Genomic DNA, 45,861 nt, shown 5'->3' with positions numbered 1-45,861 from the left:
GAGTGTTTGCGTCCGACTTCCTTCAGATTCCACTTCGCAATGGACACCCTTGTCTTTCGCTAACAGTTCCTACTACCAAGCCTGTAACGGACTTTCACCGTCAAGATGTTACCCATGCCGGGCGCACGGAAAAAGCGGTCAATGGTTTTCACCATCAACCGCTTCTTCTCTATTTTGCTTCAGCTTTATTTTTCGACTTACTCTGACGCCTTCATCTCTTTATCCAACTCTGACACGAGCTTCTGAATGCCTGGATGTTCTAAATGTATCCCATCATACGCAAAATATTCCGTATGACCCACACCAACTTTATTCCAATCAACCAGTGTCACATGTTTATGTTTATCAGCGACTTTTTTAAGCAATTGATTCACATGATCTTTATAGTCACGTGGCACAGTTGTATTGATTAAATAAACATCAGCTTTATCAAAATCTTTAACAAGCGTTTCGATTTGATCTTGGTCGAAATCACCATTCGTACCAATCTGAATCACAACCGGTTGCCCTTTTTGATTAAAGGACGTATAGTTTCTAGCGACTTCGATTGCAGCTGCCATTGAACGACCAACTTGCGCATCAATGGTCGGTTTTTCATAATGTTCGTCCAGATAATAACCCATGCCTACTGTTAACGAATCACCAATAAAGAGCGGTGATTGCTTTTTAGGATCAAACTTTTCTTCTTTCTGCTCATTTTCAGCTGGATCCTCTGCCGGCTTTTCAGGATCTTTACTATTATTTTTATGATTCGTTTGATAACTGTTCGCCTTTTTCTCTTGTTTGGCAAGATAATCAAATTGACCACTCAGCACTAAAGCCGCTGAAACAATAATGGCTAAAACGATTGGCGTACGAATCACTGTCAACCAAATTTTATCTTTTGAATAGAATGTTCTGAAACCATAACGTCTGAATGGCGTTTCGATAAATTGATATGAAATTTCTGCCATCAAGAATGTTAACACGACGTCAATGATATAAACATAATACGGGTACTGACCTGCGACAAAGTATTGATGTACAAATGTCACGATGACGTAATGCCATAAATATAGACTGTACGATCTTTTACCAATGTACAAAAATACAGGATTACTCATCACTTTAGCTAATCGCCCATTCGGAAGTACGAGACTTGCGATGAGGACCAATGTCAGTAATGAAATACAGTAAAACCCACCGCTATAAAGAATGAATTGTTGTTCATTTACAAAATAGAACAAAGTGAGTAATGCTAGTAATGCGACAAGACCTAAAGTATCTATAATATTGGCTGCAAATTTGGGCGGATTTTCCTTTAAACGAAACGCCGGCCACACAAATGCAAAAATAACACCTAGCAATAATGTTTGTAATCGAGTATCTGTTCCAAAGTATGTACGTGCATGGTTCGTATCAGGCGTTGTCATATAAAACATTAATACTGCCGAAGCAATAGAAATGATAAAAAATGCAAGCACGATCCATTTTTTTCTTTTAAATATCTTAAAAAATAACGTTAAGACGATTGGAAAAAAGATATAAAATTGTTCTTCAACAGCCAAAGACCATAAATGTTTCAATGGCATTGGCTTAAACTGGTCAAAATAGTCTACATCTTGGAAAATGTACCACCAGTTCGATATATATAACAATGCTGCAATCGCATCCCCTTTAATAGAATGTAATATTTGAGGGGCAAATAATACGACGTATAACACTGATACTAATGTCACGAATAGCATGGCTGGAATCAATCTTTTAAAACGTTTAATCCAAAAATTCGCTAAATCGATCGTTTGATAGTTTTCATATTCAAATAACAATAATGATGTAATTAAATAACCTGAGATTACAAAAAATGTATCTACACCTAGAAATCCTCCAGCTAGCCACTGTGCATTAAGATGATAAATAATGATAGCGATAACTGAAATTGCACGCAACCCGTCGAGCCCCGGCAAATACCGCGGTGGATGTTGCAATCGTTTCATTCCAGTAAAATTATGATGTAACATAACAACATTCTCCTAATTGATGATTTATTAAGAAACGATTTGTGGATATATGCTATTCAATTTACCACAAAATTATCCCAATTAAAACAGATAATATATGACGCATCGTAAAAGTATGATTGAATATAACTATTACTATTTCTTATATAATGACACTAAATTGACCAAGAAGCTCACATTTCCGTACTTTTCACTTTTATTTTGAGTCCCCTCATTATTATAAGCGAAATTTTATCTTTCTCAACAGTATGTCTAAGATTCATGCAAATGATTCTATTTAATATTCATTTTCTTTGCAATATGAAAAGGATTTATAATAACCTAATGATGACATTTTAAAAAGGAGACACACAGTATTATGGCACAGACTAAAAAGAGAGACGCATTTTTTGATAATGCACGTGCAATCTTAATATTTCTTGTTGTGTTTGGACACTTAATACAACCTTATGGTGATGCACAACCAGCTGTATATGCACTTTATCTTGTCATTTATAGCTTTCACATGCCAGCTTTTCTGTTTATTTCTGGTTACTTTGCTAAAAATGTCGGACAAGCAGGTTATATCGAAAAAGTCGGTAAAAAATTGTTAGGTCCATACTTAATCTTTTTCGCATTTTTCTCGATCTATTACTTTATTACTGGTAAGAATAGCACATTAGTTTTAGATCCATTTGACCCAGTGTTTGCACTTTGGTTTTTATTAACACTCTTTTTCTTCAATGTCATTATCGTCATTGTACGTCAATTCAAACCAATCTATGTGCTTCCTATTGCGATTTTAATTGCAGTATTGGCTGGTTTTTCTACAGATGTGAATGGCTATCTCAGTTGGTCACGGACACTCGTTTTCTTCCCTATTTTCTACATCGGTTATATTATGGACGGAAGATTCAGTCGGTTTATCCGATTGAAACGTTTTATACCAGTGTCAGTGATAGTTTTAGTGGGCTTCTTCATTTTTTATATCGTTCATCCTATCGATTCGGATTGGTTACTTGCAAGCACACCTTATAAAAATATTGAAGGCATCGCATTTTTATTGAGTCCATTAAAAAGATTGAGTTTATACGTCATTATTTTAGTAACGATGTGCGCCTTTCTTAATTTAGTTCCTAGAGGTCATCATGCATTCACCTATATCGGATCACGTACGATGTATGTTTACTTACTACACGGCATTTTTATTGGCATCATTCGTGGCCATCAAATTTATCCATTCATTGATCATCCGTGGTTAGGCCTTGCTTATAACTTCCTTCTCGGTTGTTTTATCGTTTGGATATGGTCGAGTAACTTTGTGGCGAAATGGACGAATCCCGTTGTTCATTTACAACGCCCTTCCGCATTTAAACCATACAAATAATAAATGATAAAGTTAACATGAGGATATGGATACGATAGCTATCACTTTACATTAGATTTTAGCTATTCTATCGTGTTATCCTAAATGTTAACTTCTCTTTTTTTAGGACGTGATTATGATGAAATTAGAACTGAATACATACGCACAATATTTAAAAGCACCGAGTATTCGCCAATTTTCAAGTAAAATCAACCAAATGAATGATGTCATCAATCTGACTATTGGTCAACCCGATTTTCATATGCCTGCTGTCGTTAAACAAGCGTATCAAGATGCCATTGCCAATGACTATACGACTTATTCCCACAATAAAGGCCGTCGTGACACACGTGAAGCTGTCGCAAATTATTATCAATCTCGCTTTAATGTCCATTATGATCCTGAAGAAATCATTATTACCAATGGTGCATCTGAAGCACTCGATACTGCACTCCGCTGTATTATTAATCCTGGCGATGAAATTTTATTACCCGGCCCTGTCTATGCGGGTTATATTCCGTTAATTCAAACATTAGGAGGCGTGCCTGTTTTTATCGATACACGCGAGACAGGTTTTAAAGTGACGCCTGAAGCGATTCAACAGCATATCACACCGCGTTCACGTGCGATATTGCTCAACTATCCTTCTAATCCAACTGGGGCGATATTGACCGCTGAAGAAGTTGCCGCTCTTGTCGACGTCATCAAAACACTTCCATTATTTGTCATTAGCGATGAAATATACGCCGAGAACACTTTCGGTCATACGCATACATCTTTCGCGCAGTTTGACGAAATTCGTGACCAATTACTATTGATTAATGGTTTAAGTAAATCACATTCGGCTACAGGTATTCGTATCGGTTTTCTATCAGGCCCACAATACTTAATCGATAAATTGACATTTATGCACGCGTACAACTGTATTTGTGCTAATGTGCCTGCTCAAATGGCAACGATAGCGGCATTACGTGAAGCTGTAGACGCACCTCAAACGATGAATCAAGCCTATGTCGAACGTCGCGATTATCTAGTCGAATCATTAACATCCATGGGCTTTCGTCTAGATGGCGTGCCTCAAGGTGCTTTTTATATTTTTCCAAACATCGAAGCATTTTCCGATGATGACTTTACATTCTGTGTTGATGTATTAGAAAAAGCAGGCGTGGCGATGGTTCCCGGCTCTTCATTTACTGATTTTGGTAAAGGTTATGTCCGCATCTCATACGCATATGATATGGCACTATTAAAAAAAGGCATGGAACGCTTACAAGAATATTTAGAAGAAAAATACCAATAAACAACCTATCAGAAAAAGTGTTAGGGAAACGCAATATCCACCCTGCTTTATTTTTGAAAAATCATTCAGTGACGCCATTGTTCACATAATTAAATGAGCACTAAATATTAAAAAGCAACATATGCAAAAGCCCGTTTTATTCATCCCTAAAATGAATAAAACGGGCTTTTAATCTAACATCTTATTAAAGACTTATGGGAATTTTGGAAACTGATCAAAATCAGGCTCACGTTTTTCTTTAAATGCATCACGACCTTCTTTAGCTTCATCAGTCGTGTAGTATAACAATGTCGCATCCCCAGCGAATTGTTGTAAACCAGCTAAACCATCTGTGTCTGCATTCATCGCTGCTTTCAAGAAACGTAATGCTGTTGGTGAATGACGCATAATTTCTTTACACCATTGCACTGTTTCATCTTCAATGTCAGCAAGGGGTACAACTGTATTGGCCATACCCATATCTAATGCTTGTTGTGCATCATATTGACGGCATAAGTACCAAATTTCACGTGCTTTTTTATGACCGACAATACGTGCTAAATAACCTGAACCATAACCTGCATCGAATGAGCCGACTTTAGGACCTGTTTGGCCGAAACGTGCGTTGTCAGCTGCGATCGTTAAGTCACATACAACTTGTAATACGTTACCGCCACCAATCGCATAACCTTTAACCATTGCGATAACTGGTTTTGGAATAATACGAATTAAACGTTGTAAGTCTAACACATTTAAACGTGGAATTTGGTCATCACCGACATATCCGCCATGGCCACGTACTTTTTGATCTCCACCAGAACAGAACGCTTTGTCGCCTTCACCCGTTAACACAATGACACCGACACGCTCGTCATCTCTTGCACGTGTAAAGGCATCAATCATTTCTTGTACTGTGTTCGGTGTGAACGCATTATGTACTTCGGGACGATTAATTGTTACTTTCGCAATCCCTTCAAAAAATTCATATTTGATTTCTTTGTATTCTTTTAATGTTTCCCATTGTCTTTCCATGGTGGACCTCCTCAAGTTAACCTTTTATAAACTCTAATAGTATTGTATCAAATTTAGCTGTATCTTCCACATTTACCGTATGACCGACCTGGGGTACAACAGCTAATCGTGCCTCTGAAAGCGCGTCAGACATACGCTCAGCAATATGAACAAATTTTTCATCCCATTCACCTACTATCAGTTGAACAGGTAATTTTAAGTTTTCTAATTGTGGCCATAAATTCGGCATATGCCCCGTACCGTAATCACGCAAAGCTTTCGCTAAACGTTCAGGTTGTTGGGCCAGTCTCAACTGACGCATTTGTAGGCGCTGTGTCTCAGTTAGAAAGCGTTGTGTTTGGAATAACGGCAATTTTTCCCAGTCGTTGACAAACACTTCAATCCCTGCAATTTCAAGTACACGTGCCCGCGCCTCATCGACTTGTTGACGCTCGACACGTGCCGCTTCTTCTTGAATGCCGGGTGAACCACTTTCCAATATGACACCGGCTAACTCGTCTTCATATTTCAATGCATACGCTAATGCAACACGCGCCCCCATTGAGTAGCCATGCATATAAACCGCATATTTACTGAACTGTTGGCATACAGCATGTAATTGTGTACACACCCATTCAAAATCCCATATCACATCTTGTGGTGACGTATCTTCGCCGTGTCCTGGCAAATCTACACACACAACATGGGCGTCTTGTGTCAAAGGCGCAATATGTGATGCAAATGTCCGCTGATCACTGATAAAACCGTGCAGTAATACAATCACTTTTTCCGTTTCTGACTGTGCCTCATACCAGTTATAATGTAACATTAACCACTTCACTCAATTTCTGATATAAATTTTGATGCGCTTCGTAATTCGCTTCACGACTCGTCACGACCTCAAATAGTGTCGGGGTCATTGTCGCCAAATGACTATATTCGAACGATTGTAAATCTTGGAAGCGTTTAAAGTTAAAGTCATATAACAGTGCCGCATGTTCAAAGTCTAAACCTGTTGGCGTGCCAAATAAACGTTCAAAATGATCGGGCGCCCCTTCTTTTTGAGGTAAATAAGAAAAAATACCACCACCGTCATTGTTTAATAAGACGATGTTCATATGAATGTCATTCAGTTTTGACATCAACAAACCATTCATATCGTGATAAAAAGCAATATCACCTATGAGCAATGTGACCTTTTTATGTACGGCCATACCTAAAGCTGTAGAAACGACACCATCAATACCGTTTGCCCCTCTATTCGCATAAATACGTGCTTGATGGTCAATATATAAATTATCTACATCACGAATTGGCATACTATTACTCACAAATAACGCATCGTCTGCACCTAATTTATCAAGTACTCGACTGACATACGCCGCTTCATCATTCGCCGTTTTTTGATGGGCTTTAATCGCATGACGCGCTTGCTCTTCCATACTTTGCCATTGTCGTAACCACATTTTTCGATAAGCAGCTGGAATATCACCTAATGCTCTGAAAAAGTCATTGGCCGACATTTCATAAAAGTAATCTGGGCTTTTCGGAAAAGCATCTACATCTGCGTTATTTTGGACTAAAATTTGTGTCGCATCTGTCGTTTTTAGCCATTGATTCAACTTTTTAGAGACGACTGGTTTACCGACACGAATGACAAAATCAGCCGATAAATCAAGTCCTGAACGTAGCAATAAATCGTATGTCGTCACCACATTCGGATGTTGTGTGGCGCGAATACCATTGAGTGGATCAGCCAAAATAGGCAAATCATATATCGTTGCAAAAGTTAAAATTTGCGAAATATCTTGATGCTGCATATCACCTACAACAATCAGCCCTTTAGATTGTTTCAACACTGGAAGTATCGCACTGAAGTCCATCGTCTTTTGATAGTGTGGACGTTCATAATGAAATGACGTCAACAAATCGTGACGCGACAGGTCCGGTGTTAAAGGTTCGCGGAAAGGCAAATTGAAGTGTACTGGACCTTGGTGGGGCCCATCGAAAAACTGACTCGCCTTTTGTAATTGATACTTATTGACATCAAGTGTATTCGGCGTGCCATCCGCAATCGGTAAATCGAATTGGAAGCGCACATAGTTTTGAAACATACGCACTTGGTCAATAGCTTGTGGCGCACCTACACCTCTTAATTCATGTGGTCGATCGCTTGTCAGTACAATGAGCGGCAAACGACTAATATGACTTTCAGCAACGGCAGGGACATAGTTTGCAGAAGCTGTGCCGGATGTACAAAGAATCGCGACAGGACGCTGACTCCCCTTCATTAATCCCAATGCAAAAAAAGCTGCACTTCTTTCATCAGGGTGAATCCATGTTTTAATGTGTGGATGGCACTCAAACGCGAGCGCTAAAGGTGTGGAGCGTGATCCTGGACTAATCACGACTTCACGTAAACCATATGCATATAATTCTGATACAAAATGAAACACTTGCTCCGTTAAAAAGCGTTGATTAGTCATTTTCACTCACCCCTAAAGCGACCATCATCGGTTTAAATTTTAATGCCGTTTCAGCAACTTCATCTGCAGCATCCGAATCTTTAACAATACCCGCACCTGCAAACAATAACGCTTGTTGATGATTCATTAACATCGAACGAATGGCTACGATAAACTCACAATCGTCATACATATCCACCATACCGACTGGTGCACCGTAAAGGCCACGTGCACCAAACTCATGTGCTTCAATATATTCCAATGCACGCGCTTTCGGATAACCCCCTAGTGCAGGCGTTGGATGTAAATCATCTATCAATTCAATATACGATTTATGCGCTAATGGACCACCAATTTCTGTATATAAATGATATAAATGATCATTTTTTAATACTTTCGGCTCACGATTATAATCGGCATACTGAATAAACGGTCGGATATCTTCAAGAATACTTTCTACGACAATGCCATGTTCAATTAAATTCTTTTCATTTTTTAACAACGCATTAATACGCGCTTGATCTTGCGCTTCATTGTGTGTTCTTGGAATTGTCCCCGCAACAGCTTTCGTTGATAACATACCATTTGTAACTTTAAATAACTGTTCTGGCGTTTGAGAAATAAAAATATCATCCTCTGACTCTAACGCGAATAAGTAACTGTTCTTTTCGTTTTTGAGCGCGCGATATAATACTGCGCCAATTTCAATATCTGCATCAAACTGCACCATACGACGACGAGAGAGAACCACCTTTTCATCATGCGCTAATTTTGCAGTTGTTTCTTCAACTAATGCTTCCCACTCATCTTTATATATATCTTCAATCCGCTTAATTTGTGGTGGTGTCGTATTTTGCACGACCACACGCGGTAAGTGATTTAACTTTTCAACTAATTCATAAAATTGCTCAATCGAAAACGTTTCCTTTTGTACAGTATACGTCAAAAACGTTTCTTGATTGACTTGCGATATTAATACTTCAGGCAAAATAAAATGATTCACACCAAAGCGACGCCATTCATCCCCCATCCGCTTAGTAGAAAATTGAAATCCACCGCAAATACGTAAATGATGGCGTTCCGAATCGGGATGGATTAATGCTATATCATCTTTAAACTTTTCCCATTCTTTAAAAATAGAACGTTTATTTGTGAAATCATTTTTTATTTTTGCTGCAACACGGTATCCAAAAAAAGAAGTTTCGTTATCATTTAATCGAAAATAAAAACGGTCCCCTGCATCTTCTTTCGACATATCGAACAACGTAATCGGATCTAATTGTTGTTCTAATTTGACTTCAACTGAGACCCATTGTTGTTTTGTTTGTTGTACCGCGTTGATGATTGCCTGTTCGCAGACATCAACACTCATCCCATACTCACTTCTTTCATCATAATCAAGTTTTATCCATTATTACATTTTAACATTTTTAAAGACGATTGTGTGCACAAGTGTCTTTTCCATAATATTGTTATTGATTTCATTGACAAACTTTTTTATAATATCAATGTAATATAAATATTATAAAAAAGAGGTTGACTAACATGACGTCTCAATTTGAAAAACATTCAACGTTTCACAAATATTGGCAACTCATGCGTCCTCACACATTAACGGCATCAGTTGTTCCTGTATTAGTTGGAACAGCAACTGCAAAACTTTTTTTATTAGGTAGCGAGGACCATCTTCATTTTGGTTTATTCTTAGCAATGTTGTTCGCTTGTTTGCTCATTCAAGCCGCAACAAATATGTTCAATGAATACTATGACTTCAAAAAAGGTTTAGATGACCATGAATCAGTAGGTATTGGTGGCGCCATTGTACGTAACGGGATGACACCGCAACATGTATTAAGACTTGCAATTATTTTTTATATCATTGCAGCAATACTCGGACTCTACTTAGCAATTCAAAGTTCATTCTGGCTTATTCCTGTTGGTCTATTATGTATGGCTGTAGGTTACCTTTACACAGGCGGACCTTTCCCAATCTCATGGACACCGTTTGGCGAATTATTCTCAGGTGTTTTCATGGGTATGATTATTATCGTTATCGCTTTTTACATCCAAACAGGCAACCTTCAAAACTATGCTTTTTGGATTAGTATTCCTATCGTCATCACTATTGGGCTCATCAACATGGCAAATAATATTCGTGACCGCGTAAAAGACAGTCAAAGCGGTAGACGCACTTTACCTATTTTATTAGGAAAACGCGGCTCATTAATCTTTTTAGCAACATTTTACGCCATTGCTTACCTATTTGTCATTTACACTGCATTCTTTAAAGATGGCGGTTCACTTTTCTATTTACTCGTCATACTTAGTTTTCCATTACCTGTTAAAGTATATCGTCGTTTCCAAAAGAACGATACACCTCAAACGATGATGCCGGCAATGGCTGCTGCGGGTAAAACAAATACATTATTCGGTGTACTTTACGCATTAGGCATTTACGTCAGTGCATTGCTTGGTGGTGTGTAAGTCAAACACCGCATATCGAATCGAAGTCTTAAACTATAAAGGCTTCGATTCTTTTTTTATGTTTTTATATCTCATACCACACTATTCCCAGATAGACGAAAATGTAGTCAAGAATTTTTAATATATCTCTACTTTACCACTTTTCTCGTCAGTGTCATCTCAAATGAACACAATACGTATAAGGAAATTCCACCCTTTTTACGACTTCACACACTTCACACCCTTTAATCTTCAGGGGCTTGTACTAACTGATGGCGTGCATTAAAAAATTGTCGATACGTCAAATACGTCGCCACTAATGCTGAAATAATCGTTGCCGTTGTATGAATAAATACGACCATTAATTGAAACTTAATCGCTTGCATCGGTGGGACCCCTGCAATAATCATCCCTGTCATCATACCTGGAATCGATACAAGGCCATACGTTTTTACCGAATCAATCGTCGGCACAATAGCTACCTTAACACTTTCCCTAATCGCATCTTTTGCTGCCATAGACGGACTTGCACCTAAAGACAATTTCGCTTCAATGACTTCTGTTTCTTTCGTAAAAATGCGATTTAAATTTTGATAGCTTAAATTGATCGCAATCATGCCATTACTACCAACCATCCCCGCAACTGGAATAATTTCATTCGGTTTAAAGTCAATAGCACCTGTTAACAGCACGCCACCTAAAGATAAAATAGCACCCGTTAAAATCCCTGTTAAAGAAATCCAAAACGCATGGCGAACAACTTCCGGTTTCCGTTTCTGTGTATTGGCAGCGGCGTTGACCATAATGACTAATATTAATAACAACACAATCCATGTCGTTTCTAATTTAAAAACAAATTCAAGCAAATAACCAATGATCACTAATTGAATCACAGCACGAATCGCAGCAACAATTAAATCTTTTGCAATATGTAGTCGCTCTTTAAACGAAACCAAAATAGGAATGAGTAATAATAAGGATGTCAACAGTAGCGAAGTCGTACTCATCATGACAAACGCGCCTCCCTCGTTAATGCACCATTACGAATTTCCATTTTGCGGTGGAACTGACGTTGACTTTGTGCATCATTGTGCGTAATCCATAAAACGGACATACCTTCTTGGACTAAATCAAACACGAGCTTTTCAATTTGACGACTGCTCTTGTCATCTAAAGCACTCGTCGCCTCATCAAGCATCAATAAATCTGGAGTAAACATGAGCTGCCGCGCAATCGTAATACGTTGTTTTTCACCGCCGGACATATGTTGCACCGGGTCCGAAAGCTTGTATTTTTTTAAACCTACTTTTTCCAACATTGACTTTGCTTTAGACTTATTAAACGAGACTTGGCGCACCTTTGCCGGGAAAGCCAAGTTATCTTGAACCGTCTCACCAAATAATTCAACACTTTGCGGCAAATAACTGATGTGCTGTCTCAATGTTTCTGGTGAATAACTCTCGTAAGATTGGTCTTTGAACTGAATTTCCCCACTTGTCGGACTAATTAAATCGGCAATCAATCTCAACAATGTACTTTTACCACTTCCAGACGGTCCAACGACAGCAACAGCTTCACCCGCTTCGATACGGCAACTCACATTGTGTAAAATTTGACGTTCACCTGTTTGGTAGCTTACGTTTGTTAATTCAAGCATATACGTTCTCCTCATTTTTGATATATCATATAGCGATATTCATGTCCGTAAAGTACTTTTTTCATTTTCTCGCGGAATCCTAGCTTGCGATACAATTGATATGCTCGTTCGTTATGCTCATCACAGTTCAAACTCCACGTGACTTCTGGATTCGATTTGAGACGGGATTGAATCAACTGTGTCGCAATACCACGACCACGAAATTCAGGAAAAGTGGCTATCGCTTCAATATAATAATCCTCACGTTCTGCTTCTAATACAGGTAATGGTGTCCCAGTTTCCAATTGAATCGCTTCATCTAACACTAAATCGTGCCAAGCCTGTTCGTAGTCCGCTTCATATTGACCTGGGTACGCAATTAATACACCTGCTACTTGCCCTTCTACTTCAAAAATATCGACATGCTCAATATGATTACGATAGTGCACTTCGGTTGTGCTTTTGATGATAGCTGCAATCACCGTCTCTTTCTCATAACGCCGCACAATTTCAAGTTCCATATCTTGCCAAATAAGGTACGTTAACTCTGCAATCGCACGCGCATCTTGAGGTGTTGCTTTTCTAATCATATGCTCTTCACCTCCTACAACACTATTTATATTTTAGCCTATTTAACTCACATTTAAAAATACCTCATTTAATTTACAAACAAACGTTCTTGAAATACTTCACAAAACAGAACAAGTGTTCTATAATCAGATTGAGGTGATTTCCATGCATGATCGGACGCTCCCTACAGCATACCAATCTGAAACAGACTATCGAAAAATTCCAAGACAATATCTCAACGCTCAAATTCCTAAAGGTCGCGGCATTGTGAAATGGGCGCCTTTCGCAACATTACCCGAACAATTTGAAGCCATTAAACAATTTGAGGCCAATCAACTGAAAATTGATCGTCCTGACTTAAGCGAAGATCAAATGACTGAACTGAACCAAATGCTGCATTTAAAAATCTCGCACAACGCTTTTAGTAAAATTCATTATTGGCGTGCAGGACACATTCATACGATTCAAGGCTATATCGCTAGTATCGACACATTGACGAACGAATTAGTGCTCACGAACGAAAGACGGACGGATCGATTAGTCATTGGTTTGAACGAGCTGTATGCCATCGAATAGTATCCAATGCACAACATGTTATCGCTATTCGCCCATGATGGACTTGATTTTATCTTATACCCTTATTTTAAAAAAGATGTCATTATTTTATAAAAAGAGATGAATTGGATTTTCTTTCCATCAAATTTTAAAAATACAAAAACACAGCAAACGTTGCGTGAAAGACAACATTTACTGTGTAAGGTTTAACCATGAAAAATCAATAAAATGACGACCGCTACAATTTGAGCGACTGTTGTGGTGATAATTCGACGTGTGTACATATAGCTCAAACCTAGCAACAATTGGCAAACAAAAATGAACGCTACAATCCACCATTGATCTAAATAGATAAAGAATGAACTTGAAGCTAAAGCACCGGCTAATATAGCGAGCCAAGGCTTTGAAGTCATACGCACAATTTCTTTTTGTAAAATCGTGCGCATATATAACTCATGACATGGCATTACAAATAAAAGCGTCACTAAAATTTGCCATTTGAAATAGACACCTGTTCGTGATAGTTGTTTAATCAACGAAGCATACGTGAGTTCTGAAGCCATCCACGAGAAAATAACTTGTATCAGTACAAGCGCAACGCCAGTGGCTAACCCTATCGCAATGGATGTTAATAGACGTTTGGATGCAAAGTCTCTCTGATAAAATACGTAGCTAATTCCTGCAATTAACATAATCCCTGTATAGAGTTGCCAATATACACCGTGCTCACCCCACAACAACATTAAAATGATGTGGAAAGCAATAAAGCTCAGTATAAACCAAAGTAGCGGTTTGTTGATCTTTTTCATATGCGTTTATCCTTTTTGTTCAATAATTTTATATCTCTTATGATTAATCACTGTTTTTTCAGGCAAATCTAACTCGCTGAAATTTTCCATGATCGTTAAATCAACAATGACAGAGTTATCATTGATTTTTTCAACTTTACCTCGTATACCATCATAGAATTCTACAATGTCTCCTACTTCTGCAATTGTCATTTTTCTGTCCCCCTTAGAAATTTACTAGCATATATTGTACTAAAATTTACATTTTAAATAAACAATTTACGTAATTTGTCAGAAATTATTTACATTCATTACCTTTTTAAGATAAATGATTGGAAAAATTGAATTAAATCATGCATAACATAAGTAAGGGCATATTTTGGGAAAGGAGTGTTTCTGAGTGAAATTTATTAGTAATCAAAACCATACTGATCCAACATTAAACTTAGCAATGGAAGAGTATGTGTTAAAAACAGTGCCAATGGATGACGACGATAGTTATTTTTTATTTTACATTAATCGACCTTCTATCATCGTTGGCAAAAACCAAAATACGATTGAAGAAGTGCACCAACCTTACATCGAGACCAATGCGATTGATGTCGTACGCCGCATTTCCGGTGGTGGCGCTGTATATCATGACTTCGGTAATTTAAATTTCAGCTTCATTACTAAAGACGATGGTGACAGTTTTCATAACTTCAAAAAATTTACACAGCCGATAGTTGAAGTGCTCAACGATTTAGGTGTGAAAGCTGAACTCACAGGCCGTAATGATATTCAAGTCGGTCAAGCGAAAATTTCTGGCAACGCAATGGTCAAAGTGAAAGACCGTATGTTTAGTCATGGGACACTCATGTTGAACAGCGATTTAGATGAAGTTCAAAATGCATTGCGTGTTAATCCTGCAAAAATTCAATCTAAAGGTGTCAAATCTGTTCGCAAACGTGTCGCTAATATTCAAGAATTTTTAGATGAACCTCTCGATATTGAGACTTTCAAGGCCATCATACTCAAAAAATTATTCGGTGAAGCAGAAGTTGAATCATACACTTTAACAGATGCAGATTGGAAAAACATTGAAAAGCTAAGTAATGAAAAATATCGCACATGGGATTGGAATTACGGTAAAAATCCAAAATATAACTTTGAACGTGAGCACAAATTCGAAAAAGGCTTTGTTCAAATTAAACTTGATGTCAAAAAAGGTCGCATTGCCCACGCTAAAATTTTCGGAGACTTTTTCGGTGAAGGTGATGTGACTGACCTCGAAAATGCACTTACAGACGTGTTACATCAAAAAGCAGCCATCCAAGAAGCGTTGAAAGACTTTGACCTGTATCATTACTTTGGGGACATTCCGCGTGACGGTCTCATCGATATGATGGTTTAATCATTTATATTTAAATCATCATATTGAATAAATGAAAACGCATTTCATCAGAAATAAACAGATGAAATGCGTTTTACATTATTTTTACCGCTAAAACACAGAGTATAAAAACCATTATGATTCGACAAAGCAAAAGACAAAAATGGGCTAGGACATAGATCTTCAGCTCCTTACAAATCTAAATCAGCATCATTATTTTTTTGATTCTCTATATCATAATTCAAAAAGTCTTTAACACACTTTTCAGGTTCGTTTCTAATAGTTAACGTAGACAAAGTAAAATGTTTATTATTTTTCTCAACTTCTAAATAAGGATTATCAATATCATTAAATTTAATTTTAGCTGGGTAGTCTGTTAAATCTTTAAACTCGTATAAAGTTTCATAATCATCTAGCAAACCTAATTTTTCATTAGGAAGAGAAGATTGTAATTTATTATATCGATTTGATTTTCCATTAGTTATCAATTCATTAATCGCATTTTTAGTTTGTTGATTATCAATACTATCTTGAATATTTAATTCTTAGTGAAAGTATTGCATAGTTGAATATTTAACTAAAGGTATCTGACTTAAACTAGCTATTGCTTTTATGTAATCTTTAGACATAATGTCGTATTTTTGTTCAATAGCTGGTGCTTGTTGCTTTAAAAAATTATTAACATTTTGTGGTATTTTGACTTTTGACCTGTTATTAAGATATTCATCATTACTAAAATTACTATAGACTTTGTTAAATCGATAGCTGAATTAGGTTTATCGAGCTGTTCGCCTCCTAAATTAACTTTATATTTATTAGGTACCTTTTGTGCATTTGTTCTAAAAGGTGTATAAACTCTATTATTATTGCGTTTGAAAGAATAATAATATGGTCTTGAACCATTTTTTTATTACTTGATATTTCCTTTCCTCGTAATTTATTAAATAGGTTATGATTTAAACGAACAACTTCCATTGTTATTCACTCCATAAATTTTAAAAAAAGAGGCGACTAAAATTAATAGTCGACCTCTTTAATTTAAAAATTCACACTTTAATGAAAATTAATCTTCCTACTGATTTTTAATTTCTTTATTAATAAAGTCTTTAATTTCTTTTGTAAAGTACACTCCATAAGAGTTTTTGTCAGTATGAGTTGGTTTATCTGAGGCAAAATGTACTCCGATGGCTTGACCACTCTCATTCATAATAGGTCCACCTGAATTGCCTAGTTCAGCGTATGCATCATGTATTAATCCACTACCCTTAATACTAACGACAGATCCAAATGAGGCATACATTTTATACTTATTCTTACTAGGGAGCGGGTACCCTAAGAGTGTAACTTTTTCTCCAGGATGAGCTTCGTCAGCAAGAGGCATCGGGCTTGTGAATCTACTAAAGTCCCATCCTTCCTCACTTGTGCCATTCACATGAACAACTGCTAAATCTTCACTACCAGGATATTCAACGATTTTTGTTATAGTATAAACTCCACCAGTATTACCAAAACTAGTTGGATGCGCATTTACCTTATCTCCAGGCCCCATACCTTTTATTACATGTTTATTAGTAACAATTGTCTTTGGTCCTACAACAAATCCGCTAGCTCCAGGAAATGCAATTATGCTATTATAAGGTACTCCGTACCCATCTTTAATTTCTAAAGTGTTTTTTTCTGCGTGAGCAACATGATGAGTTGCATCTACCGCACTTTCTACTAAACCAACCGAGCTTAAAATAATCAATGCTGACAAACCTTTTAAAATAAAGCTTTTGTTCATGATGTTTCGCTCCTTTTAATTTTAATTTCATTATCTAGATAACAATTTATTTATATAACTAATTACACAATTTGTCAATAACTTTTTTATATAATTTTAATGGTTTCTTATTTTTTTATTATTCGATGAGTATATTATTATTATTAAGATTTATAGAATAGTTTAGATATTATATGTATTTGAATGGTAAAATGGAAATTAATTTGTTTTAAGTAGCGTTATGTTGGATTGGATTAGTTACCGCTGTTATATATCTACAAATTGGACGGTCTAGTTCAGTAATGTCAATTTCACTTATTGACCCTTGACAAATCGTAGGAAACAGGGGCTGAGACATAGACCTTCAGCTCCTTTAAGAAAAAGCCGTCAAAATTCATTTTCTTAGAATTTGACGGCTTTTTTCTTATGCGCGAACGAAAACTAGCACTGATTTTGGCTAGTTTTTGTATATTTACTGCCATGAGTGCGATGCCAAGTTCACACTCAACTTTTGATTGGGTGCGAACCGATAATCTTTGGAAACCCAAATTAGCCTTCAGATTTCCAAAAGTTGATTCCACATCTATCTTTCTCTTTTGATAAATGTGTTTTGTCTTTGGATCTGAAAGCTGCTTATTTGTGAAGGCTTTAAAATAGTCCCAAGTTAAATTTTTAAATAAGCGTTTATTTGTGTTAGACTTTGTACTTTGCTTCATACATAGACTTCGTAATGGACACCCTTGTCTTTCGCTAACAGTTCCTACTACCAAGCCTGTAACGGACTTTCACCGTCAAGATGTTACCCATGCCGGGCGCACCTAAAAAGCTCTGATTAAATGTTTTCAAACATTTAATCAGAGCTTTTTTAGCGAACGAGGGGGAATGTCCCAGCCCCATATTTGACACTTGCTTTTCATAAATCCCATTAAATCAATGGTTTCAAGCTATAATTTACGGAAACGGAGGGATTCGAACCCTCGCGCCGCTTTCGCGACCTACACCCTTAGCAGGGGCGCCTCTTCAGCCAACTTGAGTACGTTTCCATGGCTCCACAGGTAGGACTCGAACCTACGACCGATCGGTTAACAGCCGATAGCTCTACCACTGAGCTACTGTGGATTAATTTTTTCAATCACAAATATTATTATATCAACATCATTGAAGAAATCAAGGGCTAAAACTAAAAAAGTTAACGGAACATTTACACTATGCGTATACAAATTCCGTTAACTTTACTCTTTGTTAAAGAAATGTGAATCGATAGATAGATTACTTTCAAAATTAACTGTGGTATCTATACTAAAAATCAATTTGCTGTCACTTGCTACAGATAATTGTTGTTTGTTTTCTTTTCTTCTAAATCTTTTTTCGCATTTTCTAATAAGGCATATTGTGATAGTGCTTCAAAAATGTTAAATCTTTGTTGATCATAATCAATTGGTTTTTCAGGATTATGTGTTTGAACTTGATTAGATCTGCTTAATAAATACGCAAAATAAACACAGTTCAAAAATTGATGTTTAATGCTGTGATAAGAGATATTCAGCGTTACGGTTAAATCATTAGCGAAGGTGACTTTGCAGCGGGCGCCTTTTAATGGTTTGAGTTTGACTACATAATGCATATTGAGCCAACAATTTTCAGGAACCCTATCGGAGTGAGTAGGAAAAAAGTAGGTTTGATAAATCGGAGTGAGCAATATCGGTGTTTTATTGGAGATATTTGCGATGCGTTTAGCTTGTGCCTTTCTTCCAGAGTATGATTCACCATAATGTTTACAACTGCGCTCCATGGTACGTTGGACACGATCGTGAATAATAAAATGGTCGCCATCGTATCTATAGATTTCCGTACTCATCAGTGCACCATCAGGACCATCTACTGGTCTCAAAAACATATCTCCTTTGCAAATTGCGTATGTGACATTGGATTTTTGGTCCATAATAGAACCCTCCTGTCTGTTAAGGTGTAGGTTCTCTCTATCTAATTTTAATTATAGGAATATTCTGAATTAAGTCAATATCATTTTGTAAATATATGGATAATATTACAAAAATCAGATAAAAATTTGACTTAATTACTTTAAAAATTCAGAAAATTCGTTGCGTTTTGTGGAATATTTCGTTATACTGTTAAATAACTTAATGATATGTATTTAACACAAAGGAGTGACTCAACATGAAAAATCAAACAGATGTAAAGAAACAAATGGTCGTTGATCCGGTCCGTACGATTAATCAGCTGGGCGTTGAACTTGTGATTGCACATGCATTAAAACATCAAAGAAAGCAGAAGTTGCAACATTTAATTGATGAAGCATTAGTCAATAAAAATGAACAAGCATTTCTAGAGTACACAAATGAATATTTAGAGTTGGAGGCAATCAACGTTGAGTAGTCAAATGATATCCACGTCTTCAAATTAAACAGGACTATCCGGTAAGTATGAGGTAGTCCTGTTTTTGCATCATTATGTGAATATATTAAGTATTCAGGGAGTATTTACTCTTTTAGAAAAATTCACTCCCATTCATTTTTTAAGTTTAATGACATTCCTTACTGAACGAATACTTTACGAAATATTCCCATAAAAAAACACACCTATTCAGGTGCGATTAAAAATATTCACTACATCCTCATCTAAAAGCGAGAGATGTTTACCTTCCCCTCACCAATATGACCTTTCAATTTATCAAAAGCAAATTCTACCTCTTTTACGTAAGTTTACTATTTCGGTTTCAACGTTATTAAAGTTATCATCGAAATACTTTCGCGTTCTTCAAAATTTGGTCAAGTCATGTCAATCATCCATATAGTCTGTCATTGAAACGCATGCTATCATCTTTGCGTAAATTAATGCGATAACATATAGACAATACCGCAGACACATAGAATAATAATGGCGATATTAGTGATGATTTGGAGGATATCACGATTCTTACTTGTCAATGTTGTCACCACCCTTTTATCACGATAAAGTTTCTCTTCTATATAGAACAAAAGTCTTTAATTTGCGCGTTCGTTTCCACAATCAATCCAATATTGATTTCTGACATACAGCCTCTATAACAAAATGATTGTGCTACGCCTTCTTAATTCATCATATCTCATTTAAAAACACCCCTCAACGACCTATTTCCATTCGTTGAAAACAGTGTTTCATTTAATCAATTGAAATTAAATACTTTTAATTATAAGAGAAATAATTTATACTAATACTTTGTTGTCAAAAAATCTTCATGAAGTGCTTAAATCCCCATCTAATCGAGAATGTTATTTATCAAGTTTTCTTTAAAAATATTTCCTTACAAAAGTATAAGGTGAATAAAGTAGACTGCTTTTTGTTTAAAAAGAGCTTGATTAATTAAAACTTTTAATTTTTATTGTTGTTTTAAACACTTTGTTATGATAGAATTTTTACACAATTGATTGGAATTTTAAATCAACAAAAGTTATTGGAGATGATATTTAAATGAAATACCAAAATTTAAAAAATAGCAGAACGCTATCTCGATTTTCGATTAGAAAGTGTTCTGTAGGTACAGCGTCCTTTTTAATAGGAACTGTTGCATTTTTCGGCCTTCACCACGAAGCATTTGCTGCTGAAAATTCAACGACTCCTGTCACTGTGACACAACTACAAGAGGGCTCAAATAAAGCGTCGGCAGAAGAGCAAGCTGACTCACAAACAAAAGTGAATGAAACGCCTGTAGATGACGCAACAACTGCAGCGGAACAATCAAAAGCCGATAAAGAATCAACACAAGCTGAGCAAACTTCAGATGCTGCATCATCAGAAGTTAAAGAAAACGCAACACAAGCTGAAGAAAATGTTAAAGAAGCTGATGTTGCTCAAACAGAAGAAACTCAAAACGAAGCGACTGAATCATCACAAAGCCAATCAGCAGAAAGTACATCAAAACAAGAAGTAGAGAAAGAAAACGCAAGCAACACTCAGACACAACCTAAAGAGCAACAAGAAGCACAAACACCTTCTCATTCTCAAACCACGCGTTCATCTCAACAAAACAACACAGCTACGACACCTACACCACAAGCAACTGATCAAAAACTTCCTACAAATGATGAACCAAGTGATGAGACATCTACATCTAACTCAACTTTAAACAAACAACCTACTGAATCAACACCAAATCCAGCCGAAACACTTAAAACAGAAAAAGTTGATGCAACACCAAATACTGCAACTGCGCCTCGTCAATTAAAGACGATTAAAGGGACAACACATCTTCGTGCAGTCGCTGCAAATGCGACTACACCTAAAGCTGCAGGTGGTACAAATGTAAATGATAAAGTGACAGCATCTGAAATGGGAATCAGTGAATCTTATATTGAACCAAACAACTCAGGTAGTTTTTATTTGAAGAGCCGTTTCACTGTTGATGGCACTGTTAAAGAAGGTGACTATTTCACTGTTAAAATGCCTAACACTGTCAACACTTATGGAGATACACGTTACTCTCCTGACTATAGAGAAGAGCTCAAAAACAGTAATGGCGATGTTATCGCATTAGGTGACTATGACGTTGATAGTCATACATTGACTTACAGATTTACTAGCGCTGTGAATAATTTACAAAATGTGTCAGGGTCATTCAATTTAACACAGTTTATGGACCGTAAAGTCGCGAAAAATTCAGATACGTATCCATTAAGCTACGACATTGCTGGTGAAACATTAAATACGCAAATTAAAGTAAACTACGGTCAATATTACCGTGTAGGCGACTCTAACTTGAAGTCTATGATTACGATGGAAGATCCTAAAACAGGTGAATACGAACAATACATTTACGTCAATCCATTAGAAAGAGAAGCATACGGTTCTGTTGTTAGAGTTCAAGGTTTCTTAAATAAGCTTTCTGATAGTAATGGTCAAGTGAATCCAAATGCGACTGATATTAAAATTTTAAAAGTGGGCGCAAACCAAGACCTTAATAGCAGTTTCGGTGTCATCGATAGTGAATATGAAGATGTAACAGACCAATTTAAAACAATTTATCGTGATGGTGAAAACTTAGCTGATATTTTCCTCGGTGACTTACATGGCGATCGTTACATTATTAAAGTGACAAGTAAAGAAAAAGAAGGTTCTACTGCCGATTTAAACTTGCGCTCTTCAATGTATACGCAAAACATCTACGGTCAATATGATCGTTTGACTTGGGATAACAATATCGTGAAAAGTTCATCTAGTGGTAATGCAGATGGGACAGAAGCTTCATATCAATTAGGTGATAAAGTTTGGAATGACGTTAACAAAAACGGTGTCCAAGACGACGGTGAAGTCGGTATTCCGGATGTTGTTGTCACTTTAAAAGATAAAGATGGTAAAGTTTTAAGTCGTACTGAAACAAATGCCAATGGTAAATACATTTTTGATAATTTAAAAAATGGCATTTATACCGTTGAATTCGAAACACCTGCTGGCTATACTGCAAGTCCGAAAGACCAAGGCAACGATGCAACAGATTCAGATGGTCCAACTAATGCACAAGGAATAATCAGTGACGGAAACAACTTAACGGTCGACCAAGGTTTTTATCAAACTGAGACACCTACAAGAAAAGTTGGCGACAAAGTTTGGGAAGACTTAAACAAAGACGGTATTCAAGACGACAATGAACCAGGTATCGCCAATGTGAAAGTGACATTAAAAGATGAAGACGGTAATGTCGTTGATACACGTACGACTGACGATAAAGGTAACTATTTATTTGAAAAAGTTAAAGAAGGCAAATATACAATCGAGTTTGAAACGCCTGAAGGTTATACACCTACTAAAATCGGTCAAGGCACATTAGACAAAGACTCTAATGGCGCGACAACACATATTTTTGTAGAAAATGATGATGACTTAACAATCGATAGTGGTTTCTATAAAACTGAACCACCTACACCACCTACGCACAACATCGGTGATAAAGTTTGGGAAGACTTAAACAAAGACGGTATCCAAGACGATAACGAACCAGGTATTGGCAATGTGAAAGTGACGTTGAAAGATGCGGATGGTAATGTCGTTGATACGCGTACGACTGACGATAAAGGTAACTATTTATTCGAAAATGTGAAACAAGGTGACTACACTGTTGAATTCGAAACACCTGAAGGTTACACACCTACTCAAACAGGTCAAGGTTCTACAGATAAAGACTCAAATGGTACTTCTACAAAAGTAACTGTTGGGGATAGTGATGACTTAACATTGGATAGTGGTTTCTTTAAAACTGAACCACCTACACCACCTACGCACAACATCGGTGATAAAGTTTGGGAAGACTTAAACAAAGACGGTATTCAAAACGACAATGAACCAGGTATCGGCAATGTGAAAGTGACATTGAAAGATGCGGACGGTAATGTCATTGATACACGTACGACTGATGAAAAAGGTAACTATTTATTCGAAAATGTGAAACAAGGTGACTACACTGTTGAATTCGAAACACCTGAAGGTTACACACCTACTCAAACAGGTCAAGGTTCTACAGATAAAGACTCAAATGGTACTTCTACAAAAGTAACTGTTGGGGATAGTGATGACTTAACATTGGATAGTGGTTTCTTTAAAACTGAACCACCTACACCACCTACACCACCTACACCACCTACGCACAATATCGGTGACAAAGTTTGGGAAGACTTAAACAAAGACGGTATCCAAGACGATAACGAACCAGGTATTGGCAATGTGAAAGTGACATTGAAAGATGCGGACGGTAATGTCATTGATACGCGTACGACTGATGAAAAAGGTAACTATTTATTCGAAAACGTGAAACAAGGTGACTACACTGTTGAATTTGAAACGCCTGAAGGTTATACGCCTACTCAAACAGGTCAAGGTTCTACAGATAAAGACTCTAACGGTACTTCTACAAAAGTGACTGTTGGGGATAGTGATGATTTAACATTGGATAGTGGTTTCTATAAAAATGAACCACCTACACCACCAACTGATCCTGATCAACCAGGTAATCCAGACCCAGATCAACCAACTGATCCTAACCAACCAAATAATCCAGACCCAGATCAACCGACTGATCCTAACCAACCGGATAATCCAAATCCAGATCAACCAACTGATCCAGGTCAACCAGATAATCCTAGTCCAGAACAACCTTCTGATCCAGGTCAACCAGACAATCCTAGCCCAGAACAGCCTTCTGTACCAGGTCAACCAGACAATCCTAGCCCAGAACAGCCTTCTGTACCAGGTCAACCGAACAACCCTAGTCCAGAACAGCCTAATACGCCAAATGTACCAAGCAGTCAAAACCCAGCAAAACCGGGCTTAACAAACGTAACACAACCAGTTCACCATAACGGTGAAAAAGCAAAACCATCACAACAAGAAAAAGCTTTACCTGAGACAGGTGAAAGCCAATCACAACAAGGTACATTATTCGGTGGTATTTTAGCGGCATTAGGTGCATTACTCTTTGCACGTAAAAAACGCCAAGATAAAAAACAATCACACTAAGCACATCATTTTAATGTGATTCACGCAAAAACCCATGTCGACTTTCTTTTTGAAATGTTCGACATGGGTCTTTTTAGTTTAATATTCTATTATAACGACGGTTTATGGATGATATGCATATTTTGGCTTACCGGTTGCATATCTGTTTCATCTTGAATTTCTCGAACGAGTAACTCAGGCATCGTAATCGGAAATGTTTGATGTACGACCGCTTCGCTCAACAGATGACGATAGTGACGATAAATATAATCCGTTGTCACTACACGATAACAATAGTCCTCTCGCAACTCAAAATCTGTAACACGCGCATCATACGGTTTTGACATATCAATCGTATATTGAAAACCTGACCAAAATAAAAAGTGCGTAGGGTCCGTATCTTTCAATGTCCACTGCCCTTCCTCTAATTCGAGATGACTCACACTTTCTTCTATTAAACGTTTAATGTCACTTCCTTTTAATGTGAGATCAATTGGTTTGTCTGGATGTGGATACGTATTATAAATATCTTCATTTTTAAGACGCCCTTTTAACCCTTTCGTATTCGGCAAAGGCAAATGGACACATGTTAAAGGAATTTCTGTTTCGTGATTTAAACTTCGATGCAACAATTGAATGTACGGATGTGGCTCAGTTAACAATTCGTGAAACGTCTCAAAATACATGTCCACTTTATGATTAATAATGTACTCATTTTTCCAATTTCGTATCGCTTTTCGATCATAATACGTTAAATTCAATAATCGTTTATCTTCAGCATAATCTGTCAAAGTGACGATTTCTGGATGCATTTCTAACAGTTCAAAGGAATTACGTCGCTTTTTAAATTTCGCATTCACATGGATGACATTTTCGGCATTTTGACCTGCTTGAACATAAAGTGTCGTCCCATCATTTTCGATAATCGTTTCGTGTTGATGACCCGTAATCATAAGGTCAATAATGCCGGCCTGTCTCATTATCTCTTCCGCTCTATTTTCAAACTGTGATTTAGCATCATAACTCAACTTCGACAATCCACCATGATACAACACAATGAGAAAATCAGGTTCGATTGTTTCATAAATGTAGCGAATCCAACGTTGTGCTGCAAAGGTTGCACTTTCGACAATCACTTCAGGCTCCATTTCCACATTTTCATTTTTCATCAATCCTTCAGAGGAAACGCCCATCACAACTAATTTTAATCCTTCAATATCTTTCACTGTATAAGGCGTTGAAAAGTATGGTTCATGCGTCACGGCATATTCTACATTTGCAGATAACCATGGGAAACGTGAGAGCGCGACAGAACGATTTAAAAAGTCCAAGCCATATTTAAATTCATTTTCACTCATCCCACTTGCATCATAGTTCATCGCATTCATTAACTTTATCATGGGATGTCTTTTGTATGGTGCAATAATGGCATAATAAAAAGCTGTGACACTACCTGCTAAATTCCCCCCGTTATCCACTAATACGACATGCTGATGTTGCTGTCTTACTTCATTAATATATGTACCTGCTCGGTATATGTTAGAACGTTCAGTTTGATTGAGTATATGGCTATGCATATCAGAAGTCGCTATAATTTGTATATTTATTTCATCATGCTCACTCATTGCTTTCACCCCAAATCTCAATATTCATCTCGTATTCTACCATATCTCGACATGCCCCACTATCATTATTCTTTTTACATACAAATAAATATAAACGTGTACCATTTGACAATATCGAGCATAAGCTAACCATTTTTATTTTATAACATAATTCAATAGCAATCCTAACTTAAATTATATATTTATATATTTAAAAGTATCTCATACAACTCTGGACCTATTTTCTTGTATTTTTATCCTTTTTTTTCAAGAAATGAATTGACTTTCATAAAGTATTAAATTAAATTAACTTTATCCGGGTTAAATTAGATAGTTTAATCTTCATGTCATATCACGCAGAAGGTGAAAAATTTATTATGAAATTGAATCAATTACCTATTAAAACGGTCGCATTAACGTTACTTTATTTTGCTATTATGCTGACTCTGTATTTTATTTACGGTAATGGCGATACACAGAACACTTTTATCTACAACGATTTTTAATCATTAAAGGAGCCGACACATGAAAGATGTTTTAACAATGATTACACAGCACAGTCAGACTCAGCCGGACCGTGTAGCCGTACAACATCAGAGTGAATCATTAACTTATCTAGAGTTAGAAAGTTATTCCACACGCTTAGCATCTCAACTGCTCAAAAGCGAGAATCCTGTTATTGTTTATGGTCACATGTCTCCATTTATGATTGTGGGTATGATTGGTGCACTTAAAGCCGGATGCGGTTACGTTCCAATCGATCAATCTATTTCGATGAACCGTATTCAACACATTATAGAAAAAGTTTCACCGCAATTTTTAATTAATACGACTGATACACCGCTCAATTATGAAGGTGTCACAGAAATCACAATTCAAGACATTCAATCTTTTGAAGCTGTATCATCATTGCCATTAATGAAAAATGATGGTATCGCATATACGATTTTCACATCAGGATCTACAGGTCTCCCTAAAGGTGTGAAAATTTATTACGAAAGCTTAGTAGAATTTGCAAATTGGGTAGATTTACTTAATCAATACCACACGAAAGACGTATGGTTAAACCAAGCGCCTTTCTCTTTTGATTTATCAGTTATGGCGATTTACCCATGTCTCATTTCAGGCGGCACACTATTGTTAATCAACAAAGAAATGATTGCAGCGCCTAAAAAGTTGTATGAACTGTTCCAAAGCGAAAACATCAATGTTTGGGTTTCTACCCCTTCATTTATGGAAATTTGCTTAATGTTACCAAACGTTAATGAGCAAGGTATGCCAAACTTGCGTACATTCTTATTCTGTGGAGAAGTTTTAGGTCACCACACAGCGCAAACGTTGTTGAACAAGTTTCCTCAATCTTATTTATACAACACATATGGTCCAACAGAAGCAACTGTTGCGATTACAAGTATTCGCGTGACACAATCATTACTCGACAGCCATAAATCTGTTCCTGTAGGCTTACCAAGAAAAGGAACGACGCTGAGTGTCACTGATGAAGGCGAACTGATTATCACTGGTAATTCTGTGAGTGCAGGTTATTTAAAAGACCCTGAAAAAACTGAGAAAGCCTTTTTCAAAGATGGCGATAACCGCGCTTACTATTCAGGTGACAAAGCCGTATTTGAAGATGATATGTGGTTTATTAAAGGCCGCATCGACAACCAAATCAAATATAACGGTTACCGTATGGAACTTGAAGAAATTGAAGCGAAAATGAACGCAATTCCATTTGTAAACACTTCATTGGTTGTGCCGATTTATAAAAAGGACAAAATCGCCTACTTGAAAGGTGTCGTCAAGTTGAATACTGAAGACATCGATCCAGCAGACGTACCAAAAGAAGTGAAGCAACGCCTTAAAACTGAGCTACCTGATTATATGATTCCTAAAAAAATCGAAATTGCTGAAGATATGCCATTAACAAACAATGGTAAACTTGATCGCAAACGAATTAACGAGGTATATCAATCATGATTCCATACAGTAGCTTTCACTTTTTTGCGATTGCGCTCATTGTACTTTTACCAGTTATTATACTCGGGCTGTTAGGTAAAAGATCGAGAGTTTATAATTTCATCAGCACATTGATCATGATTGTCGTGATTTTTGCTGATGATCAACATAACTTTTTTGGTATCAAATATTTAAGTTATCATTTATTGAGCCTTGTTTTGTACATTATTTGGCAAGCGATTATTATTAAAGGATTCGAGCGACTTAGACAAAATAAGCGCTCTACCCCGCTTTACGTAACGACGATGATCCTGTCTATCTTGCCACTCTTTATGGTCAAACTGCTAACAAGTTCGTGGTTAGGCTCTGGACAGCTTCATTTACACAGCTCAAAAATCGTGGAATTGTTCGGATTCCTCGGTATTTCGTACATTATGTTCAAAAGCGTTCAACTTATCATGGAAATTCATGACGGTACATTAAAGCAAACTGTAGATTTGAAGAAACTTGTACAATTCATTACGTTCTTCCCTACGATTTCTTCTGGACCGATTGATCGCTATCGTCGTTTTGTGAAAGATTACGATAAAGATATCGCTATGGACAAGTATTCACAATTACTTGGTAAAGCGATTCACTATATTATGATAGGTTTTCTTTATAAATACATCATTGCGCATTTCGTTCAACAATATTTTGTAACGCCTTATACAGGTCACCTCGATTCGTTTGGTGATTACATGATTTACATGTATGGCTATAGTTTCTACCTGTTCTTTGACTTTGCAGGTTACAGCTTATTCGCAATTGCATTGAGTTATTTATACGGTATCGAAACACCTATCAACTTTAACCAACCATTTAGAGCAAAAAATATTAAAGATTTCTGGAACAGATGGCACATGAGTCTATCGTTCTGGTTCCGTGATTGTATCTATATGCGTTTTATTTTCTTTATGACAAAGAAAAAATACATTAAATCTAATTTCCATATTTCTAACCTTGCCTTCTTGCTTAACTTCGGTATTATGGGACTTTGGCACGGTTTTGAATGGTTTTATGTCGCTTATGGTTTATATCACGCGCTGTTATTCTTTTTATATAACTACTATGAAAAATGGCGTAAAAAGCGCTTTGGTAAGTGGGATCATCCAGTGATTAATGCATTAAGCATCGTTATCACATTCCACTGTGTTGCTTTTGGCTTTTTAATCTTTTCAGGACAATTAATTTAAGGAGAGAGTTTTATGGAATTTAATGAAAAAGTTTTAGATATTATTGCAGAAGTTGCCGATGATGATATTGTAAAATCAAATCCAGATATTCATATTTTTGACGAAGGTATTATGGATTCAATGCAATCTGTACAATTATTAGTTGCATTTCAAGAAGAACTTGATATAGAAGTACCAATTATGGACTTTAACAGAGAAGAGTGGGGTACGCCAAATCAAATCATTAACGAATTGGCAAAATTACAATGAAGTTAAAACAACCTTACATCATTGCTTTTTTGACGAGTATTCTATTATTCGGTATTTTTATCATATTACCTGCGAAATGGTTTGTGCCACCACATATCGCAAACCAGCTGGCAAAGTATCAAGTGTCGACAGATAGTGATATGTTAAAAGGCCAGTATGTACAAGAAGCTATGATTAAGGACCCCGATTACTATCCAATCTATGGTTCAAGTGAGCTGAATAAAGAAGATCCATTTCAACCTGCCATCTTATTAAAGGGGCATACGAAAAATCTCTTTTATGTTGGTACTGGGGGTTCCACAGATTTAATTCAGTTAATGACATTAGGTGCGCAATATGACCATTTAAAGAATAAAAAAATGACAGTTATTGTATCACCACAATGGTTTACGAGACATGGTTTAACTGAAGACAATTACCAAGGTCGTGCTTCTCAATTACAAATTAATAGTATATTCAATAACCCTAATATTTCTAATGATATTAAAGCACGCTTAGCTAAACGTTTATTGCATTTTAAAGACAATAAAGACAATGACTTTTTAAAACACTATGCAAAGACAGATAAAGCAGATGGGCATTTCTTAAACCCACTTTATGCGAATCACCTTGAGAAAATGGAAGCATTGAAAAGTTATTTACCATTCCATCATCAAGGTAAATTGCCGAGATTGTTCGATAAAAGTCACAAACAATCATTGAATTGGAAAACGTTGGACAAAGAAGCATATCATTATGGCGCTCAACATAGTCAGTCTAACCCTTACCAAATCAAGGATGAATATTGGAAAAAATTAAAACATAAAAAGTCTGTAAGCCGTGACCATGAGTTTCGCTTAAAATCTGTTGAGTACGATGATTTGTCACTTCTAGTTGATACACTCAATGCAGCAGGTGCTGACGTACAGTACGTTTTAATTCCCGTGAATGGTAAATGGTACGATCACATTAATATCCCACGTGAAAGACGTGCACCAGTCAATGAGAAAATCGTTAAAACTATCGAAGACCACCACGGTCATGTCGTAGATTTATCACATAATGACTATGAACCTTACTACATGAGTGATGCTGTTCATATCGGATGGCGTGGTTGGGTCGAGGTCACTCAACATATTAAAAAGCATATGGACGAATAAATGTTACAATCATCTATAAAAATAGCCATACCATGTCAGAAATTAAAACATGGTATGGCTTTCTTATTTGCGGATGGGACATGAAATTTTTTGATGCTATTAATGATTAGCCAATTTGAATGCGTTCTTTCGGGAAATGATACTTCGCTGGCTCACGATTCCCACTCATCATAATAATAAATGAAATCAAGCCTACACGTCCGATAAACATTAAAATCATCAAGACGACTTTTGACACGCTGCCGAGCTCTGAAGTAATCCCTGTCGATAATCCACACGTACCAAATGCGGACATAATTTCAAAATAAATCTTAATGAAATCGATATGATGCCCTTCATTTAACATGATGATAAATGTTCCAACAAATGTCATCACAATCGCAATACAAAATACAGCAAATGAACGTTGGATATCTTGGTTATGAATTTCACGATTAAACACTCTAATCGATGACTTTTCAGCATTCGGTTTGTAGTTAATCACAAACAGTATGATAATCGCGAAAGTCGTCGTTCGTATACCCCCGCCTACAGAACTTGGTGAGGAGCCGATAAACATCAATCCACCCATCAACAGATTTGTCGCATCTGAAAACTGTGACACGTCAAATGTTTGTAATCCTGCACTTCGCGTCGACACAGACTGAAACATCGCATAAAATAGCGTCTTATGCCACGACTGGTTTGCGAACACGCCATTTGCTTCGATTAATAGAATACCGATCACACCGACAATTAAAATAATTAAATATGTGGATGTCGTGACTTTCGTAAAAAGCGAAAAACGGAAGTTAGGAATTCTGTTTTTAATATATGCTTTAATTTCTAATAATACAGGGAAACCAATAGAGCCTAATACAATGAGAAACATCACAATCGTTTGTACAAAGTAATCATCGGCGTATGGGATTAAAGATTCTCCTGTAATATCTAATCCACCATTTGTCGTGGCAGAAATCGACACAAATACTCCTTCTAATATGGCTTCTTTCAAATTATGAATATCTCGATAAAAGTAAAATGCTAAAAGTGTTGCACCTACTAATTCAATTGCTAAAATCGCTCTCACAATGTCTAATATGAGTTTGACTGTCCCACTCATCGACTCTCTATTGTTATCTAACATAATGAGTTGACGTTCACGTATGCCAATGTGCTTGCCTAATACAACCCACAATAGCGTACCAATTGCCATGACACCAATACCACCAATGTTGAGAATGACCAACAAAACAATATATCCAAATGCTGAATATGTTTCAGAAATATTGACTGGTGTTAACCCTGTCACACTCACACCGGATACGGCTACAAATAACGTATCAATCGGCGCCACTTTCACACCGGGTTTATGGACACCTGGCAAATTGAGCAATAAAAATGCGCCAACAATTGCGACAAGGTAATACAAGACAATCCCTTGCTGTGGGCTGGATTTTTTTAGTAGTAATTTGACTATGGACAAGTCATTCACCCCAAAGTTATTTCAATTTGAATGAGATTTCCTTCACCTCATCCTCACGTAAAACCTTTAACTTCACTGGCTTTTGTTGATCGATATGTTGTACTAACTTTTGTTTATAAGCCAAATTATCTTTGATAGGTTTACTATCTAATTCTACTATGACATCGCCTTTTTTCAAACCAGAATTTTTCGCTGGACTGTTGTCGTTAATCTTTCGAACGACGACACCTGTTGTCACTTCTTGAGGGATCTTGTATTCATCACGTGTATTTTTGTCTATATCCGCCACGTTTTGCATTTCAATATCAGTCTTCGGTTGTGGGATGTCACCTTCTTTTTCGATTTTTTGCGCAATAGCTAACGCAGAGTTAATCGGAATCGCAAATCCCATATTTTGAACGTTAGGCATACTAATTTTCAATGAAGCAATACCAATTAAATGACCTTCTTGATCGACTACCGCGCCGCCTGAATCACCTGGATTAATCGGTGCATCAACTTGGAATGCACTTAATAATGTATCATATTCATCATCTTGGTTGAGATCGACAGGCACATCTCTATTTAAGCCTGACACAATTCCTTCACCAACCGTATTTTGGAAATCAAGACTTAATGGATTACCTACGACTAATACCGGCTCTCCTAATACAACCGCACTAGAATCTCCGTGTTCAAGTGGTTTTAACGCGTCGCCTTTAGGTGCTTTCATTATCATGACAGCAATATCAGCGAGTTTATATTTACCAATGACTTTAGCGGTAGCTGTTTGCTTGTTACCGTATGTCACTTCATGTTCTTTACGGTCTCCTATGACATGTGCATTTGTCAGTATATAAAGAGTGTCGCCTACTTTTTTGTAGACGACACCCGACCCACTTTCTTTTTCAACTTGTGCCTGATTGTCTGAATCTTGAACTGCATCCGGTGTTGGCTGACTATTATTTTCAATAGAAACGACAGATTTTATAGCTGTATTCGCATTGGCCATCGTTTGTGTTACTTTTTTATGCGTTCCTTTTTCTTGCTGTTGTGTTTGTAATGCTTGTTTCGTATTGTCATTATCACTTTTATTGACGTTATTAAAAATCGCATACAATAATAACAGAACTAAAATAACAGCAAGTACAATTAAAATTTTTGCCCATTCTCTCGAGATGAACTGTGTTACTTTTTCAGTCCAGTCACGCTTCGTCGTATATTGATGTTTCGACGCTTCTGTTTGTGGACTGTCCTTTGTATCCGCTTGGTCATTTTGTGCTTCTGTGGACGCCTCAGGTGAATGTTGAACGGACTTAGCCGTATCATTCGTAGTCCCTGCTAATGCCTCCGTATGTTGTGCATCCTCTGCTTGAGTTCCATTGATTGTCACTGATGATGTATCTTCAAGAGGTCGTGCACTTTCTGCTTTTTCTTCGGTTGTTTTTGCGGATGGTTTATGATTTTTATCGCTATCATCATGCGTTAATTTTTCAATACGTGCTTTACGTAGATTATCTTTCACACGTTCTTCATTATTTTTGACTTGTTCTTTTTCCTTTTTAGCTTTGAGCGCGTTCTCTTTTTCTTCAGCTTTGAGTCTCTCTTCACGCTCTTCATTATGGAAATATTCGCGACGTTTGCGCTTATAATGTTGCTTTGGAATCACATGTTTCTTATCTCGGTCCATTGCACGCCCTCCTTATGTATCTCTTTTATCTATTATGACATATCGTTACTTAAATTTCTGTAATATTTACTTATATATTGTAAACTTTTTGAATAGTGTTTAAGTTGTATTTATGACTATATGTATCATACTTACGATGCTTTATTTTGACAAATTTTTCGATGTATTAAGTCATTTCATCATTCTGCTATTTTAACTGAGGTAGGGTAAATCATAAGAAACGCCTGCGAATACATGACGATGTAAGTAAAATCAAAATATTTTAATCGTTTAAAAAGTCGTACGTCACGATTACAGAAATTAAAAAAACTGACTAGACACATACATCGGTCTAGCCAGTCATTCGCCCTTATTCAGTTTTTATTTAGATGCATCATATTTTTTATTATGAACTGCTGATGTAAACCAACCGATCAATACGAGACCAATCATCACAGCCCAGAAGATGATTTGCCACAATGTAGAGTGTGGGAAATCGTGTGGAATGACACCAATGTCGTCATGTGCTAATACAAGTACGACAAGTTTAATTCCGACCCATCCGACAATCGCAAAAGCCGCTCCTTCAAGGCCAGGATATTTGTTGAGTAACTCGACGAAGAATGTTGCAGCAAAACGCATTAAAATCACACCGATAAGTCCACCGATAAACATCACTGCGAATTGACCTGCATCCATACCGCCGAAATGTACACCAATCGTCGGTAATGTTACAGCAATCGCTAATGCAGCCAACATTGAGTCAATCGCAAAGGCAATATCTGCAACTTCAACTTTGAGCACGGTACCCCAGAATTCTTTTGCACTTACTTTTTTCTCAACACCTGACTCATCGAAGTGATGATCATCGTTGTCTGGGTGCTCGTGTTCTCCACCTTTATGTTTGAAAAAGTCATATAAGTTTTTAGCTGACATATAAATTAAATATGCCGCACCAATCGCTTGAATCCACCAGAAATTCGCTAAAATACTAATTAAAAATAGTGCGATAAAACGGAAAACAAATGCGCCTAACAAACCATAAAATAGTGCTTTTTTACGCTGTTCTGGTGGTAAATGTTTCACCATGACAGCCATTACAATTGCATTATCTGCGGCCAATAGTCCCTCTAAAAAGACGAGTACTAATACGACCCAACCATAAGATAATAACAAACTCGGATCCATTCCTAGACCACTCCTTCAATTTTTTATATGGGCACATGTCCTCGCCCTGTATCATTCCATTTTGCGCTTGAACACTCAAGCTCAGTGAAAGACATAATTAAAGAGACCCATGCTAAATCAATAGCAAAGGTCTCACTTAGCAAATTTATCATGCCCGCTTCACCGGAAGAACATAAAATTCTTCGTAATGACGACAAAGCGTTATTAACGTTGGATACGCTAATCAAGTTACTCCCCTCTGACAATAGTCAGTCACAGGTATTTAATTATGATGTTAACATTATACCCAATTTTTTATGAAAATAACAGTCTATTATCCTGAAATTTAAAAATAATAGAAACCAACGCTTCCATTTTTTTATTGTTCACTTGATGTATCAATGATTAAAAAGGCGAACCGTGCGCGCACCTCACGCAAAGTTCGCCTGTTACAGTCCATTCGTTCTCAAATGACCTGATTTCATTGATTACAGTAAGCTATATAATTTAATTTCTGGGAATTTTTCTTCAAACCAACGTGTCGCAAAATCATTTTCAAACAAGAAGACTTTGTTGTCGTAACGATCATTTACTAAAATCGAACGACTTGTACTCATTTTATCTTGAACATCTTCTTCATTTTCAATCCAACGTGCGATTTTTTTGCCAACAGGTTCCATCACGACATCGACATTGTATTCATTTTTCATACGATGTTCGAACACTTCAAATTGGAGTTGCCCCACCGCACCTAAAATGATTTGATTCGTATGTGGTGATTTATAATACTGGATGGCACCTTCTTGCACGAGCTGCTCAATCCCTTTATGGAAATGCTTTTGCTTCATGACGTTTTTCGGCGATACTTTCATAAAAATTTCAGGTGTAAATTGAGGAAGTGCCTTGAAATGGAACTTTTGACTGCCTGAAACAAGTGTGTCCCCAATTTGATAATTGCCTGTATCATATAAACCAATAATATCACCCGCGACAGCATGGTTAACGGTTGCTTTGTCATCAGCCATGAAACTTGTTGAACGTGTGATTTTTTGCTTTTTACCTGTTCGTTGCAGCGTCACATCCATACCACGCTCAAATGCACCACTCACGACACGCATAAATGCAATACGGTCACGGTGTTTAGGGTCCATATTCGCCTGGATTTTAAAGATAAAGCCTGAAAAATCTGTATCAAATGGACTCACTTCGACATCTTCATCCGTTTGACGTGCGTGTGGCATCGGTGCATGGTCAACATATGCATTTAAGAAATTTTGCACACCGAAATTCGCTAATGCTGATCCGAAAAAGACCGGTGTCAAATCACCACGCATGAGTGCATCTTTATCGAATGATTCACCCGCTTCATCCACGAGCATCAATTCTTCAATCGCTTGTGTAAAGATGCTATCATTCGCAATATCATGAGACTCTTCTAATTCATAATCTCCATTAATATGCAAAATGTTTTCTTCATCACGGAATGGTTCGATTGTGCGTGCTTCCCGATCAATAATGCCAAAGAAGTTTTGTCCCATTCCAATTGGCCAGTTCATTGGATATGTTTCGATACCGAGTGTCGATTCAATTTCATCTAACAAATCGAATGGTTCTTTTCCGACACGGTCAAGTTTGTTAATAAAAGTAAAAATAGGAATTCCACGCATTTTACATACTTTAAATAGTTTTAACGTTTGTGGCTCAATCCCTTTCGCACAGTCAATCACCATGACCGCACTATCGACCGCCATTAATGTACGATACGTATCTTCAGAGAAATCTTCATGCCCTGGTGTATCTAAAATGTTAATCTTAAAATCATCGTAATCAAATTGCATGACAGAACTTGTTACCGAAATCCCACGTTCTTGTTCGACTTTCATCCAGTCACTCGTAGCGAATTTACCTGTTTTCTTCCCTTTGACAGTCCCTGCTTCACGAATGGCACCACTAAAGAATAATAATTTTTCAGTTAGTGTTGTTTTCCCCGCATCTGGGTGTGAAATAATCGCAAACGTTTTACGGGATTCTACTTCTTTTTTAATACTCATTGCACGTCTCCTTTAATTCATCAAACTTCTTGTATCCATCTTGTAATACGTAATGCTAAAATTTGTGCTTCTTCCTCATCAATCACATTGAATAAATGCACAAATAAATGTTCTGTTAATGCTTCACCATATAACGTATCTTCTATTTGAATCGACCAGTGTAAATCTGGTATCGATACGACAATATAATGTTCCTTTTGATTGTGATATAACCAAACTTTTGCTGAGTAGTTTTCACTATGACTTTCCCTAATCTTCATTTGGACCTCCACCGAATTTTTGATACGCCGCTTCTAATCCAATTAAATCATCGCGATGTGGCACTTTGACATGACCTGGCATAATTTGATACGGCTCACGTCCTTTAGAAGCAAGTACGACTGTATCGCCTGGTTCTGCCACTTCAATCGCATGTCGAATGCCTTCCGCACGATCGGTAAACTCGACATAATTGTTATGTGTCGCACCTTTTGCAAGCTCAGCTGTCAACATTTTCGGATCATCATTTGCTGGGTTGTCTGGTGTAAAGATCACATAATCCGCTCGTGAAGCGACACGTCCCATTTCAGGTGTTTTCGTTAAGTCACGTTCACCCGCCATACCGACAAGAAAAATGAGCTTTTGCTTGACGAATGGTTCGACCGCATCAATCAACTTCGACATGCCATCTGCTGTATGTGCGTAATCAATAATTAAATCAATCGGCAATGACGGGTCGAGCACTTCTAAACGGCCTTCTACGGGTTCTAAATCAGCAACAACTTGAGTCACCGTTTCAAGTGACGCGCCTTTCACCCATACCCCTAACATCGCAGCCATTAAGTTCGCAATGTTGAATCGACCAACGTATGGTGAACGCACTGGATATGTACCAAATGGTGTAACAAAATCGAACGTCACGCCTTGTAATGATTCATGAATATTCGTTGCCATGAACTGCGCCTCTCGTTCGATGCCGTATGTTAAACTTTCATAAGGTGTAACTGACTTTAAATAGGTAGAAAATGGATCGTCCGCGTTAATAATGACGTATTTATCACGACTCAAATCTTGTCCTAATTGACTAAATAACAACGACTTCGCATGACCGTATGCTTCCATCGTACCATGAAAATCGAGATGATCTTGTGTTAAATTTGAAAAAATCGCGACGTCAAATTCAACCCCACTCAAGCGCCCTAAACTCAGGCCATGTGAGGATACTTCTAACGTCATTGCTTCAGCGCCCGCCTCTACCGCTTCATGTATTTTTTTAGTTAATACAACGGTTTCTGGGGTAGTGTTTACACCTTTTGTCACTGTTTCGTTAATCTGGAAGCCATTCGTACCTAAATAAGCACTGCCCTTACCTAATTTGCGATAGATGTGATGAATCATCGTTGCAATAGATGTCTTACCGTTCGTGCCTGTTACACCAATCGTCGTGAGTTGCTTGCTTGGGAATCCATAAAGATGATGCACTAAATGACTGGCAACACGTAACGTATCTGGCACAACCACTTGTGTGACGTCACCTTGTAATTCAAGCGCGCGATTCACAACAACAATCTGACATCCTTGTTCCACGACGTCTTGAGCAAAACGATGACTATCAACGGTATAGCCTTTTGATGCAACAAAAATGCTTCCTGCTGTTGCTTGGCGCGAATCTGTCGTAATATCATTCACTTCAATATCTAAACGTCCTATGACTTGTTTAATTAAAATATGATCAAATAATTGTTGTGCATTCACAGACATCTCTCCTTTATATATACACTCACTTATTATACACTTTTTTACTTGAAATCCTATTAAATGTCACGTATTTTTATAGCGCGACAACTGCTTTTTATCAGACAAATGCGATTAAAAATTTAATTATCGGGTATATTGATTTAAATATTATTTTATTTTTCTTACATCTCAAGACTGAAATATGTAAATGACTATTGTGCCGGACTATGGAGTATATTAAGATAATATAATGAATTTATCGTAAAAATTGCGTCTCATATACACATTTTCTCATCTTTTACAATGAGGTGTACAGTCAAAATGATTTTAACATTGTTATCGTTTTGTAAGAAATACCTTAAACTTTTCACAAGACGTCATAATTGCGGTACACTAACATAGAACCAGTTAAAGTCTAAATATCTCGGAGGGTGGCTTTCATGATCACTGAAAAGAAAAAAATATTGATTATCACCGGTTCATTCGGCAATGGCCATATTCAAGTGACGAACAGTATTGTTGAACAGTTGAATCAAATGAATCTTGAAAATCTTACAGTTGTACAACGTGATTTGTTTTTAGAAGCACATCCGATTATGACAACAATTACTAAAAAGTGGTACATCAATAGTTTTAAATATTTCCGCCGTATGTATAAAGCATTTTATTATAGTCGCCCTGATCAATTAGATAAGTGCTTCTATAAATATTACGGTTTAAATAAATTACTCAACTTACTTTTAAAAGAAAAACCAGATTTAATTTTGGTGACTTTCCCGACACCAGTCATGTCTGTATTGACAGAACAGTTTAATATGAACATCCCCATTGCTACAGTGATGACGGATTATCGTATGCACAAAAACTGGATTACGCCAAATTCGGCACGCTATTATTTAGCTACACATGATTTGAAAAAAGAGTTTGAATCAGTGGGTATTCCAGGAGAACTCATTAAAGTGACAGGCATTCCGATATCTGAACAATTTGAAGAGCCGATCGACCGAGAAGCTTGGTTGCGTCAACATCACCTGGACCCTAAGGCGCAAACAATTTTAATGTCGGCGGGTGCTTTCGGTGTGTCTAAAGGATTTGACGAGATGATTCAACGTATTCTTGATGAAAGTCAAAATGCACAAGTCGTAATGGTTTGTGGTCATAGTAAAGAATTAAAGCGTCAATTGACCGCTGCGTTTAAAGATAATCCTAACGTGTTGATTTTAGGTTATACCCATCATATGAATGAATGGATGGCGGCAAGTCATTTAATGATTACCAAACCAGGTGGTATTACGATTTCTGAAGCATTAATTCGAAAAATACCGATGATTTTCTTGAATCCTGCACCAGGTCAAGAATTAGAAAACGCACTTTACTTCGAACAAAAAGGCTTCGGTAGAATTGCAAACACACCATCTGAAGCGATTGATATTGTCACATATTTAACACGTCACTCGCATGAAATTGACCATATGATTCACAACATGAATGAAGCACGCCAACCGCATGCGACAAAACGTTTATGCCAAGACTTGTTAGATTTACTTTACAATGCTTCAACATTCGAAACTGTATACGGAAAGGTGCCTTTATATGCAAAACTACTCGTCAAATAAGATGGCTAAGCGGAATTTTTATATCCTATTAGTCATTTTATTTCTGATGGAATTTGCAAGAGGAATGTATGTATTAAGTTATTTACCATTACTACCAACAGCAACTACTATTGCCGTTAGTATTACTTCAATTGCAATTTCCATACATTTTATTTCTGACTCAGTGACAAACTTTTTTGTGGGCTTTGTATTGAAACGTTTTGGCGCTAGAATTGTACTCACTTCGGGCTTTTTTCTCGCTTTAGTGAGTCTATTTTTAATTATATGGATGCCGACCTCCCCACTCATTCTTATTTTGAGTGCCATCATGCTCGGTATTGCCGTCTGTCCAATCTGGGTGATTATGCTCGCAAGTGTAGACGAAAGTACACGTGGCAAACAGATGGGTTACGTCTATTTTGCATGGCTTGCAGGGATGTTAGCCGGCATGATTGGAATGAACTTAATCTTCAAAGCACATCCGACACACTTTAACTTTTTAATGTCACTTTGTGTTGCGCTTGCCTTTATTCTTTATTATTTTGTTAAGGTAACATTAACGGATTATAATACAAAAAATGTGAGACAGCAGCTGAGACAAATTGTAAGTGTATCCAAACGTCACCTTGTGCTTTTTCCAGGAATTTTGCTTCAAGGTATTGCGATTAGTGCGCTCATTCCTGTATTACCTCAATATGCAGTGGATATCGTCGGTGTAAGTACAGTTGAATATACTGTAGCTATTGTGATTGGGGGCATTGGTTGTACGATTTCGATGCTGTTCTTATCTAAAATGATTGATGCTTACTCTACACGCTTTATGTACAGTGTCATTTTTGTAGGATTTATCATTTATGGCTTAGCTATTTTCGCGCTAACGTTGATTCAACAAATCATCATCGTTTGGATCATCGCATTATTCATCGGCTTACTGTACGGTTTACTTTTACCGACGTGGAACACATTTATGGCACAGTTTATTCATCCGAGTGAACAAGAAGAAACTTGGGGCGTCATCAACAGTATTCAAGGTTTTGGTGCCATGTTAGGGCCATTATTCGGTGGTCCGATATCACAATTCATGGGGAGTCCTATTTTTACGTTTTATTTCGCAGCGCTACTCATCTTTTTCTTAGCTCTGTTCTATGGTGTTTATTTTGTCAAACAACGACGTTTCCATACTTAAAATGATGATAAGAGAATGTCCGCATGCCTCGTGTAGACATTCTCATTTTATTTGCTGTTCACCACTATTTAAAATCGTCTATAGTGTGAATCAAAAGCATCGACTAATTTGGAAACGTTTGAATACTATCGTTCAACCGACATTTTGTGTTCCTTGTATAGCTAAAATAAAACCTGTTTGTTGCCCATATCTCGGTATCTCCACTACAACATCAAAAATTACCTCATAGTTCGCTTCCGTCACAACGCCCCCCATCTCTATACAATACCCGTATTAATCTCTTCTTCATTAATTTACCACCATGTCTCTGTCCACACACCCTTCATCTCAATACTAAGCTGAATCTATCATTTCTATACGTGTCTACTTGAACTCTATTCAATTATGGCGACATTCATATAGAAAACAGCGTTACATTTGAAAATAAGCAACAATTTTAGTCAATTTGATGAAAATTTCAAAAACTGGTCATAACCACTCATAACAAGTGAGAACGCCTTATTTTAAAGTAAACGCTTACACCAAGACCTTAAAAACCTTTGTAATCCCTGTCAAATTGGTCATATTGTCAATGTATACCATTAATGCTATTTTAAAATTAAATAGAGAAAGGAGAGATTGGATGAATACGCATCAACAACCGAATATTATCCTGATTTGTGTGGATCAATTACGTTTTGACACGTTAGGTCATCATCACCACCCTGTCGTCTCAACACCACATCTAGATATGTTGGCCTCTCAAGGTTACCATTTCAATCAAATGTATACCGCAGTCCCTAGCTGTATTGCGAGTCGTGCAGCTCTGATGACGGGTTTGACACAAGCACATCATGGTCGCGTCGGTTATGAAGATAATGTCGCTTGGGCTTATGATCAATTTATGGCAGACAGTTTTAGAAATGCAGGTTACCAAACAGAAGCAGTGGGTAAATTACACGTCACGCCCGAACGAAAACGCATTGGCTTTGACCATGTGATGCTACATGACGGCTATCTTCATGAAGCACGCAAATACACTGCACCTTATGGCCAAAATTTTGAATACGCTGACGATTATTTAATGTGGTTGAAAGAAAAGCTGGGCCACCGCGCGGATTTAATGGACGATGGCATCGAACCAAATTCATGGGTTGCGCGTCCATGGATGTATGAGGAACAGTATCATCCAACAAACTGGGTCGTACATGAAGGGATTCGTTTTTTACAAAGAAGAGACCCCGAAAAACCATTTTTCTTAAACCTTTCATTTACACGCCCTCACCCACCACTCAATCCACCACAATACTATTTTGATATGTATATGAACAAAATAGATGAGTTTCCTGAGATTGAGATAGGCGACTGGAAAGATATAGAAGAGCCGCTACCATTTAGTATTACCGCTAAAAAAGGGCATTATCATAAAGATGAATTAGATCGTATGCGTGCAGGTTATTACGGTAATATCACACATATCGATCACCAAATCGGTCGTTTCCTTATCGCATTAAATGAACAACGTATCGCCAAAAATACGATTATTTTATTTGTCTCTGATCATGGTGATCAATTAGGTGAACACAATTTGTTTAGAAAAGCTTATCCATACCAAGGTAGTATTCATATTCCGATGATGATTTACGATAAAGGCAACTTATTAAAAGGCAAACACCGCGATTTACATCAAATTGCAGAGTTAAGAGATATTTACCCTACTTTATTAGATTTGGCTAATATCGACATTCCTCAAAATATTGATGGTGTGAGCTTAAAACCTGCCCTTTACGATGAAACATTTGAAACACGCGAATATTTACATGGTGAGCATAGTTTCGGTAAAGATTCGAACCAATTTATTATGAACGCCTCTTGGAAATATACGTGGTATCCAGTGAGAGGTATTGAACAACTGTTTCATTATGAAAATGACCCTCACGAAAAACACAACTTAATTCATGAAGCTGAACATCAAGACATTAAAAATGAATTAAAACAACAATTGATTAAAGCATTGACTGATAGAGAAGAAGGCTTTGTGAAAAATGGCGAACTTCAAATTTTGACTGAAACCAAACCTACACTCGCTCATTTACAAGCCCGAAACAAATCTGCACAACGTCAATCATTTGATCACTATCACACTGTTTTATTCTAAAGCTATATGTACTGCACATATAGCTTTAGTTTAAATATATTATGTAAGCGTTAACATAAAGGGAGTTGAAAATTATGGATATTCTATGGTGGCAAATTTTACTTTTAACAGTCTATGCAGGTGTCCAAATCCTCGATAACTTATCGTTTGGATTTTTAGCACAACCTGTCATGGCCGGCTTAATCAGTGGTCTCGTTATGGGTGATGTCACTACAGGTCTAATCATTGGGGGCGGTATGCAGTTAACGATCCTCGGTGTTGGGACATTTGGTGGTGCTTCTCATATTGATGCCAACTCAGGTACTGTCTTAGCTGTTGCCTTTTCAGTAGCAATTGGTATGAATCCAGAACAAGCGTTAGCAACTTTAGGTGTACCGGTAGCGAGCTTAATGATTCAAACTGACATTTTAGCGCGTTTCACAAACACATTCTTTGCACACCGTATTGATAGCAAAATTGAAAAAATGGACTATCGCGCTATCGAACGTAACTACTTATACGGTGCGATTCCATGGTCATTATCACGTGCGGTACCAGTATTTTTAGCTTTAACTTTCGGTAGCAATATCGTTAAACCCGTCGTAAATTACTTAAACACAGACTTAAAATGGTTAGGCGACGGTTTAACATTAGCAGGTGCTTTGTTACCAGCTGTTGGTTTTGCAATCTTATTAAAATACTTACCATTAAAACGTCATTATCCATACTTTATTCTTGGTTTCATCATTACTGCATTATTTGTTACGATTTTTGGTGGTTTAACAACTTTAGGTACTTCAGTCGCTGGTTTAGACAAAAACTTCACAGCTGCAATGGGACCATTACCAATGCTTGCTGTTGCTTTAATCGGTTTCAGTTTAGCAGCAATGGCTTACCAACGTAGCACACAAACAGCACCAAGATATGCGGGTCAACAACGTCAACAGTCAAATGTAGATGATGAGGGGGAAATAGAAGATGACGAACTCTAAAACAAAAAATTCAAAAGAACCTTTAGCATTAAACAATCCATTTGAAGATCCAACATTAACAGGTCGACCTCCCAAAGAACCCTATCAACTCACGAAGAAAGATTTTCGTCAAATCAACTTACGTAGTTTACTGTTCTTCCAATGGGGTTGGAACTACGAGCGTATGCAAGGATCTGGTTACTTATTTACGATTTTACCGCAATTACGTAAAATCTATGGCGATAACTCACCTGAATTAAAAGAAATGATGCGTACACATGCGCAATTCTTCAATACAAGTAACTACTTTAATACGATTGTAACGGGGATTGACATCGCAATGGAAGAAAATGAAGGCCTCAAAGCAAAAGAATCAGTTAAAGGGATTAAAGTTGGTTTAATGGGACCATTCGCGGCAGTTGGGGATGCCATTTTCGGTTCATTAATTCCGACAATCTTCGGTGCTATCGCAGCAAACATGGCAGCAGACGGTAATCCATTCGGTATTTTATTGTGGTTCTTCGCAGTTCTATTCATTATCGGATTTAGATGGAAACAATTGCCATTCGCTTATAAAGAAGGCATTTCACTCGTTACAACAATGCAACATCGTTTAGAATCATTAACCAACGCAGCGACATTAATGGGGGTCTTCATGGTCGGTGCACTCGTTGCGACAATGATTCGTGTGAAATTCGCATTTGAGCCAACATTAGGTGACGTCACAGTCAACTTTAGTAAAAATGCAGACATGATTTTACCACGCCTTGTGCCATTAGCAGTCGTGTTCGGTGTGTATTGGCTATTAGGTCGTAAAAATATGAATTCGACACGTGCCATCTTCATCGTAATTATCGTAGCCATTCTTTTCTCAAGTTTAGGCATTTTACAAAAATTATAAAAATCGAGTAGGAGAATAGTCATTAATTGACTATTCGTCCTCTCACACCACCGAGCGTACGGTTCCGTACTCGGCGGTTCAATATCTTGCGTAAGCCAACTCTGCAAGCTGGGCTAATGGTATCAGCC

Annotated in this window: 39 protein-coding genes and 2 tRNA genes; 18 read left to right on the top strand and 23 right to left on the bottom strand. The window is 37.2% G+C overall.

Going from position 1 to position 45,861, the window contains the following annotated elements:
* A partial coding sequence (locus tag CCE82_RS13170; RefSeq protein WP_206184391.1) for a hypothetical protein occupies nt 1–206 on the top strand: 206 nt, incomplete at its 5' end.
* On the opposite strand, the gene CCE82_RS10900 is transcribed toward CCE82_RS13170, so the two are convergent.
* Nucleotides 198–2,000, bottom strand: coding sequence for an acyltransferase family protein (locus CCE82_RS10900; protein WP_086429408.1), 1,803 nt, complete (start codon nt 1,998–2,000; stop codon nt 198–200). The two genes, CCE82_RS13170 and CCE82_RS10900, sit on opposite strands and share 9 nt — an antisense overlap.
* Nucleotides 2,001–2,358: 358 nt before the next feature.
* Between CCE82_RS10900 and CCE82_RS10895 the strand changes: the two genes are divergently transcribed.
* A complete protein-coding gene (locus CCE82_RS10895; protein WP_086429407.1) occupies nt 2,359–3,366 on the top strand; it encodes an acyltransferase family protein in 1,008 nt (335 codons plus the stop codon).
* Between the two features lie 118 nt (nt 3,367–3,484).
* On the top strand, nt 3,485–4,645 hold the full coding sequence (locus tag CCE82_RS10890) for an aminotransferase class I/II-fold pyridoxal phosphate-dependent enzyme (RefSeq protein ID WP_086429406.1): 1,161 nt from the start codon (nt 3,485–3,487) through the stop codon (nt 4,643–4,645).
* 192 nt (nt 4,646–4,837) lie between these two features.
* Here the strand turns inward: CCE82_RS10890 and menB are convergent, their stop codons facing one another.
* The 4 genes from menB to CCE82_RS10870 are packed head-to-tail and all read right to left on the bottom strand — an operon-like array spanning nt 4,838 to nt 9,472.
* Complete coding sequence (gene menB / locus CCE82_RS10885; protein ID WP_086429405.1) at nt 4,838–5,656, bottom strand: 1,4-dihydroxy-2-naphthoyl-CoA synthase; 819 nt, start codon at nt 5,654–5,656, stop codon at nt 4,838–4,840.
* Between the two features lie 16 nt (nt 5,657–5,672).
* Nucleotides 5,673–6,464: a 2-succinyl-6-hydroxy-2,4-cyclohexadiene-1-carboxylate synthase gene (gene menH / locus CCE82_RS10880; RefSeq protein ID WP_086429404.1), complete on the bottom strand. Its 792-nt coding sequence runs from the start codon at nt 6,462–6,464 to the stop codon at nt 5,673–5,675.
* Nucleotides 6,451–8,121, bottom strand: coding sequence for a 2-succinyl-5-enolpyruvyl-6-hydroxy-3-cyclohexene-1-carboxylic-acid synthase (gene menD / locus CCE82_RS10875; protein WP_086429403.1), 1,671 nt, complete (start codon nt 8,119–8,121; stop codon nt 6,451–6,453). Before menD ends, menH begins: the two co-directional genes overlap by 14 nt.
* Nucleotides 8,114–9,472, bottom strand: a complete 1,359-nt coding sequence (locus CCE82_RS10870; protein ID WP_086429402.1) for an isochorismate synthase — start codon at nt 9,470–9,472, stop codon at nt 8,114–8,116. Before CCE82_RS10870 ends, menD begins: the two co-directional genes overlap by 8 nt.
* Nucleotides 9,473–9,645: 173 nt before the next feature.
* Here CCE82_RS10870 and CCE82_RS10865 point away from each other — a divergent pair, with 173 nt between their 5' ends.
* Complete coding sequence (locus tag CCE82_RS10865) at nt 9,646–10,584, top strand: 1,4-dihydroxy-2-naphthoate polyprenyltransferase (RefSeq protein WP_086429401.1); 939 nt, start codon at nt 9,646–9,648, stop codon at nt 10,582–10,584.
* A 224-nt stretch (nt 10,585–10,808) separates the two neighbouring features.
* On the opposite strand, the gene CCE82_RS10860 is transcribed toward CCE82_RS10865, so the two are convergent.
* From CCE82_RS10860 to CCE82_RS10850, 3 genes are read right to left on the bottom strand one after another with little or no spacing between them, the layout of a single operon-like run.
* Nucleotides 10,809–11,573, bottom strand: a complete 765-nt coding sequence (locus tag CCE82_RS10860) for an ABC transporter permease (protein WP_086429400.1) — start codon at nt 11,571–11,573, stop codon at nt 10,809–10,811.
* Complete coding sequence (locus CCE82_RS10855; protein ID WP_086429399.1) at nt 11,570–12,220, bottom strand: ABC transporter ATP-binding protein; 651 nt, start codon at nt 12,218–12,220, stop codon at nt 11,570–11,572. The genes CCE82_RS10860 and CCE82_RS10855 overlap by 4 nt, the downstream gene beginning before the upstream one ends.
* An 11-nt stretch (nt 12,221–12,231) precedes the next feature.
* A complete protein-coding gene (locus CCE82_RS10850) occupies nt 12,232–12,789 on the bottom strand; it encodes a GNAT family N-acetyltransferase (protein WP_086429398.1) in 558 nt (185 codons plus the stop codon).
* Nucleotides 12,790–12,934: 145 nt separating this feature from the next.
* On the opposite strand from CCE82_RS10850, the gene CCE82_RS10845 reads away from it, so the two are divergent.
* On the top strand, nt 12,935–13,345 hold the full coding sequence (locus CCE82_RS10845; protein ID WP_086429397.1) for a YolD-like family protein: 411 nt from the start codon (nt 12,935–12,937) through the stop codon (nt 13,343–13,345).
* A 185-nt stretch (nt 13,346–13,530) separates the two neighbouring features.
* Here CCE82_RS10845 and CCE82_RS10840 read toward each other — a convergent pair whose 3' ends face one another.
* Both CCE82_RS10840 and CCE82_RS10835 read right to left on the bottom strand, forming a co-directional pair.
* The gene (locus CCE82_RS10840) at nt 13,531–14,133 is read right to left on the bottom strand and encodes a CPBP family glutamic-type intramembrane protease (protein WP_086429396.1); all 603 of its coding nucleotides are present in this window, start codon (nt 14,131–14,133) and stop codon (nt 13,531–13,533) included.
* Nucleotides 14,134–14,139: 6 nt separating this feature from the next.
* On the bottom strand, nt 14,140–14,325 hold the full coding sequence (locus tag CCE82_RS10835; protein ID WP_014614328.1) for a YkvS family protein: 186 nt from the start codon (nt 14,323–14,325) through the stop codon (nt 14,140–14,142).
* 187 nt (nt 14,326–14,512) lie between these two features.
* Between CCE82_RS10835 and CCE82_RS10830 the strand changes: the two genes are divergently transcribed.
* Nucleotides 14,513–15,505 carry a lipoate--protein ligase gene (locus CCE82_RS10830; RefSeq protein WP_086429395.1) on the top strand — a complete coding sequence of 331 codons (993 nt, stop codon included), beginning with the start codon at nt 14,513–14,515 and terminating at the stop codon, nt 15,503–15,505.
* 170 nt (nt 15,506–15,675) lie between these two features.
* Here the strand turns inward: CCE82_RS10830 and CCE82_RS13285 are convergent, their stop codons facing one another.
* The 6 genes from CCE82_RS13285 to CCE82_RS10800 all read right to left on the bottom strand — a co-directional run bounded on the left by CCE82_RS13285 (nt 15,676) and on the right by CCE82_RS10800 (nt 19,188).
* Nucleotides 15,676–15,972 carry a hypothetical protein gene (locus CCE82_RS13285; protein ID WP_240507200.1) on the bottom strand — a complete coding sequence of 99 codons (297 nt, stop codon included), beginning with the start codon at nt 15,970–15,972 and terminating at the stop codon, nt 15,676–15,678.
* Nucleotides 15,973–16,556: 584 nt separating this feature from the next.
* Nucleotides 16,557–17,267 (bottom strand): trypsin-like serine peptidase, encoded by a 711-nt coding sequence (locus CCE82_RS10820; protein ID WP_086429394.1) that lies wholly within the window; start codon nt 17,265–17,267, stop codon nt 16,557–16,559.
* 290 nt (nt 17,268–17,557) lie between these two features.
* Nucleotides 17,558–18,016, bottom strand: a complete 459-nt coding sequence (locus tag CCE82_RS10815; RefSeq protein WP_276205643.1) for a transposase — start codon at nt 18,014–18,016, stop codon at nt 17,558–17,560.
* A gap of 184 nt (nt 18,017–18,200) precedes the next feature.
* Nucleotides 18,201–18,289 (bottom strand) — tRNA-Ser (locus CCE82_RS10810).
* Nucleotide 18,290: 1 nt separating this feature from the next.
* Nucleotides 18,291–18,365: transfer RNA gene (locus tag CCE82_RS10805), tRNA-Asn, on the bottom strand.
* A 205-nt stretch (nt 18,366–18,570) separates the two neighbouring features.
* A complete protein-coding gene (locus CCE82_RS10800; protein WP_086429392.1) occupies nt 18,571–19,188 on the bottom strand; it encodes a competence protein ComK in 618 nt (205 codons plus the stop codon).
* Nucleotides 19,189–19,424: 236 nt separating this feature from the next.
* On the opposite strand from CCE82_RS10800, the gene CCE82_RS10795 reads away from it, so the two are divergent.
* Both CCE82_RS10795 and CCE82_RS10790 read left to right on the top strand, forming a co-directional pair.
* Complete coding sequence (locus CCE82_RS10795) at nt 19,425–19,643, top strand: IDEAL domain-containing protein (protein ID WP_086429391.1); 219 nt, start codon at nt 19,425–19,427, stop codon at nt 19,641–19,643.
* 1,074 nt (nt 19,644–20,717) lie between these two features.
* Nucleotides 20,718–24,752, top strand: coding sequence for an SdrD B-like domain-containing protein (locus CCE82_RS10790; RefSeq protein ID WP_167370977.1), 4,035 nt, complete (start codon nt 20,718–20,720; stop codon nt 24,750–24,752).
* 89 nt (nt 24,753–24,841) lie between these two features.
* Here CCE82_RS10790 and CCE82_RS10785 read toward each other — a convergent pair whose 3' ends face one another.
* Complete coding sequence (locus CCE82_RS10785; RefSeq protein ID WP_086429390.1) at nt 24,842–26,356, bottom strand: bifunctional metallophosphatase/5'-nucleotidase; 1,515 nt, start codon at nt 26,354–26,356, stop codon at nt 24,842–24,844.
* Nucleotides 26,357–26,679: 323 nt separating this feature from the next.
* Here CCE82_RS10785 and CCE82_RS10780 point away from each other — a divergent pair, with 323 nt between their 5' ends.
* The 5 genes from CCE82_RS10780 to dltD are packed head-to-tail and all read left to right on the top strand — an operon-like array spanning nt 26,680 to nt 30,917.
* Nucleotides 26,680–26,841 carry a teichoic acid D-Ala incorporation-associated protein DltX gene (locus CCE82_RS10780; RefSeq protein ID WP_420822118.1) on the top strand — a complete coding sequence of 54 codons (162 nt, stop codon included), beginning with the start codon at nt 26,680–26,682 and terminating at the stop codon, nt 26,839–26,841.
* A gap of 19 nt (nt 26,842–26,860) precedes the next feature.
* A complete protein-coding gene (dltA, locus tag CCE82_RS10775; protein ID WP_086429389.1) occupies nt 26,861–28,315 on the top strand; it encodes a D-alanine--poly(phosphoribitol) ligase subunit DltA in 1,455 nt (484 codons plus the stop codon).
* The gene (dltB, locus tag CCE82_RS10770) at nt 28,312–29,529 is read left to right on the top strand and encodes a D-alanyl-lipoteichoic acid biosynthesis protein DltB (RefSeq protein ID WP_086429388.1); all 1,218 of its coding nucleotides are present in this window, start codon (nt 28,312–28,314) and stop codon (nt 29,527–29,529) included. The genes dltA and dltB overlap by 4 nt, the downstream gene beginning before the upstream one ends.
* Nucleotides 29,530–29,541: 12 nt before the next feature.
* On the top strand, nt 29,542–29,778 hold the full coding sequence (dltC, locus tag CCE82_RS10765; protein WP_086429387.1) for a D-alanine--poly(phosphoribitol) ligase subunit DltC: 237 nt from the start codon (nt 29,542–29,544) through the stop codon (nt 29,776–29,778).
* Nucleotides 29,775–30,917, top strand: coding sequence for a D-alanyl-lipoteichoic acid biosynthesis protein DltD (gene dltD, locus CCE82_RS10760; RefSeq protein WP_086429386.1), 1,143 nt, complete (start codon nt 29,775–29,777; stop codon nt 30,915–30,917). The genes dltC and dltD overlap by 4 nt, the downstream gene beginning before the upstream one ends.
* A gap of 106 nt (nt 30,918–31,023) precedes the next feature.
* Here the strand turns inward: dltD and CCE82_RS10755 are convergent, their stop codons facing one another.
* From CCE82_RS10755 to CCE82_RS10730, 6 genes are all read right to left on the bottom strand, one after another.
* Nucleotides 31,024–32,382, bottom strand: a complete 1,359-nt coding sequence (locus CCE82_RS10755) for a TrkH family potassium uptake protein (RefSeq protein ID WP_086429385.1) — start codon at nt 32,380–32,382, stop codon at nt 31,024–31,026.
* 16 nt (nt 32,383–32,398) lie between these two features.
* A complete protein-coding gene (locus CCE82_RS10750) occupies nt 32,399–34,051 on the bottom strand; it encodes a S1C family serine protease (RefSeq protein WP_086429384.1) in 1,653 nt (550 codons plus the stop codon).
* 360 nt (nt 34,052–34,411) lie between these two features.
* The gene (locus CCE82_RS10745; RefSeq protein ID WP_086429383.1) at nt 34,412–35,218 is read right to left on the bottom strand and encodes a TerC family protein; all 807 of its coding nucleotides are present in this window, start codon (nt 35,216–35,218) and stop codon (nt 34,412–34,414) included.
* 467 nt (nt 35,219–35,685) lie between these two features.
* On the bottom strand, nt 35,686–37,248 hold the full coding sequence (locus CCE82_RS10740; RefSeq protein ID WP_086429382.1) for a peptide chain release factor 3: 1,563 nt from the start codon (nt 37,246–37,248) through the stop codon (nt 35,686–35,688).
* A 20-nt stretch (nt 37,249–37,268) separates the two neighbouring features.
* The gene (locus tag CCE82_RS10735; RefSeq protein ID WP_086429381.1) at nt 37,269–37,508 is read right to left on the bottom strand and encodes a YueH family protein; all 240 of its coding nucleotides are present in this window, start codon (nt 37,506–37,508) and stop codon (nt 37,269–37,271) included.
* The gene (locus tag CCE82_RS10730; protein WP_086429380.1) at nt 37,498–38,982 is read right to left on the bottom strand and encodes a UDP-N-acetylmuramoyl-L-alanyl-D-glutamate--L-lysine ligase; all 1,485 of its coding nucleotides are present in this window, start codon (nt 38,980–38,982) and stop codon (nt 37,498–37,500) included. Before CCE82_RS10730 ends, CCE82_RS10735 begins: the two co-directional genes overlap by 11 nt.
* 422 nt (nt 38,983–39,404) lie before the next feature.
* Between CCE82_RS10730 and CCE82_RS10725 the strand changes: the two genes are divergently transcribed.
* From CCE82_RS10725 to CCE82_RS10705, 5 genes are all read left to right on the top strand, one after another.
* Complete coding sequence (locus CCE82_RS10725; RefSeq protein WP_086429379.1) at nt 39,405–40,580, top strand: diglucosyl diacylglycerol synthase; 1,176 nt, start codon at nt 39,405–39,407, stop codon at nt 40,578–40,580.
* Nucleotides 40,558–41,745, top strand: coding sequence for a lipoteichoic acid biosynthesis MFS flippase LtaA (ltaA, locus tag CCE82_RS10720; RefSeq protein WP_086429378.1), 1,188 nt, complete (start codon nt 40,558–40,560; stop codon nt 41,743–41,745). The genes CCE82_RS10725 and ltaA overlap by 23 nt, the downstream gene beginning before the upstream one ends.
* 622 nt (nt 41,746–42,367) lie before the next feature.
* Nucleotides 42,368–43,882 (top strand): arylsulfatase, encoded by a 1,515-nt coding sequence (locus CCE82_RS10715; protein ID WP_086429377.1) that lies wholly within the window; start codon nt 42,368–42,370, stop codon nt 43,880–43,882.
* Between the two features lie 74 nt (nt 43,883–43,956).
* Complete coding sequence (locus CCE82_RS10710) at nt 43,957–44,853, top strand: PTS mannose/fructose/sorbose/N-acetylgalactosamine transporter subunit IIC (protein WP_086429376.1); 897 nt, start codon at nt 43,957–43,959, stop codon at nt 44,851–44,853.
* The gene (locus CCE82_RS10705; RefSeq protein ID WP_086429375.1) at nt 44,840–45,733 is read left to right on the top strand and encodes a PTS system mannose/fructose/sorbose family transporter subunit IID; all 894 of its coding nucleotides are present in this window, start codon (nt 44,840–44,842) and stop codon (nt 45,731–45,733) included. The genes CCE82_RS10710 and CCE82_RS10705 overlap by 14 nt, the downstream gene beginning before the upstream one ends.
* Nucleotides 45,734–45,861 lie beyond the last annotated feature (128 nt).

This window comes from Staphylococcus cornubiensis (assembly GCF_900183575.1).
Classification (GTDB): domain Bacteria; phylum Bacillota; class Bacilli; order Staphylococcales; family Staphylococcaceae; genus Staphylococcus; species Staphylococcus cornubiensis.
Note: the sequence above shows the minus strand (reverse complement) of the source record. Positions and strands in the feature narration are given on the sequence as shown.

What these genes read in the sequence shown, in the direction of transcription:
- CCE82_RS10900 (WP_086429408.1), bottom strand. Translation starts at nt 2,000, where the DNA reads ATGTTACATCATAATTTTACTGGAATGAAACGATTGCAACATCCACCG.
- CCE82_RS10895 (WP_086429407.1), top strand. Translation starts at nt 2,359, where the DNA reads ATGGCACAGACTAAAAAGAGAGACGCATTTTTTGATAATGCACGTGCA.
- CCE82_RS10890 (WP_086429406.1), top strand. Translation starts at nt 3,485, where the DNA reads ATGAAATTAGAACTGAATACATACGCACAATATTTAAAAGCACCGAGT.
- menB (WP_086429405.1), bottom strand. Translation starts at nt 5,656, where the DNA reads ATGGAAAGACAATGGGAAACATTAAAAGAATACAAAGAAATCAAATAT.
- menH (WP_086429404.1), bottom strand. Translation starts at nt 6,464, where the DNA reads ATGTTACATTATAACTGGTATGAGGCACAGTCAGAAACGGAAAAAGTG.
- menD (WP_086429403.1), bottom strand. Translation starts at nt 8,121, where the DNA reads ATGACTAATCAACGCTTTTTAACGGAGCAAGTGTTTCATTTTGTATCA.
- CCE82_RS10870 (WP_086429402.1), bottom strand. Translation starts at nt 9,472, where the DNA reads ATGAGTGTTGATGTCTGCGAACAGGCAATCATCAACGCGGTACAACAA.
- CCE82_RS10865 (WP_086429401.1), top strand. Translation starts at nt 9,646, where the DNA reads ATGACGTCTCAATTTGAAAAACATTCAACGTTTCACAAATATTGGCAA.
- CCE82_RS10860 (WP_086429400.1), bottom strand. Translation starts at nt 11,573, where the DNA reads ATGATGAGTACGACTTCGCTACTGTTGACATCCTTATTATTACTCATT.
- CCE82_RS10855 (WP_086429399.1), bottom strand. Translation starts at nt 12,220, where the DNA reads ATGCTTGAATTAACAAACGTAAGCTACCAAACAGGTGAACGTCAAATT.
- CCE82_RS10850 (WP_086429398.1), bottom strand. Translation starts at nt 12,789, where the DNA reads ATGATTAGAAAAGCAACACCTCAAGATGCGCGTGCGATTGCAGAGTTA.
- CCE82_RS10845 (WP_086429397.1), top strand. Translation starts at nt 12,935, where the DNA reads ATGCATGATCGGACGCTCCCTACAGCATACCAATCTGAAACAGACTAT.
- CCE82_RS10840 (WP_086429396.1), bottom strand. Translation starts at nt 14,133, where the DNA reads ATGAAAAAGATCAACAAACCGCTACTTTGGTTTATACTGAGCTTTATT.
- CCE82_RS10835 (WP_014614328.1), bottom strand. Translation starts at nt 14,325, where the DNA reads ATGACAATTGCAGAAGTAGGAGACATTGTAGAATTCTATGATGGTATA.
- CCE82_RS10820 (WP_086429394.1), bottom strand. Translation starts at nt 17,267, where the DNA reads ATGAACAAAAGCTTTATTTTAAAAGGTTTGTCAGCATTGATTATTTTA.
- CCE82_RS10800 (WP_086429392.1), bottom strand. Translation starts at nt 19,188, where the DNA reads ATGGACCAAAAATCCAATGTCACATACGCAATTTGCAAAGGAGATATG.
- CCE82_RS10795 (WP_086429391.1), top strand. Translation starts at nt 19,425, where the DNA reads ATGAAAAATCAAACAGATGTAAAGAAACAAATGGTCGTTGATCCGGTC.
- CCE82_RS10790 (WP_167370977.1), top strand. Translation starts at nt 20,718, where the DNA reads ATGAAATACCAAAATTTAAAAAATAGCAGAACGCTATCTCGATTTTCG.
- CCE82_RS10785 (WP_086429390.1), bottom strand. Translation starts at nt 26,356, where the DNA reads ATGAGTGAGCATGATGAAATAAATATACAAATTATAGCGACTTCTGAT.
- CCE82_RS10780 (WP_420822118.1), top strand. Translation starts at nt 26,680, where the DNA reads ATGTCATATCACGCAGAAGGTGAAAAATTTATTATGAAATTGAATCAA.
- dltA (WP_086429389.1), top strand. Translation starts at nt 26,861, where the DNA reads ATGAAAGATGTTTTAACAATGATTACACAGCACAGTCAGACTCAGCCG.
- dltB (WP_086429388.1), top strand. Translation starts at nt 28,312, where the DNA reads ATGATTCCATACAGTAGCTTTCACTTTTTTGCGATTGCGCTCATTGTA.
- dltC (WP_086429387.1), top strand. Translation starts at nt 29,542, where the DNA reads ATGGAATTTAATGAAAAAGTTTTAGATATTATTGCAGAAGTTGCCGAT.
- dltD (WP_086429386.1), top strand. Translation starts at nt 29,775, where the DNA reads ATGAAGTTAAAACAACCTTACATCATTGCTTTTTTGACGAGTATTCTA.
- CCE82_RS10750 (WP_086429384.1), bottom strand. Translation starts at nt 34,051, where the DNA reads ATGGACCGAGATAAGAAACATGTGATTCCAAAGCAACATTATAAGCGC.
- CCE82_RS10745 (WP_086429383.1), bottom strand. Translation starts at nt 35,218, where the DNA reads ATGGATCCGAGTTTGTTATTATCTTATGGTTGGGTCGTATTAGTACTC.
- CCE82_RS10740 (WP_086429382.1), bottom strand. Translation starts at nt 37,248, where the DNA reads ATGAGTATTAAAAAAGAAGTAGAATCCCGTAAAACGTTTGCGATTATT.
- CCE82_RS10735 (WP_086429381.1), bottom strand. Translation starts at nt 37,508, where the DNA reads ATGAAGATTAGGGAAAGTCATAGTGAAAACTACTCAGCAAAAGTTTGG.
- CCE82_RS10725 (WP_086429379.1), top strand. Translation starts at nt 39,405, where the DNA reads ATGATCACTGAAAAGAAAAAAATATTGATTATCACCGGTTCATTCGGC.
- ltaA (WP_086429378.1), top strand. Translation starts at nt 40,558, where the DNA reads ATGCAAAACTACTCGTCAAATAAGATGGCTAAGCGGAATTTTTATATC.
- CCE82_RS10715 (WP_086429377.1), top strand. Translation starts at nt 42,368, where the DNA reads ATGAATACGCATCAACAACCGAATATTATCCTGATTTGTGTGGATCAA.
- CCE82_RS10710 (WP_086429376.1), top strand. Translation starts at nt 43,957, where the DNA reads ATGGATATTCTATGGTGGCAAATTTTACTTTTAACAGTCTATGCAGGT.
- CCE82_RS10705 (WP_086429375.1), top strand. Translation starts at nt 44,840, where the DNA reads ATGACGAACTCTAAAACAAAAAATTCAAAAGAACCTTTAGCATTAAAC.